This is a genomic window from Paucibacter sp. TC2R-5 (assembly GCF_025717605.1).
Lineage (GTDB): Bacteria > Pseudomonadota > Gammaproteobacteria > Burkholderiales > Burkholderiaceae_C > Paucibacter_A > Paucibacter_A albus.
Map to the genome: position 1 here is coordinate 168318 of NZ_JAJIRQ010000006.1, position 57671 is coordinate 225988.

Here is a 57671-nt window from a genome sequence, read left to right on the forward strand (position 1 = left end):
GCGGTAGAAGTCGTAACCAAACACATTGACGCCGTAACTGCCGGTCAGGTCATAAAAGCGGTTGCCATCCAGATCCACCACCTCAACGCCCGACGAGGCTTGCAAGAAGCTGCCGGTCTTCAGGTGTTCGCGCAAATAGGGGCTGTATTGATAAGGCACCCGGTAGCTGCCGGTGAACTGCAGATCGGAAATTCCCTCTCGGGCCCGCGCCGTCATTGCGATGCTCTTGGCATAGCGTTGGGCAAAAGTCTCGCTCAGGCGTTTGAAGCCTATGCGCCGTCGAATGACGGTCTGTTCGAGCGCGCCGTCGGAATTGAAAAAGCGCGCCTCGTCATAGGCATAGCCAGGAATGAAACCGGCCAAGCGTTTGGCCATGCGAGAGTGGCCCGCGAGCGAGCGGTGCTTGGCACGCGACAGCTCCAGTCTCCGTTTGGCGCGTGGCAGCGTCCAGGCCAAGGCCGCCAGGGCCAGGGCGGAAAGCGCAAAAGTAGATGTTTGTTCCATGACGCAATCAGAAGAAGTCCAGTCCCTCTATCTAAACAGCGCTGCTTGACAGCCTCGTGAATATGACAATTTCCCTGCGAAAGATGCTCCAACAGGAGGATCTGAACTTCCTCTTGACCAACCGGATTCCGCGCATTGCCTTGACAAGGCTGATGGGCAAATTCAGTCAAATCCGCAATCCGCTGCTGGCCAGCGCTTCGATCGCGGTCTGGCGCTTGTTCACCGACCTGGACCTCAGCGACGCCAAAAAACAGAAGTTCGACAGCCTGCACGACTGCTTCACGCGCGAGTTGGTGGCGGGCGCACGCCGAGTTGACATGGCCGAGAACGTCTTGAGCAGCCCCTGCGACGCCATCGTCGGCGCTTGCGGCCCAGTCCAAGGGCGGCAGCTCTTTCAGGCCAAGGGCTTCCCCTATTCGATGCAGGACCTGTTCGGGCCGACCCAAGATACCTCCGCCTTCCAAGACGGCATGTTCGTCACGCTGCGCCTGACCTCGGCGATGTACCACCGCTTTCACGCGCCGCAAGACTGCACGGTCGAGCATGTGACGCATATCGCCGGCGACACCTGGAACGTCAACCCGATTGCACTCAAGCGGGTCGAGCGCCTGTTCTGCCGCAATGAGCGCGCGGTGCTGAGATCGAAGCTGAAGACCGGCGAGCCGATCGCCATCGTGCCGGTGGCGGCGATCCTGGTGGCCAGCCTCCGACTGCATTTTCTCGACCTGCTGCTGCATGTCGACTACCGGGGCGCTAACGAACTACCTTGCCGGCATTCGTTCAAGAAGGGCGAAGAGATGGGTTGGTTCCAGCATGGCTCGACCATCATCGTGTTCGCTCCCAAGGGCTTCACCTTGAGCCCAGGGATAGCAAACGGCGCCAGAATTCAAATGGGGCAGGCTTTGATGCAATTGCCCCAGCCCAGCTGATTCAGCGCTGGAGCAATTGCCGCCTCAACAGCAGCGCGACCAAGCCCGCCCCCAACAAAGCCAGGCTACCGGGCTCCGGCACCGAGACGGGTGGCTTAGCGTCGCAGCCGGCCACGCAGTACAGGCTGCCGAGTTGCCCCTGCAACTCGGCGTCGGCCGACTCGTAGCGAAAGCTGCTGAAAGAGAAATTGGCCAGGGTCAGACCACCAAGTGGCAGGGCGTCATTGCCGAAGATGCTGGCCGACGCGTCGACCAGGCTGAGCGAGAACAGCTCGCTGCCACTGCCGTTCTGGGCCAAAGCACCCCATTGATCGCTGCCCTGCAAATCATTGCTGACCAGCATATTGAAGCCAAAGTCGAGCAACACCGCCGGGCCGCCGTCGAAGCTGACGCTCATGCCCCAGGGCGCGCCAGCATGCGCATAGGCGGCGGTGCTGGCGTCGGCAATGGCGTCGGTGGCGGCGCTGTCGAAGCTGAAGCTGCCGCTGAATCGCCGCCAGCCGCGCTCGGCCGTGTCGCTGGCCACCACGCCGCTGAACTCATAGGTGATCGCTGAGGCTTTCGCTTGGCCCGAGACGGCCAGGCAGCTCAATATGAGTAGGCTTGGCAGCGAAGGCAGGTACTTGAAATTCATGGTGCGCTTTCGGTGTTGGTGTTGGGTTTGAATGAGCGGGCAGGCAGGCTGAAGCGGCTGCTGCATCACTCGGCAGGAAACAGTCCCGGTGGATCGGGCTCGGCGGTGCGATGTGGCGGGCTTGCCACGGGTGGTGCGGCGCCTGCAGGCTCTGGCGCTAGGCGGCCCAATGGGTGACCCAATAGGTGGCCCAATATCCAGACGCGGCAATATTGGTTAAAGCAATGCGTCGCGTAGCTGGCCTGGCCTTGCAGCAGCAGTGCCCAGGCCTGCTGCGGGTCGCGGCCACGCCAGCGCAAGCTGAGCGGGCGTGCCTCGTTCAACAAGGCCAGCTCACCCAGCAACTCGGTGCCTGTCTGTGCGGCCAAGGCTCTGGCCAGCTCGGCCAGCCTTGCGGCCTGGACCTCGATCACCAGATCTTGCCCGTCCCACCGGATGGATGGCCCGGTGGCGGCGGCTAGGCTTGACCCCGCCCCTGCCACTGTCGGCTCGGGCGCAGGCGCCACCACTGGCAATGCTTGTGGGGCAATGCTTGGCACCGTCGGCCGGGCTGCTGCCGAGTTCAGGCACAGCCAGACGCAGATCAGCAGCAAGGAGACCCAGGCCCAAGCCTGCACCGGCATGCGCTTGTCGGCCGATTTGGCGGCTACCCGCCGCAACCCCTGGGGAGCCGGCAGGTTCAAGTCAAAGGTCTTGGCCATGCTCATGGGCTCCGCTTTGTTGCTGCGCCTGAGTTCAGAACTGCATGCCGCCATCCATATTGCCGCCCATCGACAGCCCGCCGATGCGGTTCGTGCCGTTGAGCTGCACGTTCACCCCGCGCAACACGCCATTTCTCACCCCGGCAAATCGGTTCCCGTAGGCAAAACTGTCCAGCAAAGAAACGACCTGCGAGTTCAAATCAAAGCCGTCCCCACCGTTGTTATTGGCTTGGCTGCGCTCAATAAGGCCGTTGGAGACCCTCATGCCGTTTTCGCCATTGAGCGTCGCAATAAGCCCACTGGCGCGCAGGTGCGGGCCTTTGGATGCGTTAGAAGCCAGCCCATATCTCAGGTTGCGGGTCAGCAGCAGGTCTGCCAGTACGACACCCCCCTGGGTGCCGTTTCCAAGGTAAACCAAGTCAATACCAAACTCGAAGCCGGAGACCGTGCCATTGCGAATGGTCACGGCGTCAGCCACCACGCGGACCCCGATCGGGCTGCCCACAGTGCCGGTGCAAGTGACCACCTTGGTGCTGTCATTGCGGATGCAATCGCCCGTGCCCATGATGCCGAAGCCGTTCAAATCCAGCGTCACGTTTTTGCCGGTGATCTCAATGCCATTCAAGCCCGCCGGCACCTGCAAATTGCTCTTCAGCACATAGTGGCCGGGTTGGCTCAGGGTGATGGGGTAGCCCGGTGCATCGCCCGGCAGCGAGTTGCCGGCCAAAGCCTTGTTGTGGTCGAGCGTGGCTTGGGCCATCGCGCTGCCGCCAGCGGCCAGCAAAGTGGCGGTGATCATCAGGGTCTTCAAAGTGTTGAGGTTTTTCATGGTCAAGGTTCTCCGTCAGGTTGTTTACAAAGGTGAAGGGGTCAGGGATTGAGTCTGCCGTCGGGGTCAATTCGGCTCATTGCATCCGGCGGCGGCAATGCACGCCGATCAGCGCGAGGCCCGCGAGCAAAAGCGCATAGCTCGCCGGCTCGGGGACGGGTGCCATGGCCGTCAGCACGCCGCCGTCTTGCAATGCGAAGGTCTGGCCGCCCAGGTAGGCGTTGTCGCCCAGGCTGGCGTCGTAATAGATATTGAAGCCGTTGCCGGTGATATTGCTGACCGCATTGCCGGTCAGCGCCACACCCGTGACGCGGCCCACATAAAGCGCAGCCCCGCTGCTCGCATTGCCATCGGCCAAGGCCAGATTCGCGCCGCCGGCAAGTGCCAACTCACCCCAGCTGAAATTGTTCTGGGCCCCTGCTGCGCTGAAGCCCAATTCCTCGCCGGCCAGCAGCATGGTCTTGCTGCCCGGGCCAGCAAACACCAGGCTGGCCGCGCCGGTCTGCCACTGCGAGGCCTGTGCGCTGTGGTTGATGAAGTTGCCGCTGAAGATGAAGCTGTCGCCGGCCTCTCCAACCAGGAAACCTTGCTCATTGACGATCAGGTCGGTGAAGTGGTTCTCGGACGGATCGCTGATATAGGCGCCGTTGTTGGTGAGCGTGCCCTCAAAGACGACCTTGCCTTTGATCGTGCGAATGGTGCCGTTGTTCACCAAGTCACCGGTGATCAAGGTTTGGTTGTTGCGCACCAGGAAGTCTGCGCCCGCTTCATTGCTGACGTTGCCGACGATATTGGTCGGGCCATAAAAGTCCACATTGCCGAGATTGCGAAGGTCGCCGCTGAGCGTGCCGAAGCCGGTGACCGTGCCGCCGGCAAAGTTGCTGAGCTTCGGTGTCGCCAGCGTGCCTCCTTGCAGCTTGACGACCTTGCCGGACTGGTTGCCGAGGTTGGCATCAAAGACGACCGCTCCGGCGGAGTTCACGTCGATATTGCCGTTGTTGCTGACGCTGGCGGCGTTGACGAACAGGTTGCTGCCGACGCCGTTGCGCAGCTTGCCGCTGTTGACGAAACTGGCGCTGGCCAGGGTCAGGTCACCACCCTTGGATTGCAGGGTGCCGGCGTTATTGACGGTGGCCAGGATGCTACCCTGGCCCGAGATGGTGCCAACGCCATGGTTGTACAGCGTGCCGCTGCCGATGATGCTGTGGTCTGCCACCAGGCTGCGCGTGACCGTCATCGTGCCGGCGTTGGTGAAGGTAGCGTCGAGCTGCGTGAGCGAGCTGCTGCCGAGCTTGATATTGGCCGAGGTGCTGCCGTCCTTGCTGACCAAGAGCTTGCCGTTTTGGTTGATCACGCCGCCGGTCATGCTGCCGCCGTCGAAGATCAGTTGGCCCTTGGCATTGATGTTCAGGCTGGCCGTGTTCAACAAGCCGCCGCTGAGGGTGTAAGTGCCGGCCGCCGCGCCGCCGAGTTGCGTTGTGCCGGACACCACAAAGCTGCCGCCTGTTTGGGCAAAGCTGCCCTTGCCGGCCGCGCCAATGCTGGCATTGGTCGCACTCAGCACACCCCCGGACAAATTGACGCGGCCATCGCCGCCATCTGCCTGGCCGACGATGAGCGCCGTCGTCTGGTGGGAGCCCGCGCTTTGCTCGAAAGTGCCTATGGTCTTGTCGCCGACGATGGTGCGGTTGCTGCTGAGGCTGCCCCCTTGAAGCTTGTAGAAGCCGTTGGCGATGCCGGAGAGCGCGAGGTCGCCGGTGATGGTGTGGGTGCCGCCCGACTGATTGAAGCTGGCCCCGGCGCCCGTGTTCGAGCCCACGCCGACGGCAGCGCTGTTGAGGACGCCGGTGCCGGACAAGTAGTACGCAGCGCTGGGTCCGAACACCGACAGCGTGTTGGTGACCGTGACGCTGCCGGCACCGTGCAGGAAGCTGCCAGCATCCGAGATTAGCAACTTGTCCCCCGCGAAGCTGCTGCTGCCGGCAATCTTGTAGGTGCCGCCGCCATTGATCATGGTCTGGCTGCCACCCGACACGGTGCCTCCATTCTGATTGAAGAGGCCATCAGATGACACAGTGATACCGCTGCCAGTCACCACCTTGCCGGTGCCCGAAAGCAGATATTGCGAGCCGGCGCCCACACCAATGCCGTACTGATTGGTGTGGATGCCGCTGCTTTGGGCGAACTGGCCCTTGTAGGTGTCGCTGCCTTGCAAAAACCCGAGCGAGAGGAAGTTGGTATTGAGCGTGCTGCTGCCGGACATCGAGTAGCTTGCAAGGACATCGCTGCTCAGAAATATATTGTTCGCGTTATTGACGCCGCCGGTTTGCGTGAAACTCATGCTGCCGAGGTTGCGCATGTCCAGCAGCTCGGTATTGAGCGTTCCGCCTGCCAGGGTGTACTGGCTTTTGGCATTCACGTTGGCGGTGTTGCCTATCATCCTCAGGCGGGTTGCGGTAGTGACCACGCCAGCTGACTGCGTGATGCTCGCACTGCCCGCAGCGGTGGCCACGAGGTCGACATAGTCGCTGCTGAAGTTCGAGGCCGCGCTGTTGATATTGAGCGTCATGTTCCCGCTGGAGGAGGCCTTGATCTCGGTGAAGCCGTAGACCTTGCCGGGATTGAAGCCGAAGGTGACCGTGCGGGCAGCCGACGTGGCGTTGTCGAGGTAGGCAGAGTCACCGGTGTCCGGCGCCGTCGTGACGACGCCTGCCTTGGTCTTCCAGCAATTGGCGGTGTTCCAGGCCACGGTGTTGGCGCAAGCCCAATATTTTTCAGCCGCCTGCGCGGCCGGTGCGGCTAAGCCCAGCAGGGCGGCACTGGCCACCAGGGCCAGCGGGTGGAGCTTGAAAGGAGCGGCAATGCGGTTCGACATGATGAATTCCTTGAAGTGGAGATAGGGGTACAAAGAGTGATGGGGTCAGGGCTTGAGCCTGCCGTCGGGGCCGGTCTGCCGCAGCAGCGCCATCAACTGGCGCGCCGAGCCAAACTCGAACTGCCGCCCGCTGACCACATGCTCCAAGCGGCCGGTCAATTCACCGGCGGTCGTGCTTTCAGCCAGCTTCAGGACAAACACCTTTTCAATAGGCAGTGGTCCGTGTTCGGGCTTGTTGTTGTGGGTGGTGGAAGGCATGGATCACAGTGTCTGCAGCCCTGCCACCCAAGTCCTCAACTGCGGGTTAGCGTTTGGTTAGCGTTGCGTGTTAATAGGGGGGCAGGTCGAACAATTCGCCTGCTAAAGTGCCCCGCATGCATGCCCAAGAGCCCTCACCACAGCGCCTGAACTTCGGGCCATTTGAGATCGACTTGCACGCGCAACGCCTGTTGCGAGAGCAGCAGCCGGTGGCGCTGAGGCCCCGCTACTTCGATGTGCTGGTGTTTTTGGCCAAGAGCGGCGGAAAGTTGGTCACCAAGGACGAATTGCTGGACGCCGTTTGGGGCCATCGCCATGTCAGCGATTCGGTGCTCAAGGTCGCCATCAATGCTTTGCGAGTGGCGCTGGACGAAGATGCCAAGGCGCCGCGCCATCTGGAAACCGTGTCGCGCCGGGGCTACCGTCTGATGGGGGTCAACGATGCGCGGCCCACGGCGGGCGGGCAGGCAGCAAAGGTGGCTGCCCCGGCACCGGCCAGCAATCCAAGCCCCAGCCTCGGCAATCTGCCCGCGCCCCAAGCCGGGCTGATCGGCCGCGACGCCGAACTGACTCAGTTGCAGGATATGTTCGCTAGCCAGCGCTTGATCACCCTGCACGGGCCTGCCGGCGTGGGCAAGACCCGCCTGGCCCTGAGTGCCGCCCAACATGCCGCGCCGGCCGACGGCGTCTGGCTGATTCGGCTTGACGCGCTGGCCGACGCCGAGCCCCTGCTGGCCACGGTGGCGCGCACCCTGAACCTGGGTGCCAGCACCCAAACCAGCGCCGATACCCTGGCGCGCGCGCTGGCGCCGCTGTCCATGCGCCTGCTGCTGGACAACGCCGAACACCTGGTTCAAGCGGTGGCCGAATTGGCCACGGCCCTGCTGAACCATGCGCCGCGCCTGCAGTTGCTGGTGACCAGCCAATTGCCGCTGCGCGTCAGCGGCGAAACCGTTGTGGCCGTGGCGCCCTTGGCCGTTCCAAGCGATGCCAGCGAAGGCCTGGACAACAGCGACGCCGCGGCCGTACAGCTGCTGCGCCAACGCGCCCAGCAGCATGACGCCGCCCTGCCCTGGACGCCGGCCGCCGCCGCCTCGGCGGGCGCGATTGCCCGCATGCTCGACGGCCTGCCCTTGGCCTTGGAGTTGGCCGCCGCGCGCGTGCCGCTCTTGGGTTGGGCCGGCGTACATGCCCGGCTCGATGAGCGCTTTGCCCTGCTGACCCGAGGCGAGCGCGGCGCGCCCGAGCGCCACCGCACGCTGCGCGCTGCGCTGGCTTGGTCCTGCGCCTTGCTGCAGCCCACCGAGTTGCGGCTGCTGCAGCGTCTATCGGTGATTGCCGGCAGCTTTAGCCTGGAAGCTGCCGCAGCCGTGTTATGCACCCCCGTCGATACCGAACTGCTGGACGCGCTCGACGGCCTGCGCGAGCACGCGCTGCTCAGCAGCAGTGAGAGCGGCAATGCGCCCCGCTGGCGGCTCTATGACAGCGTGCGCAGCTATGCCGCCGAAGGTCTGCAGGCCAGCGGTGAAGAGACCGAGGCGATGAGCGCTATGAGCGGCTTGGTCGACCATTTGATCGCCTTGTTTGAGCAGGCCGATTTGGACCTGTTTGAAATCTTCCTGCGCCCCTGGTTGGCGCAACTGAAGCTTGAGGACGACAGCTTGCGCGCCGCGCTGCAAGCCGCCTTGCAGCAGCCCGCCCTGCAGTTGCAGGGCGTCGCGCTGTTTTCGGCCAGTGCCAACTACCGCGCCAGAGCCGGTCATAAGCGCGAACTGCAGCAAGACCACGCGCTGGTGTCCGCCTTGCCCCGTGATCACTGGCCGGCGCGGCTGCAAGCCCGTTTTGATTTGGCGCAAAGCCATCTCGGCGTGATGGCCCAAGTGATCTCGCCGGCCTTGGCCCTTGATAGCGCGCGCCGTGCCCAGCAAGCCTTTCGAGAGCTCGGTGAAGTACCCGCGCTTTACGTCGCGCTTGACCGCGAAACCGGCTGCTTGATGCGCCAGCAAGCACCGCTGGAGCAACGCGTGGATGCCATAGCCCGCATGCGGGCACTTGAGCCCGAAACCTGGGGGCCAAGGCAGCGCCGCTTTCGCGCCTGGCACGACTTGATGCTGCTGCGGGATATGGGCAATGACAGCCTCTATGAAGACCGCATCACCAGCTACCTGGCCAGCTCACGCGCCCAGGGGGATGACTATGGGGCCTGGAACTCCGCGCAACTATTGGCCCAACTCAAGAGCAGCCAAGGTGATCTGGCGGCCGCCACCCAACTGCTCGACTTGGCTGTGACCGAAATGCGCAGCACCGGCCAGTTGCTACAGAACAAACCGGTGCTGGCCCAATGGGCTTTTTTGCGCATCGCTCAAGACGCCGAGCCCGCTACCGTGCAATTGCTGCGCGAGGCCGTGGCGGCGCTGCAAGCCGAGGCGATGCTCTGGTGGATGGCCGACGCGCTGGCCTGGCTGCCCGCCCATCAAGGCCGCTGGCACGATGCGCTGCGCGTGCAAACCTGGGCCGACGGCCTGGTGGCGCAGCGCGGCGACAAACGCGGCCCGATGTTCAAGGCCTTGCGAGAGCGTTTGCAAGAGAAGTTCCAGGCTCACGCAGCGGGCCTGCTGGGCGCGGCGTTACAAGAAGCGTCCGGGCTTGATGAAACTGCCGCCATGGCGCTGTGCTTTGGCCCGACGGAATTGAGCGTTAGCCAGTAGGCCCGAGCGGCCACGGCCGACTTGAGGGATTTCTCAACGCTGGGCAAAAGCCAGCCGCAAGGCCAGGCCAATAAAGACCGTGCCGGCCAGCCAATTCAGGCCGCGCTGGGCACTGGTCGAGCGCTTCAGCACGCGGCTGACGGCACCGGCAAAGTAGGTGATGGAGCCAAACGAGATCAGCGTCGCAACGATGAAGATCAAGCCCAGCTGCGCGATTTGCCAGGCCACAGCACCCTGCTGTGCGTTGACGAATTGCGGCAACAGAGCCAGAAAGAAGAACACCACCTTGGGGTTGGTCAAATTCATCACCACGCCGCGCCCATACATTTTCCATGGGCTCATGCTGGCTTGGTTTTGCTCTGCCAGCGGCCCGACCGGCGCACGCAAGACCTGATAGGCCAAGTAGGCCAAATAAGCCGCGCCGGCCAGTTTCAACACCGTGAAGGCGGTGGCCGAGGCGGCAAACACCGCCGCCAGCCCCAAGGCGATCGCCAGCGTGTGCACCATCAAGCCGGTGCACAAACCCAGCACCACATAAAAGCCGGCACGCCGTCCATGGGTGGCCGACTGGATCAGCACGAAGACGTTGTCGGGCCCCGGCGTGTAGCCCAAGAGCAGGGCCAGAGTGAAGAAGGTCAACGCGGTTTGGAGGGTCAGCATGAAAGGCTCAGGGCACAAAGGTCGGCGATTATCTCCGGCAGACTAAGGCGCCACTTTTGGAATGATGATCTCGAACTGCGCGCCCGCACCCGGCTCGCTGCTGACGGTGATGCTGCCGCCCAGCACCGAGCTGACGATGTTGTAGCTGATGTGCAACCCCAAGCCACTGCCGCCCTGCCCTAATTTGGTGGTGAAGAAGGGTTCGAACACATGCGGCAGATTGGCGGCGCTGATGCCGCGCCCGTTGTCGCTGAAATTGATCTTGATCTGCGCATCGCCCAATGCACTGGCCCGCAGCGTCAGCAAGCCTTCGCGCCGCCCCTCCAGGCCGTGGATCAGCGCGTTCAACACCAAATTGCTCAGCACCTGGCCGAGCGGGCCGGGGAAGCTATCAAGCGCCAAGCCCGGCGCAACGTCAAGGCGCAACTCATGGCCCTCGCGGCGCAAGCGGCTACCCAGCGTCTGCGCAATCTCACTGCACAGCTGGTGCAACTCGAAGGGGCGGCGCTGCTCCGAGGTCTGGTCGACCGCCAATTGCTTGAAACTTGTCACCAGGCCGGCGGCGCTTTGCAGACTGCGCACCAGCAACTCACTCGATTCCTGATTGGCCTGGCAATACTGGTCCAACTCCGAGCGCCTGATGCCGCCCTGACTCAGGTGTTGCGAAAACTCGCGGCCGCGGTCCAGCAAGGTGCTGGCCATCAACAAGCTATTGCCAATGGGTGTGTTCAGCTCATGCGCAACGCCCGCCACCAAGGCCCCCAGCGCGGCCATTTTTTCCTGCTCAACCAACTGAGTCTGAGTCAGTTGCAATTGACGGTAAGCATCGGCATTGTCCAGCGCTACCGCCGCGTAGGCACCCAAGGTGCTCAGAATCGCCAGATCATTGGCCGTGAAGCCGTGGCTGCGCTCGCTCAGCATAAAGAGCAGGCCGACCACCTTGCCCTTGAGCAGCATCGGCGCATAGATGCCCGAATGCACCGCCGCCGGATCGGCGCCCGTTTGCAGCTGGATCCGGCTGGCGCCTTCCTGGTTGTTGAGCACGCGGCTATCGCGCTCAATCTGATCCACCAGCAATTCCTTGCCTTGCAGCACCGCTTGCACCGCTGGCATCTCCACCTCAGCCAGACTGCGTATATAGGGCTTGCAGGCCTCGCCGCTATGCATGACAAAGTCGAAGGCCAAGTTACGCGTTTTCCAATTGACCAGGCCAAGCCCGAACACCGAGGCCTCGATCAACTCATCCACCTGCTGATAGAGCGTGCGCTGAATCGAGCCCACATCCAGGGACGCGGTGAGCTGGCGGCCAATTTCGCTCAACAAGGTGATGTCGTGACGGGCCCTTTCGGCCGCTTCCCGGGACTGAAGGGCTAAGGCGGTCTGGGTCAGGGCGATTTGCTTTTCCTGGGCCAGCTGAAGGGTCTGCTGCTGCAGCTCTTGCGTGCGGGCCACGACCTCCTGCTCCAGCTGCGTGCGCGCCCGGTACAGGCCGCGCACACGCATGCGATAAGCCGTCCCCAGTGTCAGCAGGACCAGCAGCAGCAACCCACTGTTCCACCACCAAGTGCGCCAAAACGGCGGCAGCACCTGGACCTCCAGCAACTGCCTGGCTTCGCCCCAAACGCCGTCCGGGTTGGCCGCCTTGGCCATCAAGCGATAGCGCCCAGCGTCCAAGTTCGTATAGGTGGCCAGCCCTACATTGTCTTGGCCATAGATCCAGTCGCGGTCAAAACCTTCGAGCTTCCAGGCATGCTTGAGCAGCGGGCTCTTGTCGAAATGAAGCGCCGACAACTCGAAGCTGACCATGGCCTCGCGGGGGCTCAGCTGCACCTTGCTGGCCCGGTGCAGCGGCCCGGTAACGCCCAGATCGGCCAGACTCAAGGGCGGGCCGCTGGCACCATAAAGCCCCGCACTGGCCGGCGCCGGCGCTGCCTCGGGGGCCAGTGATTGATTGAAGACACGCAGATCGCTGAGCACGACCTGAGGCGCGTGGGCATTGTCACGCAAGGCCTCGGGCCGGAAGCGTTGCAAGCCCTTGCCGCCGAAGTAAAGCGTTCCGTCAACGGCGCGGGCGCTGGCGCCAAAGTTGAAACCGCCGCCGAAATGGCTGGCGCTGGGATAGAACCGCGCCCAGCCCTGCTCGGGCTGAAATTCGGTCAGCCCATGTTCACTGCCCATCCAAATACTGCCAAATTGCGCGTCTTGAATCGACTCGAAGGCGCCGCTGGGCATGCCCGGCACGTCCGCGAAGGATTTCAGCTGCCAGCTCTCGGCGCCCGGCGTGCGCGACTTGGGCAGCAGCTCAAACAGACCCAGCTCGCTGATCAACCAGATGCGTCCGCCCGCGTCCTGGCGCAGCCCATAGACCTGCAGCGCCGCCGGATTGGGCAGGTCGGCATTGCCCTGCACCGGACGCAAAAACGTCTCGGTGAGCGGGTCCCATAGATGCAGGCCGCCCTTGGTGCCTATCCAAAGCCGCCCATCGCGGTCTTGCATCAAGGCATCAACGATGGCGTGATTCAATGCTCCGGCCCGGCCTGCATCGGCCTGAAAACTCTGCACTTGGCCCTTGGCATTGATGCGATAAAGCCCGTTGGAGCTGCCCGCCCAGACCTCGCCGTTCGCCAGCTTCAACAGCGAGCTGATCGAGGCACCCGCCGACGTACTCTGATGCAACTCGACCGTGCGGCTGCGCTGAGTTTTGGGATCAAACAGCTGCAAACCGCGCTCACCACCGACCCATAGTCGCCCATCCGGCTCGCGCAACAAGGCCTTGATATGCGTTAACGGCATCGCCTCGGGCGCAATGCGCTGAGTCGCCCCGCTGGGCAGATGCAAGCGATTGAGCCCGCCGCCATAGGTGCCCACCCACAGATGCTCGGCGCCGTCAAAGGCGGTCGCCATCACCACATCGTTGGACAAGCTCAAGGGGTCACCGGGCAGGCTCAGATACGCCGCAAACCGCCGCCCGCCAAAGTCCGCCAAGCTGACCCCGGACATGAGCGTGCCGACCCACAAAATGCCGCTGCGGTCTTGCATCAGCGCGCCGACCGAGTCCGCAGCCAAGCTGCTTTCCACCGCCGGGAGGTGCTGAAAGCTCTCGAGCTGCGCCGTCCCCTCGCGCCAACGATGCAGGGCAGGCCGGCTGCCCTGGCCGACCCACATCGCGCGGTCCCGGTCCAGCAGCAAAGCAAAGACGCGTTCACGGGGCAGCTGCAATTTCTGCGCCAAGTCATCGGGACGTGGCGATGTGCCGTCGCCCGGAACGCGCCAAGTCTGCAGCCCCCCGGCCATGCCTACCCATAAACGAGCCTCACCATCCAGCGCCAAGCGGTTGACCATCAGGTCCTCCGGCCTGTAGGAAGAAGCCGACAGCCCGTCCAAGGTGCTGAATTGGCGGAGCACCTGGCCGCTTGAATCCAGGTGCAACACTTGATGGCCACGGCTCAGCCAGACGCCGCCCTGGCCATCGGCCAGCAAGGCGCGGGCCGCTGTCTTATCGGGTGATTTGTCCGGTGATTGGCCCACCGATCCGGCCTGCCAGGGCACAAAACGCCGGCTCGCCTTGTCGAACAAGAGCAGGCCGCCCGTGCTGGCCACCCACAGGCGCCCGGGCGCAGCGGGCGCCAAGGCCAGGATGCGACGTTCCGCCAAGCCCATGCCCTCGGGCATGGGCTGGCGCTGAATCTTCTCGCTCGCCAGATCCATGCGGTCCAAACCGGCGCGGGTGCCGATCCAGAGCTGCCCCTGTTCGTCCTCCAGCAAGGCGTCGATCAAGGAATGGCTGAGCGTGGCGGGCTGATCCTGGCGCGCATAAAAAGCCTTGATGCGCCGCCCGTCATAGCGCGCCAAGCCCGCCGTGGTGCCCAGCCAGACCAGGCCCTGGCTGTCTTGCACCATGCTGAGAACGGCGCCGCCGGGCAGGCCGTCGTCCACCCCCAGTTGCGAAAAGCGCAGACTGTGCAGCGAGTTGGCCGAGGCCGGCGGCATGACACCCAAACCGAGCAGTGCAAGCCCGCAAACTAGCTTACACAGCATGCGCAGCGGCGGCCGTAGCCCCAATCGTTTCAACATTCGCTCAAATAGAGCCAAAGTCCGCCTCCCAGATTGTTTTCACAAGCATAAACCCAGGTTCGCCGGGATGCAGTTCGGGGCTCTACCGATACCTTGTCAATCAGGGCCACGCAGTGACACCTGTCGACTCTCGCTGAAAGCTGAAATCACAGCCCCGACAGATCAATTAGTTACGAGGCCGTTCGTCACGGACTTCTGAACCGGCACCTCATTTAATTCTGAACTCTCGGCAAAACGGTTCTTTCAATTCAGAACTCGCAGCCTCAAAAAGACAAAGACCGCTGTGCAGCGACAGCGTGACTTCGGCCCCTCGAATTCCCACAGAGCAACACCTTCAAATCTATAGACAAGTCGACACGAAGCCATATACTGTACATGCATACAGCACTATCGGAGTCTGCGCTCATGATGTTGAACCTTGGAGATCCCGCCAGCATCGTCGCTTGGTGGAAAGTCCTGCCCGAACGGCATGGCCCCCAGCTCGAAGCCTTCGAGCGGCTGCGTCCCCAGTTCGCGCAGCCAATCCGGACAGCCTGGCGAATCATCAAAGCTGATCCAAAGCTCCAATCGATGTTTGAAAAAAGCAAAACCGTTGCGAATGAGATCATGGCGACAGCCTCTACAGGGAACTACAAAGACGACTCGGCCGATGGGCTGCTTGCGGCTTGAACAAAGTTTTGCTTGGCGGTTCGGGATCTTCACTGGGAGGTCATGCAATGAAACAAGTTGAGTTCTGGTATTGGCTGATGCGCAACCCTGTCACAGGTGAGATTGCCCAATCAAGCTGTCGCCTAACTGAGGCCGAAGCACTGAAGCGCGATCCCGATGCGTACCCGATCGAGGGAACGTGCCAGGTGCGTGTTCTTCCCAAACATCCTGACGAATGGCTACCCAAGATGGCCCTTGCGGCCCCTTCTTCATACACCTAAGCTTGCTCGGGGCAGGGCCAAGGGCTCGCCAGTGTGCTCGCCGGCCACACTCGTGCTGCAGAACGAGGGGGGATCTCCCTGCACTTCCTAGCTCATCCAGAGAGCTAGTCTGTTGGCGCCGACGCCGACGCCGAATTAAGCCACTTTGGGCACCACTGCCGACATGCCTTTGAGCCATACGGATTGACTGATAGCCCGCATAGGAAGTGACGTCTTGGTCACCAGAGACCGCGCACTCAAATGTCGGCACGGTGGCTCAATTCCGGACCGGCGCCAACAGTCCAATGGCTACCGCCAGGGGTCACGAGTCCGCGATCGAACAGGACTCGAAGTACTCCTCCTGGTGTCATGGAGGAGTCGCCAATGCCGCCATTTGCGTTGACGAAAACCGCCCTGCTTTGCTGCGCTGCGCTGCGCTGCGCTGCGACATATCCTCTTGTGGAGAGATGTGACCAACGCAGGCTTGCGATCTATAGCGCTATCGTCGCCGATGACTACTTCGTGCCCATCACCGACATTCGTTTCCAACCTGCATCAAGCAGCTCGAGACCCCAAAGCTGCCATTCCCCTTGCCCAGTGCATTGATCGATTGCTGTCGTTCAACGTTGAAGCTGAGGGGCCGGAGCCAGTTGGCCGCGCGAAGCTGAAAACACACAGTCAGCGTAGCGCGGCAATCTGGCGGAGGTCCACTCGATCGACCGGTTGGGCATTTGAACCATTCGCCCCAGCTCTTGCCAGCGCGATCATCTCCGGTGTGCACTTTCCGTACAGCGCGAAGTCGCGTCTTCGGTAATAAGCCCAATACTGATCTCCATACGAAAAGTGCCACCATTCGTGTTCGTAGGGCACGAAGTCTTCGCGCACCATCAGTTGGGTAAGAAGTGCCCGATTGCGCTTTGCGGTGTCTGAGAGTGACATGCAATTTGGAGTACACAGTTCCGGGGCAACCACGGACCAGTCTTTGATCTCCATCCCGTAGTCGAGCACCTTTCCATCTCCGTCAACGACTTCAACGTCAACTGCGCCGCCGGTGGAATGAGGAGGGGTATTCATCGTTCCGTCCCAACGAACGACGGGTGACACAAGTATGGTCGCCTCGTCATGCACAGCTTCAGGTAACAGATGCGGATATCTCGCTCTGACGCGCTGCTTTTCCTGTTCAAAGAGCATGCTCTGAACGCCGTGACTGCGTAGTCCTTCATAAAGGCGCAGACGATATGGGGCCGGCAACGAGTCTTGCAACCGCAAGAGCTTTCTGTAAACCTCACGACGCACGAGACAGTAATCCGGCTCGGTTTCGGGACACTCCGGTGGTGGGCCAAAGTTTATTCCCCCGACCACGCGAATGTCGACGAGGTCGTCACCACATTCACAAATTGGGACGTCTTTTGGTTTCATTGATATCGGAACCCTTGGAGGTGACTCAACCTTAGGCGACCATGCTCCATTTTGCAGAATGCAAATTCCGCCGTCGCGCCCGTTCCACTGCCGAATGAGAGGCTTCTAAAGCTGCATTCGGCGTCTCGAAACTGCTGCCACTTGGCTTGCGACGATGCAAAGGCCGGTGCTAGTCGAACCACTGGTTCATCAGCGTCCCGCCCGCGCAAAACGGCGGCAATTCGACTGACCTGAGCAGAAATGACTTTGTCCAATGCCTCGACCTCTCTGCCCAAGCACAAATTCTTCTCAATGGTATTCGCTGCGTCCATACATGGCATGGGCTCAACGCCCTGCGCGTATGCAGAGGAAATTTGAAGGGCGACGCCAAACGCGAGAAGCGACTTCATGCAGGCCTAACGTCGAAGTTGAGCCGTGAGCGGCGGCTGGGCGCGGAAGGCCCAGAATGAAATGGGGGCCTGTAGTGACCAGCTGTTGCGAGTCGGCTCGAACGCAGGGTTAGGCCTCACGGCGCGCGACTCGGGACTAGCACTGCGTTTTTCGCCAAGGAGTCTAGCTATAAATGTTGCCATAGTCGTGGGTGTATTCACCCGTCTCGAAGTGGCCAATCCGCTGCGTCCAGCACTTACCAGGCCACAGATAATCGACTCGGAGCTCGGCGGGACGGTAAACCGCGCTGTACACAGTCGATGATTTCTGATTACGGCGATAGAGCGGAGGCCGCAGGAAGCTTGCGGTCAGATTCTCGAGCGTCATCTCAGGGTCTTCAAGCGCTAGTAGTGCGGTTTGCTGCCGCAGGACCGTTTCTGTCGTATCTGCTGTTCCTATCGGCGCATGGTGTTCTTGATGGTTTGTACAGACCGCGACCTTTGAGACCGCCGGGATTCGGTCGGGACCAAGGAACAGCGTGGCGTATTCACCCGACGCATCAAGTAGCGTTACGTTCTGCGAGAGTGCTATCGGTATGCGACAAAGGGCTTCGATGCCTTCGGCCACAGAACTGCAGGTTTCGAGCACGTAGCGCAGTATCAGAATGATTGAGAAGCCAAGGCCCTGAGCGCGGCTGCCACCAAAGGTTGCGCTTGCAACAAGACCTGCGGCATTCATGCCATCAAGGCAACCGCCCCACGGCCTTTGAGCCTTGGAGACTACCTCGCGGCCGAACCAGGAAGTCGACTCGAAGTGGCCCGAGACGGTCTGGATTGGGAAGTCATAGTTTCGGACCAGAGCTGGACCTTCACTCCCAAGCCATACGGCCTGTGTGCAACCGAGCCGCAAGGGTGGCGGCCGATAGTGGCTGAGAATTTGGTGCGCCAATTCATCATCGCCGACCAGGTTGCAAACATGATCGTAGGAGGTAAGTAGCTCGGGCATGTGCTTGCGCAAGGCTCCCCTGCACTCAATCGAACTCGATGGCGATGTTCGGCCGTCTCCTAGGTACCAGCGCTCGGCCTCCTCGCGGCCGGATTGGAATCGCGTCAGCCAGGGTTGCCCCGGCTGGTCTTCGCGGAGTGCGAGAAAGCGCTTCTGCATGAAGGGAATCCAATGTGAAAAGGCTTGCCACCGACCGCACAAGTGTTGTTTGAGGCCTAACGTCAAAGCTGAGCTGCGAGCAGCGGATGGGCACGAAAGGCCCAGAATGAAATGGGGGCCTGAAGTGGCCAGCCGTCGCGAGTCGGCTCGAACGCCAGGTTAGGCATCTGGCGCCTTCCTTGCAGCCCGAGCTACTGCTTTGCTTGCTTTTAGCGTGGCCTCTGCTTCTTCCTGAGTTGGGAGGGTTTTGTCCTCAATTAGAGTGTGCCAGGCGCCGCAGTTGGGGTCTGGGCAACCACATGATGTGACACGGACTGGATGCCGCGTACCACTGCGCTTCTGTATTGCGTTGGTGCGTTCCTCGCTCTTGATCGTGTCGACGATCGCGCCGGGTCGAAGGAATTTTCCGCTCATTGGTGATCTTCCTACTGATGCCTAACGTTCGAGCTGAGGGGCCGCAGCCAGCTGGCCGCGCGGAGCTGAAAATATACAGGCAGCGTAGCGCGGCCAGCTGGCGGAGGTCCACTCGAGCGACCGGTTAGACCGCATGCTATTTGAGGCGCTGCGTATCGAAGGCAACTACATCTCCTTCCTTGGCTCCCTCGCGCCAAGTCACCGCAAGCAGTGGCTTTGCATCACCCCGAACAATCTTCTCCACAAGTGCTTTCACGTCAGCAAAGGCGGGCTCACCATTGAACATGGCGTACCACGAAATGATGCCTTGTCTTTCCTCTGAGACGTGAAACACAAAACCAGCACCTCCGAGAACGCCTGCCGTGCCGCTATAGAGAACTTGGATTTCGCTAGCGCCGTCAGGGCGGGATACAGAGAACTCATACAAGAGCGTGCTGAGCCCTTTCTCCCAGGGGCTATACCCCGCGGACACTGCCACATCCCCGACTAAAAAGGTTTCGACTATGCAGTGTGAGGATGGGGTGGAGTGCTTCAGATGGAAGTTCTTCTCTCCTTGAGATTCAAGTTCCTTGGCAACGATAAAGAGCGTTGAGGACTCGAAACGTTCGCTAGCCTTTGCCTTCTCTGGCGGCGCATCTGTGCAACCACCCCCACCAGGCGCAGCATTCACGGCCGTTCCCATCAAGCAACTGAGAACCACCGAGATTCCGAAGATGCGAAACGCCCGTTCGTACAAATTCATGAGTGCCCTATTCGATGAAGTCAACGGTCGTGTCACGTGCGGTCTAACGTTCGAGCTGAGGGGCCGCAGCCAGCTGGCCGCGCGGAGCTGAAAATACACAGGCAGCGTAGCGCGGCCAGCTGGCGGAGGTCCACTCGAGCGACCAGTTAGAGCGCATTTTCTGCATCGACTCGATGATACGTGGCATGTGACTCGACCCACTTGCCCTGTTCTCGATGCTGCCAGGATCTTGACTCTGGAACAAACGGGCATAGCTCAACATGGACTGTTTCTGTTTCCTTCCACATGGCCCCCTTGTAACGCAGCTCGAGAACAAGTACCTCGCCGATGACCTCGTCAACAGTGATGGGCCTATCCAGCTGGACGACCGCCGCAGGTATCGCGTTCTGCCCTGGTATGAACGCGACAAGCGTACCGAAGTAGCTTTGGCCATTCGGCAACCAGCGCGGCTCGTAGTCGTAGCCCCCGCTAAGACGCAGGCGATCACCGACGGAAAGTGCTTGGGGCATCGATGCGCTCTAACGTTCGAGCTGAGGGGCCGCAGCCAGCTGGCCGCGCGAAGCTGAAAATATACAGTCAGCGTAGCGCGGCCAGCTGGCGGAGGTCCACTCGAGCGATAGGTTAGGCCTCATTCGGATTGTTTAGCAAGGAAGGCTGAGGTAATGACGGAATAGCCCTTGGGGGAAAGGCTCGACGGAGGATCTGCTCGCACGGCCTGCATGTCAATTTGACCGTCTGCGGTCTTGCGAACAGCGCGTAGTTTGCATGGAACTAGCGTGAAGAGAACGAGCGCAGCGCCAACCTTGGTTGCTTGCTCGCGAGCCTCGCGGCCGACACCTTGGCCACCACGCCCAACGAACTGCGCCGAGCCAATTTGGAGGAAGCCGAGGCCAGTGTATTTGGCAACTTCGGCTTGCAGATCTGCGCACATAAGAACCTGTACGGCGGCCAAAGGTGTAGCCGCCAGCGCCAACGCCACCTCCGCAGCGGTAGCCATTGACTTGTAGTTCTCTGCAAAGTGCGTATGAGCTTCGATCTTCATGCTTTCAAACTCAACCGGCTCTTGTGTACTCCGGCAATGACGCCGACGTGTGGAGTGGTGTTACTGAGGCCTAACGTCGAAGTTGAGCCGCGAGCGACGGCTGGGCGCGGAAGGCCCAGAATGAAATGGGGGCCTGAAGAGACCAGCCGTTGCGAGTCGGCTCGAACGACCGGTTAGAGCGCATTTCTTCCAACCTCTGAATTCATAACATTTACCTACCGTTTTGCGCCAAGTACAACCGCAGCCCAAAGCGCAAAAAGCAAAAGGGGAAATGCTACACAAAGCGCGACTTCCAATTTTGCTTTGCCGCGCAGCATATTCTTGCGCCATAGGTAGCCGACATACGCCACGAGCGAAGGAGTGCCAACGAATACAGCGAACAGCATACCAAGGCTGGCAATACCAGACCAGGTGCCGGTGGCCCAGTGCACTAGTGCGGCCAGCAATGCACCGTAGGAGGCAGCGATTACCGGCCAGACAACTTTTCGCGTGGTCAGCATTTGCGCTCTAACGTTCGAGCTGAGGGGCCGGAGCCAGCTGGCCGCGCGGAGCTGAAAATACACAGGCAGCGTAGCGCGGCCAGCTGGCGGAGGTCCACTCGAGCGACGGGTTAGACCTCACCGCGCACCCCCTAATGCACGAGGGCTACAAAGGTCGTGGTAGCTCGGTTGTGCTTGGTTGGGTGACGTGACTGCCTCCAGAACAGCCTGGCGGGACCAGTCCGTTGAACTGTCCGCGACGGCAAACCACGCCGTCGGTGAAAGTTTGGTGCAGAACGTGTTGCCAGCACGGCCTTGGCGCTTCGAGTTGACTCCGAATTGGCGAAGCATGGCTTGCTCATACTCGTGGTCGTACTGCCAGGAGGAGTAGACCAGCTTCGAGCTTTTGTTATTTGAGTCAATTCTGAACACGACATAGGCCGTGCCATCTTGCTTGCCGGTCAGGCGGGCCGCCAGTGGCCCACTCAACTCGTAGTGCCGAAACTCTCTCGAGTCGGGTCCGCCTGGCAAGAGGTGTTTTGCGCCAGCCTTCTGAAGGAGCTCCTCGAAAGATTGACCAATGCGGACCGGGAGCGCTTGATCTGCGGCAGCCGCTGTGTAGGCAGCTGCTATCGCTGTGATGATCCATATCCTCAGGTTCATGTGAGGTCTAACGTTCGAGCTGAGGGGCCGCAGCTAGCTGGCCGCGCGGAGCTGAAAATATACAGGCAGCGCAGCGCGGCCAGCTGGCGGAGGTCCACTCGAGCGACCGGTTAGGCATTTCGAGCCCGAGCAAACTCGAAGCAGCCTTCGCAAACCCATCGAAATTTTGCGTGATTTTCTGATTCGTCATTCCACTCACCGGCCTGAATCGCACATTTCTCGCACTCTTCACACCAGCCCTGTGCCCACGGATCATCGGGAGTTGGAGGATCTGCTGGCGTGAAGAAGCCTAGACCAGATCCGTGTTGAAGATGCTGACAAATGAAGGCAGGCTTCCTGCGTCCATGAATGGGGCAATCCATGAAGCTTTCGGGCGTCAAAGGATTCGCCATGAATCAAATGCCTAACGTCGAAGTTGAGCCGCGAGCGGCGGCTGGGCACGGAAGGCCCAGAATGAAATGGGGGCCTGTAGTGACCAGCCGTTGCGAGTCGGCTCGAACGCCAGGTTAGCCCGCATTCAGCGGCTCCTCGGTAAAGCTACTGAGGTCGGCCTCACCATAAAAGGCGTTTACAGAGATCGCAAACGGTGATGGCAAAGTGGTAACCAGCAAGATAGTTCCGTTGCCGTCGCGAACTTTGATACCACCCACGTAAGTACATGCAGCGAGCGCAGTTTGCGGTGCTTGGCCAGGCACGCCCTGGCACTGCATCATTGGGGAAGATCCAAGCGCACCTTCGCACCCAATGCCAGGGTCCAACCAGTCCTGAGTGCGGAGCAGATATACCTCGATAGGCGGCGCAAGTTGGAAATCTCGGACTTCCGAAGCAGAGAAGTGGGCTACAGAGGCTGCGGTGATTGGAAAGACTTCAAACCTGGGTTGCAGCATCTCCTCGTCAGCGTGGATAGAAATCACTTCACCGGTTGCAAGGGCTATCTGAAGGCCGCCGTATATTTCTGTGGTGCCGGTGGCGCGTGCGCTGACGCCAATGCGAACTACGCCACCCTTGATCGCCGAAAGGGTGGCGGATACAGCGGCTGGTAGATCAAGCTCGTAGGTGTGCATTTGCGGGCTAACGTCGAAGTTGAGCCGCGAGCGGCGGCTGGGCACGGAAGGCCCAGAATGAAATGGGGGCCTGAAGTGACCAGCCGTTGCGAGTCGGCTCGAACTACAGGTTAGAGGGCACTTCCGACCTCCCGCATGAACTTGGATACGACCACGGACGCATCTTTCGGTCTTGCCTGAAGTAAGCAGTGCGGCGCCTCGATTTGTACCACTTCTACCGACGGCAGTAGCACCTTGATGTGCGCAGCCGCGCTCTTGGGTACAAGGCGATCCTGCATGGCACGCAAGTAAATGCAGGGCATCCGAACCCGAGCCAATGCCGCAGACACATCTACTGCCAGGACAGCGCGCACCCGCGCTCGCAAGACTTCGGATGAAACTTGCCCAACTGCCCCGGCAACTGCGCGCCGCAGCGTTGGACTACTGAACCTCCCGAGTAACATTTGACTGAGCGCAACTGACGGCATGCTCCGGAATGGAACAAGAGGAAGCAAGGCAGAGGCGCCGGACAAGCTCGGACGCGGATTACGAGCAAAGGTGCAGCAGAGAACCAATCCCTTCAGCGAAGGCGGAGATTCCGCCGCGAGCGCAATGGCAATAGGTCCAGAGAACGACTCACCCAGAAGTACATAGGGCTCGTTAACCGGGAGCAGCTTACGAACAAAGTCCTGAAGCTCCTCGTACCCGAGCGCAACGTCTCTCGGATAGCGAACCACTTGGACTTTGACCTGCCCGTGGAAAGCCTCGACCAACGGATCGAATAGGTCACCGGTTCCGTCCAACCCGGGAAGTAGAACCAGTGTCAGCATTGCCCTCTAACGTTGAAGCTGAGGGGCCGCAGCCAGCTGGCCGCGCGGAGCTGAAAATATACAGGCAGCATAGCGCGGCCAGCTGGCGGAGGTCCACTCGAGCGACCGGTTATGCCTCACTGGCGCCGCCCCGTGGTTTCCGGTTTTGATTAGAAGACTTCGTTCCCTACCACCGCCCACGCGAACTGGATAGCGCGGCTTGCCTGATAAGGATTGTTCTGAGAACCCGACGCCGAACAAACCCTCTGTATTCCTGCCGTGAAGGCAGCGTTTGCGCCTGAGCCTTCCGCCTCTAAATGCGCTTCCATGGATTTGTGCGTAATCTTGAAGATTGGGACACCGTACCCATACGACATGTAGAACTGCGGATTCTCCTTGGGGCCGGCATAGGCCTCTGTGAAGACGCTCATGCACGCTGCGCGGAGCGCGTTGCTTCGACGACGAGCCCATACTATGAATCCGGCTGCTGACGCGATCAGGAGAAGTCCGACGATTAACAGTGGCTGCATAAAATTGGCGCGGTAGGCAAGAGCTCCGGTTTTCGTGAGGCATAACGTCGAAGTTGAGCCGCGAGCGGCGGCTGGGCACGGAAGGCCCAGAATGGAATGGGGGCCTGTAGAGGCCAGCCGTTGCAAGTCGGCTCGAACGAATGGTTAGGTTGCACCGCATGACAGCAGAACATTTCTTTGCTTCAGATGCTCGGTGACAGTGCCCTTCGGGGCGTGAATGCGGTATTCGTAACTCATGCCTCTGGCTGCCTTGTAGCTCTCAGCAGCCTGATTGACCGTTCCACACGCCTCGTTGTTCTTCTTGAGGCGCGCTTGAGCCTCTAGCAGCAGCAACAAAACTTGGGTTCTCTCTGCTGGTGATGCCGCGACTGCTTGTGACGAGAGGCCCTTCTGCAAATTTGATTCTGCTTTTGCATTGAATTCGTTGATGCGGGCGGGTAGGCCCTCCGAGCCACCAAGCTCAGCAACTCGCGAGGAGAAGATGCGAGATTGCTGAAATGTTGGTGACGCAATGAACTCACCGTATTCAAGCTGCACAACTGCTAGGTGAACGAATTGATCAGTTGAGGCCAAGCCTTCCATCGACTCCCGCAAGAGGCGCTCTGCTGGAACCGGCCTGCCATCCTTGAACAGTTCAACCGCCTGCCAATATTTCTTCCAGGGGTCGCTGGTTTCAGGCACGAGAGCGGCTGAACAACCGGCCAAGACCGCGACAAAGACGAGTACGGCATATATGCGCTTAAGCATTTTCTTTTCCTGCAACCTAACGTTCGAGCTGAGGGGCCGCAGCCAGTTGGCCGCGCGGAGCTGAAAATATACAGGCAGCGTAGCGCGGCCAGCTGGCGGAGGTCCGCTCGAGCGACTGGTTAGCCGGCTCGAATACGTGACGCTCGCCGTCAATCAGAATGAAATCCGGTATGCCGGCTTTGAATAGAACAACGTTTCCGTGCTCAGCGCGAACGGGGAATAGCAATACTGTGGCACTGGCGATGCTAGGCGGCTCGGAAAATGAGAACCCACTAAATCGCCCCAAATATTTTCCTGCTTCGGAAAATATGAGCAACCGATTTGTAGCGCGGCCGGCAGGACCCCATACGGTGGAAAGGAAGCCGATTTGCAAATGTGAACTGTCTTCCGTTGAGATGGTTCCGACGCGTGTGAATTGTTCTTTTGAGAATCCATCTTCCCAAGATCCTGCGGCAGCAGCGCGAGCCTCTCGATAAAGTAGCTCGGCTTTGGCTCCACCAGTAACCATTCGCTCGCCGACTATGCCCGCATGCGTGCCTCGGGCAAAGAGCAGCAGAAGAAGCGCGGCAATCATTGTGGCGAATGCTTGCATTGGAGACGGCTAACGTCAAAGCTGAGCTGCGAGCAGCGGATGGGCACGGAAGGCCAAGAATGAAATGGGGGCCTGGAGTGACAAGCCGTTGCGAGTCAGCTCGAGCGCAGGGTTGGGCGTCATCGCGGCGTGGCTATGAATTTGACTTGGCAGGTGTACCCGCCACGTTCGGACTCCAGGTTCTCGGAGACGAATATGTGATATCGACCGGAAGTGGTGAACACAAGTTCGTCCATCCTGGATTCTCCCGTCCAAGGAGTCGCGCTGAGCAAGGAAGGGATTTGAGCCGACTTAGCCCGGCCAAACTCTGCTGTTGTCATGAGTTGATACACATCTCCTGGCGGCGAACCGACAACAAGCATATATGTGGTTCGATCTGACTCGCGTCCGATCGAGAGTTCCTGTCCGTGGCCAGGGCCGAGCGAAAGACGAAGGGTTTCCCCCGCATGAAGCGTCTGAGGTGAACACGAAAGAACCCGAGGGTCGTGCTTCCAGCGCTCCAGCGCAACAGCCATCGGCACCGTTGCAAGGAACGTGATCGCCAATGACCATCGGAGCTTTTTCATGACGCCCAACGTTCGAGCTGAGGGGCCGCAGCCAGATGGCCGCGCGGAGCTGAAAATATACAGGCAGCGTAGCGCGGCCAGCTGGCGGAGGTCCACTCGAGCGACCGGTTAGGCCGCATTTTTCACTATCCGCATTGCCTTCGTTTCGCTGATCATTTCCCCGCGCGGCCACTGCAAATATGGAGCAAGAGTGACTTGATCGACCGGACTGAGTGCTTGACGCAATGCTGGCGCAACAGCTCGCGCCTGAGGCCATGGCGCCTGCTCAGCAATTGCGGCATAGAACTGCATAAGCTTCGGAATGTTCTCGATCGCGGGACTAGCTTCCAGTGGCGCCAAATTGCACACAAACGAGAACTGAAAGGAATTTCCTCGCTGGATCCAGCGATCTCGCTGCCAGGCATGTTCTGGGTCTTCGAAAAGCATGAGATTCATGATGTCGACGCCCTTTGCCTCTGGTCCGCGAAGTTGCTCGCGAATGGGCTTCAGGCGACGAGAGAACCATTCCGCAAACCCCCAGTGCGAACCGGTCAAGCGAAGTTCTCGCGCCTCACCGATTGGGTGGTAGTAAATACGAACGGTCGCAATGGTCATGTGCGGCCTAACGTCGAAGTTGAGCCGCGAGCGGCGGCTGGGCGCGGAAGGCCCAGAATGAAATGAGGGCCTGTAGAGACCAGCCGTTGCGAGTCGGCTCGAACGCCAGGTTAGGCCGCATTTTTCTGAATCGAGCCATTTGGTGGATTGAGACTTTTCATTGCTTACTGCATTGGCAGTTGTGGATTGCGCCGACGGAGCAAGCTGATTGCCCACGTACCGGCAACTAGAGCTGCGAACCAGATCGCCAAGTTCGCTGCCATTGCCTTGGGCAACAGCGTGTCGACACTCAGCAGAACACCAAGAAGATCTACAGACCCAGCAGGAGAAACTCCGGGCCCGTCAACGATGAACGGAACTGGCCAGCCGCCGGTGAGAAATGAACACTCATTTTCACAGCCGACCATACCAAGTTCAGTAGCGCTGACTCGCCCTGGAACAATCGTTGAAACGAGTGTCGCAACAGTCGCGACCGCGAAGAGAAGGAACATCTTGCGGAATCGGAGCATCTTGGATTCCTTGCGGCCTAACGTTCGAGCTGAGGGGCCGCAGCCAGCTGGCCGCGCGGAGCTGAAAATACAGCGCAAGCATAGCGCGGCCAGCTGGCGGAGGTCCACTCGAGCGACCGGTTATGCAGAGCCAAGATCGAAGGCACTTCGGTGGAGGTGGCCGACAGCATACCGAAGCTGTACCCTTGCCGCGCTCGGCCGAGGCGACTGGCTGCTACTTGGCCATGCGGCCGGTTGCGAACCGAGGAAGGTAAACGGCCAGTAGAGTCTGAACCGGCAAGATCACGGTGGCCGGAGCCTGAAACCGCTGGCGCTAGCCCTGGTGCAGCTGCCGGCGAGGCGAGTTGACCCAGCAACTGGCCGCGAGCGAGCGACCAGAAAAGAACCTTCGAGCTTTGCTTAGCCTGCTGCATAACGTTCGAGCTGAGGGGCCGCAGCCAGCTGGCCGCGCGGAGCTGAAAATATACAGGCAGCGTAGCGCGGCCAGCTGGCGGAGGTCCACTCGAGCGCAGGGTTAGGCTTCACTTTGCATACGCAGAGACAGCTTTCGACCAGTCCTCGGCGAGTGCGTAGCCACGAGCGATAGTCTCTGGGCCCGACACAAGGGACGTCACTACTAACCTGAGAATATCGTTGCCGTGAGACACATATGTCTCCATGATGAGCAGCGGGTATTTATCCGACGAGGTGCTCCAAGGTACGAGGTCCGCAAAGCCAATGTATGCGGCTTCATCAGTGAATACGCCAATTGGGGTGCGCTTCAGAACGAAGAGCGATGAAGGGATCGTACCGTGGGCTGGTGGCTCACCTGGCATCGCCTGCGCCATATCTCGTTCAGTGCGTAGTCTCGTCGATTGATCTCGGAACACTTCGCGCCGAAGTTGGCGGAAGTCGGCAAAGCGACGGCTATCGACTTTCACAGCAAGCGCCGATCCTTGAAAGACATACCTCTCAACTATGAAACAAGCCACCAAAGCTTCCGAAACTCCGGAGATGCTTGCAGCACTGCGGGAATCTTCTGCAGAGCACTGCCGAGATGCATTTAGATCTGGCTTCGGAAGTGAACTCACCTGCGCAGCGATCCCCGCAGAATATGCAGTGAAGAGCGTTGCGATAACAATTGCGGCAAGTGGACGCATGAGTAAACTCTGTGAAGCCTAACTTAGAGTTGAGCGGCCCTGCCGCCAGCGTGGGGTTCAGTGGGGCCAGGATATCCCGAGCTACGAAGGAGTACGCCTGACAATGGCGGTAGGGTCCGACTCGAACGTTTGGTTAGGCTGCACGTGGACGAACAACCATGTTGAAGGCTATTCATGGGCCGACGCCAACCGTTTTGCTATTTGTGCCACTCGTTTGCCGAGGTAACGAGCCGTGACGAGATCAATCTCAGATAACTGGCCATCAGCGCTTTGGGCGGTTACCCCCATTTGAGTGCCCAGCCTGTTGCGGCCGAGTGAATCGTAGCCACCAGGAATATCGAGGCCGCACCAAATCATGCCGTGTTGAGCTGCAAGCACTGAAAAGTAGATCAATGTATTGCACTGATCGCCATTCAGGTTTGAGCCGATCGTGAAACCAGCGGCAACCTTATCCGCCCACTTTCTGTCGCTCCAACGATCACCGGAAGCATCTGCGAAGGCTTTGAATTGCGCTGATGGCCCACCCATAAATGTAGGGCTGCCAAAAATGATTGCATCGGCCTGGTCCAATTTGGCCCAGATGGTTTCGTTTTGGAATCGACCAGAAATGATCTCTTCCCCTGTAATTCCATAGACCGAGGTAGAACCTACTTCGGATGCTCCTTCACCTATGGCCTCTGCCAATTTGGCAGTTGTCCCAGTTGCAGAGTGGTAGACGATGAATACTGATGTCATCAGGGTTGGCCCTTGGAAAAACGGAATTTCAGTATCTCCCGAGTGCAGCCTAACGTTCGAGCTGAGGGGCCGCAGCCAGATGGCCGCGCGGAGCTGAAAATATACAGGCAGCGTAGCGCGGCCAGCTGGCGGAGGTCCACTCGAGCGACCGGTTAGAGCGCATTCTCACCCCCAGCCGACCTTGTGAAAAGCCAATAAAACAATCCGGCCGCAGCTCCGGTGCCAAGGTAGTTGAGTGAGTCAAATGGCCCTGCGACCGCCCATCGAGGTGACGAGAATGGCTGAGCCAACAGATACCAAATGGGCGTTGCAACAATGAGCCCACAAAGCACGAAATGCCACAAACGCTTCAGTCCGGCTCGTTGACAGATCCAATGCAGAGGCGGCCCCGCAATCAAGGATGTAGCTATAGCTATCGGCACGGCTACCAGCCAGACGTACCCAACACCACACCATGTAGCCGTCCCGGAAAGCAGGCCAACGCCACAGGTGATTGTCGTAGCACTCATGGTTCCGAACGCGCCAGCGATTGCGGCAAGAAGAGCGATCCGGATTGCGCGCTTCGCAAGGCTCATATGCGCTCTAACGTCCGAGCTGAGGGGCCGCAGCCAGCTGGCCGCGCGGAGCTGAAAATATACAGGCAGCGTAGCGCGGCCAGCTGGCGGAGGTCCACTCGAGCGACCGGTTAGAGCGCTTTTGGTTGCAAGCAGAACACTGGGTAAAACTTTCTGCTCGCGGTCTGGCTGCGAAAGGGTTGAAATCACTCATGGTGCAGAAAGAACGTATCCCTCGAAGAACTTCGGCAATTGAGGTCGGATTCTGTTTGAAGCAGACGCGCCACCCTCGACGGATCAAAGGCCAAAGAGTCTTGTCCCTTCACGCCGATGATTCGATTGGGATACAAGATAAGCACGTTTGGAATCTGCGCTCCATTAGAAAGCTCAACCGTCACGTAGGCGGCATCCTGCTTGAATTCAACAAACGGGCCATCGCGCTCAACCAAATGAAGCGGCAGGTGCCACAAGCTTGGGGACGATGCCATGACGGTATTGGTGCGCTCTAACGTTCGAGCTGAGGGGCCGCAGCCAGCTGGCCGCGCGGAGCTGAAAATACAGAGCAAGCATAGCGCGGCCAGCTGGCGGAGGTCCACTCGAGCGACCGGTTATGCAGAGCCAAGATCGAAGGCACTGCGGTGGAGGTGGCCGACAGCACATCGAGGGCACACCCACGCTGCAAGTGGCTTTGGCGACTGGCTGCCGCTTTGCCATGCGGCCGGCTGCGAACCGAGGAAGGCAAACGGCCAGCAGAGCCTGAACAGGCAAGATCACGGTGGCCTGAGCCTGAGACCGCTGGCGCTCGGCCTGGTGCTGCTGGCGACGAGGCGAGTTGACCCGGCAACTGGCCGCGAGCGAGCGACCAAGAAAGAAGCTTCGAGCTTTGCTTAGCCTGCTGCATAACGTCTAAGTTGAGCTGCGAGCGGCGGCTGGGCACGGAGGGCCCAGAATGAAATGGGGGCCTGGAGTGACCAGCCGTTGCGAGTCGGCTCGAACGCAAGGTTAGGCATTGCGTTTGACTTCCAGTGAAACCGTTGCATGGCAGTGCGGGCAGTCTACTTGCTTGAAGCGCAATGCCCTCATAGGGAAAAACTGTTCTTTGCCGCTCTTCCAGTTTGGTCCAGTAGAGGACTCGACTGTGAAGCCAATACGCTTGTGGCAGTATGGGCATCTCAGAGGCAATCGGGCCAAAATTGCGCACACCCATAGCGAGAGGCAGGCACCCAGCCCTAATGCGATCTGCGGCCTAGATTCAGAAAAGACAAGCAGAAACAGCCAAACGACGAACGCCCAGCTCGCAAGAGCACTCAAAAGCGCCGCAAGCTGTGCAAGTCTAGGCCGCAACAATGTCTTCACGAATGCCTAACGTTGAAGGTAAGCGGCCGCCGAAGGCGGTCCGCTTGAGCGACCGGTTGTGCAGAGCCGACTCGAAGGCACTGCGGTGGAATTGGCCGAGAGCATACCGGAGCTGCCACACGCCGCACACGACAAGACAGAGGCGACAGGCTGTTTCGTTACCATGCGGCCGGCCGCGAACCGAGGAAAGCGAAAGACCAATGGACCTGAACCGGCAAGATCGCGACGGCCGGAAGCTGAAGCTGCAGGTGGCCAGCCCGAACCGCCAGAAAGATTCGCCCGTTGCCCAGCGCGATCTCCGCGACCGCGCGATCTGAAACCCAGCTTCGAGCTTTGCTTAGCCTGCGGCACAACTTGGATTTCTGGAGACAGCAGTGACGCGGAACTTGGCGCGCTGTCTCCTTAACTTGTCTGGTGTGAACTGGCTGGGAGCCGCTTGCAGCTTGGCTTTGTTTGACATATGCTGTACAAAACAACAGTATTAAATAACGAGCAAAAACCTCACCCAGATTTTGAGCTGCTTTTTTGCAGGATTGCTCAGTAGCAACCCATATCAGTGCAGCCTTGAGCATTGGAGACGCACATGCGTGATCCGTCTATCGCACCAATGGGGGACCTCGGGCGAAGGGCGCCGAGGCCGGCAGTTGCGCTGGCAAATTTGCCAGCGCTGAAATCTACACGTTTGCTGGATCAACTTCGCGAACGAATTCGATCCTTGCATTACAGCCGCAGTACCGAAGATGTCTATGTGTTCTGGGCGCGCGCCTTCATCCGCCATCACGGCTTGCGCCATCCGCGGGACCTCGACGGCGCAGACGTCGAGTCCTTCCTCACCTGGCTTGCAAGTGAGCGTCAGGTCGCGCCGGCCACCCACCGGCAAGCGCTGTCCGCGTTGCTGTTTCTCTACGTCAAGGTGTTGGGCGTGCAACTGCCGTGGATGTCCGAGATCGGCCGCCCGCACCCGCAGCGCCGACTGCCGGTGGTCATGTCGCGCGACGAGGTCGTCCAAGTCCTGCAGAGGCTCGAACCCAAGTTGAGACTCTTCGGGCAACTGTTGTATGGCACAGGCATGCGGATCACCGAGGGCTTGAGGTTGCGTGTCAAGGATGTTGACTTCTCGCACGGAGCGATCATTGTTCGCGAGGGCAAGGGCGCCAAAGATCGTGTCGTTATGCTGCCTGACTCGCTGGTGCCGAGTTTGCGCAATCAATTGGCGATTGCCCACGCAGTGTGGCGGCAGGACCAAGAGGAAGGGCGAGGCGGCGTCGAGTTGCCGGATGCGCTGGACCGGAAATATCCGCGCGCGGGTTCAAGCTGGTCGTGGTTCTGGGTGTTCCCTCAGGATCATCATTCGGTGGACCCACGCAGCGGGACTATTCGGCGCCATCACATCTATGACCAAACCTTTCAACGCGCCTTCAAGCGTGCGGCCAAGGCCACAGGCTTGACCAAACCGGTGTCGCCGCACACGCTGCGGCACTCGTTCGCGACACACCTACTCCAGTCAGGCTACGACATCCGAACGGTCCAGGAGTTGCTCGGCCACTCTGACGTGGCTACGACCATGATCTACACCCACGTACTGAAGGTTGGTGGCGGTGCGGTAAAGAGCCCTATCGATTCGATGCACTTTGATTGAAGGCATCGGGCGTCCTGAAAGCTGACGCTGGGCAATGGCAGTTTTCTGCCGAGGATCGAGGTTGAAGGAGCTCAAGCGGACGACTCCTAAGGGCACGGAGCTGACCACCGCAGGCAAGTTCGTCGCTCATGCCAGCACCGCCGATTGCGAATCCGCAGCATGGAAAAGCTGTGGTTGGAGCCAACAGCTTCTCGCATGCTCCTGGTCCTGATCCCCGATTTCATTGACCGTTAGATTCAGGAGGCAATTCAGGCCATCAATCATCATTTCAAATGGCGGCGAAGACCGGCGGTTCCGGCCTATCCGAAAAGGAGCGACACAAAGTCGAGCAACAACACAGCAAGGTTTTGAAGCTAAGAGTAGAGGCGGTCATGGCGCTGCGCTACCAATTGCCTCCGCGAACGCCCAATTGAATCTGCCCTGCTCGATTGCTACACGAGGTGAGACATTGTTAAGAGCGCCGTTCGGTGTTTCGAGGAAGTCCAATACCGCCCAGGCATCCCCTTTAAATTCAAAGATCAACTCAGGCATGCAGTCATGTATTTCCCGCTGGAACTGCCAGAGTGGAAGTCGACGCACGCGCTTTGAAACGGACAATACAAGCACTCGATCATTTTCCATCCATGCGTTGAGAGCCTTCACTGACATTCCCAACAAGTCAGCGGCTGTTTGAGGCGTGGCCATGTCTGGCTGAATCAGTCTTTGCTCCCGCCACACTTTCCTTTGGGATAGCAACTGATGCTCCGAAAACGCGACTTCCGATGCACTAATTTGGCGCGGTTGCGGGAGAGTCGTTTTCGGTGCCAAGTGTCTGCCAAGCGTTGTACCAGCCCTAGGTTGCGCACTTTTCAGCTCCGACTTCCCGGGCAACAAAGCGGCTTTGTCGAGCCATCGCAGTTTTTCTAAGCCGAAAGTCCAACTGGATCCGGCAATTCTGACCCGACCGTGATAAAGCGCTCCAAGGACTGCCCGCCCATTTCGTCGCATCATGTCATCCCATTCGACCGTCTCCAAGCTTTCAGCATCAACCAGTGGCTCACAAGTCGCCTCACCTAACCAGTGACCACATTGACCACACTGCGCCGGCATGACCGCCTCTTGTTCAGTGCCTTCCGTTTCAACAAGATTGACAGGCAGCACGATTGGCGATTGGCACTTGACACACAGATCCAGTAACTTGCAATTGTGCAAAGGGCACCATGTCCAGGCTTTGAAGCGCCAAGAAAGACTCAAGTGCCCATGCGGTCGCTCTTGCACGCAGCGGGGGCAATAGCGATAGCGCGGACGTCTGGACTTTGCCGAAAGAAGAAATCGCCGCCCGTTCCGATCGATACTGAGCAGACGACCCAGAATCAGTTGCGATACCCATAACTCCTGAAGCACAGGGATCCGAACCTGCTTCAGATTGAGTGGACGCAGCCACCGTACAAATGCGCAATCTAAATCCAGTTGCCGCGGAACACCCAAGTAGTCCAGAAGTTCAAAAGGACTGATCGACTGAGAAAGTGCTGCGCGAGATATCCACGAACATGGAGACTCTTCTTGTTGCGCAGAAGGCAAGCTTGGCAGCCGCGACAGAAGATCAAACGCCGATCTCGCATCCTTATGGGACTCGATCATGCGTTGTTCGACAACGGCGCGTCCATAAAGAGATCTTCTTGATGGTGAGCGCGCTTGCGCCCCGTGTTTCGGACCTGTCGATTGACTCGATTGAACTGCTCCAACAATGTCCTTGAGAATGCTTGGTCAGCCGGGTTTGTGGAACGAGATGCAAGTCGCTCCACTCCTTGCTCATACAGCAAACCGTTGAGCATGCGTAGCCCTGCCGCGTCAAAGCCTTCTATTGTTTTCGCCCTCGTCAAACCTCGACTAAGGATCTGCCGCACTACCGCTGCGGCCGGCGGTTTGAGGACATCAGCTGTCGCCACCCGAGCAAACTGCAGTTCTCTAACGCCCAGGGCATGAAGCATGTGAAATGCAGCATCCACGCTGAGGTTCTGAATCCAATGCGGCAGCTCTCGGAAACACAGGTTCTCAGACTGGCTGCGTGCATTGCCATGTTCAAACTCTGGTTGCAATCTCATCTGCACCCAGGTAGACCACTGCTCGAGCTGAGGCACCGAATTTTTCTCAAAAGTCGAGCGGCCAAGCATCCACCGGCATTGACATACCGATACCGCCGGTCGACGCCAGCTGATCCCCGCCCCGCAATGCGCGCATTGATCCAGCAAGTAGGTGCCATGCTTGACGCAAAACACATTTGCTGTCGCAGCCCAGCTTGCTCTAACGTAACCATCCTCCGCCAAACACTCTGGGCAGACCTGCAAGTGCCGGAAGCGCAATACCATCGACGATGACCAGTCAAGCCCGAGGAACCGACGGTGGTTGCGTGAATCGCAGTCTATCCAGCGATGGACCAACCAAGAGTAGCTCACATTCGAAACTGCAGCGAGCACTGTGGAGCATTGGTATGGAGCAGCGCCTGTTGATTTGGCCACGTACTCAAGAAGGCGCTGAAGCGGCATACCATTGGCCCGCGCAACGCGACTTAGCAGGCCCAAAGCGCACTCGCCTATTTGAGGCATGACGGCCACGGGTAAGGGATTTAGCCTTTCACGCTGCATAAGGGTTTTTTTCCGCCGATCCGCGAAAGGCTCGTGAATAGGCCAATGCCAAATGAGCTTGATTGACAACCCTGGCATCGCCATCCATCGCAACCAACACAGCTTCGACGACGAGATGCTTAAAAACTCGAAGAGAGCCCTGAGTCACGCCATTGAGCCGTAGAACTTCCTCGGTTGCAGTCAGAAACTTCAAGTCGATGTCGTCGCATTGTTTGACAAAAGCTTGTAAAAAAGCGGTCCACTCAGGCGTAAGTCCAAAAGGCTCAAGTTTGGCAACTGCGTTGAGCCTACTGGCGAACTTTTGGTCAATTCGCAAGATTTGTTCTTTGGACACGGCACCAAGCAACACCACAGCGAGCGGAACCTCATCCATCAAATGTCTCAATAGGGCCGAGCATGTTGTTCCGATACGGTCGTCGCGGCACAAGGCTCGCTGAGAAAGCAGCAACTCCGCATCGTCAATGAGGAGCATCCTGACTCGGCGCTGTTTCAATGCGGAAACCAGAATCTCTGTCTTTTTGAACAAACGATCTGCACCTACAGTTGGGAACGGGTATTTCAACTCAGACAAGATCCCTTCAACTAGAGAGCCGCCTGTGGGGCTGCTATTGAGTTTTATTGCAATGACAGAGGTCTGACTATCAAACAAGCCGCCTGCAGGCAAGGTCGAAACAAAGTACTTGCCCAGCGTTGAGCACCCCATCCCGTCCCCTGCCACGATTACACCCTCAGGCTGGGAAAACTCGCCAGCGAGCTGGTAGGCCCTATCAAGCGCCTCAACCGCAGTCCGAAAAGATGAGTGATTGACGTACACGTTGTCGACCCGCTGGGCGACAGAGACGGCGGCCTTCGAGTAGCTGAACATTCGCCGCTCTCGACACTGCTGCACGTCAAATTCAGGGAGTTCGGAGAACCTAAAACTGGCTTTTTTCATGTCAATTGATTTCAAACGTCTCGAATTCCTCAACTACGAGAGGCACTTCCGGCAAATGCACCTTTGGCACGAGCCTGGAGGCATCTAACGTGACATCTACCTTCGGAGGGTCCATCACCCGTGCCGAAGTAACGCCGCTCATGCGAGCGCGTTGAGTTGCGTCGGCCCGTGTCCGATGGCGGGTTGCGTTGATCCAGTGGTCGTGAAGTTGCAGGCGCGCATTCATCAACTCCTCCTCCGCGCATTTCTTCCCCAATTCAGCGCGGGCATGCTTGCGGATCATCTGGTGTTGGTTCCAACTTAGCCCGCTTGCATAGCTACTCCAGCGACAGGCCGAGGGCAGCCAGTTCTTCTCTACGGGGTCCTGAACATAGATCCTCGAGAGATCGTCCGGATCCCATTTGATTTGAGTCCTGAAGTTCCCGCCGGCTCGCCGGCGCAAGTCCAACAGTTCTGGTCCGCCATAAGGCAGCGACTTGAGTTGTACTCCGCCCTGACTCACCATGACTTCAGCGCTCAATGCCGAAGCCATCTGAAAATCCTCCCATGAATGCGGATACTCGACGGGCGGCCTTCGTTCGATTCCCTCTTGAAACAGATCGAAGGGACGAGCCAGTTTTCGCTCGTTGATCTGGAATGGATAGACATCCGTCACAAACAGAGTCAAACCGTGGATCAAATCGCTAAAAGTAAGTGCAGCGTCTTTGTCAGGATCCGTTCTGTGTTCGTTGGCCTTGGGCTTTCGGACCCGGCCCCGAACAAGAGTCAAATGATTCAGAGTGGCAAAAAAGCGCTCCACTCTCGGTTTCAGCCAAGGCGTCCGAACGCGACAGTACTGCACTGAAAACTGAAGCGCCCATGCCATCTGCTTGAACGCTGCTGAATGGAACTCCAGACCGTTGTCCACCACGACAAGATCAGGCACACCCGAGGCAAGCCACGAATGCGTGGCCTTTACACCCTTCATTAAGTCAGTCTTTGGGCTTATAGCGCAGCGTAGGACGCCACTCAGACTGGTGACTCCTGGGCCATAGAACGACACATAAAACCCCAGAACATACCCAGAGAAGGAGTCCAGCATCACAGTTAAGTAGGGTCGCCCAAGAGGCAAGCCCGTTCGATCGCAGATAACGACCCAATTCAGCGGCGTATGGTCAATCTCAACACGCTCCAATGGATAAGACGCCAGTTCAGATCCAAAGGCGGTGCGACAAACCATCCTCGCCCGATTCGGTCCTTCGCGCGCCGCTATTCGGTGATAGAGGTCGACATCTGCAACACGACGAGCGAAGGTCGCGCGACTGACTTTCTCTTCACCCTCTTTCAACGCGCCTTGGGCGACGAGCTTTGCTGCCGCGCTGCGGAGTTGCGTGAGCGCAAAGTCCATCGTGTGGCGCGCCTTGGTCAAGTACACACCTATGATGACCCTTGAAATGAGCTCCTCGACAAGGGGGTGTATTCGAAGCTTCTGGCGTCTCCGAAAGTTTCCGCTCACCAAAGCATGCGTGCTGCAATTGGCCCTATCAAATTGCCGAGCCCACGACATAACCGTGGAACTAGACGGCGGCTTCTCATTTCTTCGCGCCGCCACCTTGAGAATCAGGGCAGCAACTTTGTTGCGCTGTCCGCGAGTCACATGTGCGGCTTGCAACGCACGGACGTACTCGAGCCTGCGCTCAACCACCTTTTGATCTTTGGTGCCGAGTTCAGCAAGCTGCGTTGGGACTTCCAGTTTCGGATTCTTAGATGCCGAAGATCCGACATGCAGAACAACTTCATAGGTTTTGTCCCAAATCCGCTTCAAGACTTGGTCGGTTCGAACCGTTACAGGCCGGCATTGCGCGACATCCTCCAGAACGACTTCAGTTTCGGTCAGATGCCGTACCAACTTAAGTGTTCGCTGCCCATGGCGCAGCACCAATCCAACGTTCAAACTGAAATTCATGAGAAGTACTAAGGGGAAGTGGAAACACCAAGACTGAGTAGTCCAGGGGCAAGTTAGATCCGGTGGTGACCTGTTTGTGAGCCAGCAGCGTCAGAATCCATTCAAACCGAAACCCACACGCGTATCTGAGCCGGCCGATTGACATCCCACCTGGGTGATCTCGAATCACCGTGAGAAGCCTCTCGATCCGGCTATCGCCGATCGGGTGCTTTCGATACCTGATGATTTCCTTGGCTCGATTTTGTTGACCAGTTGCGTGAAGCTGCTGCTCGGTCACAACCAGAAATTTCATCGATGCTTCAGCCAAGCGAGCAGACGCCTCATCAAAGAGAGACCTGTACTCGCTAACTTTGGACTTGCGCTTCACTTCAACGACATATCGCTGCCCTGAGGCTTCCACTAGGAAGTCTGGGGTGTAAGAGCGGCCGCTCGGCAGCTCCAATTTAAAGGGCTGGTGCTTCAGATCAGTGAACCCACTGAAGAGCACAGCCTTTAATACAAAGTCCCGTTCATAACTTGATTCAGCGTGAACGGGCCGAGAAACAAGTCCCGGCAAATTAATAATGTATACAGATCGCTTTGGCGATCGTGTCACAACTTTTCGCGTTGTTTCTTTCATTTCTTCAAGACGAGTTCACCCAAAGCACTCCATCATTCCTGACAGAATGCTTGACTTGCATCCCGAAGAAGTCGAAACTATTGGCTCCTACACCGTTTTGGGTTTCGACTCAAACGAGACGTCGGCTATTTGAATAAAGTAGTCGGCGTTTTTTATTCCATCTTGACTCCTCCTTTTGTTGAAATATCGTAGGCTTGGGCTGCGTTGTGTATACGACCTAGCAGCGCTATTGAGCCCTCAGCCTTCAAACCAAGGGCTGCAGCAACCTTATGCCCGCCCCTCGCCGGCCAAGATTGCGGCCAGACAAAACGGAGTAGACAACCTGCGATTCGAAGCCGTTTTCGATTGCCCAGGCTCGAACTGAAAATCCGGCGTCTTCAAATGCACGACGAACGCTGAGTCGATCAGGATCATTCATAGATTCAGCCCGGAAGTTACTTTGAAACATTTGCCACATTTTAATTAAGTATAGAAAATTTGCAAATTATTTTTAATATTCCGAAAATCAAAAAAAATATCCACTTAATCGGAACATTCCTCACCTCCTAATTACACATTCCGAAACAAAAGAATATCTCGAAAACGCCTGAAAGGCAACTGAAGCTATCCTCGTGTACCCAACCATCCGAAGCAAATAGCCGATAGCAGGAGCGCTCAGCCTCAATTTGGAAGACGTGGCAACTAGGGATATCTGGCTCAGCGAATGTCAGTCCGAGGCGATCCTGAAGGCAAGCGAGGCCGGAGTTCTGTGGAAGAGGCCTCCAGCGCCTTGGCGCCCATCAAGATGGGTCTGTCGGCTTCATCTCCGGAAATCTCGTCGAGTTGACTACCTTCTCGCCAGAGAAGGGAGACGATCATGTGCTTCCCAAATGTGAAGGCGATTGCGAGGAATTGCTGTTCGTCCGCAATGACGAAGACTTCCAGTTCCCTGTATGGACGCTTTGAGGCAACTCTGCGAGCGACCAACGCTCCTGGCCTGGTTTCGGGCTTCTTCCTCCACCGAGATCTTCCGCGCCAGGAGATCGATGTGGAGATCACCGGTAACCGTCCAGACCAGATGCTGGCCAATGTCTACGTCAACCCAGGCTGCGATGGCGCGAAGTTTGACTATGGTTACCGGGGGACGCCGTTTGCCATCGAGCTCGGGTTCGACGCCTCCGAGGCGTTCCACACCTACGCAATTGAGTGGGCGCCCGACGATATCCGATGGTTTGTCGACGATCGCCTTGTGCATCGGAGAGTGCTCTGGGACCCTACGCCGATTCCCAATCTTCCCATGACGCTGCATGTCAACACCTAGCCGACACGGTCCGAGGAGCTTGCAGGAAGACTTGTGCGCGAGTCTCTACCGGCTATCGCTGCGGTTCGGCGAATCGCGGTGGAAGCGAACAGCACCGACACGCAGGGCGAAGCCGTCTCGATCAGGGAAGAGTTGGGTTGACTGGTCAATACGGCGCAAGAAGGATAGTCGACATCCTAGCGAGATGGACCTGCTCATCGGGATGCCCATGCGAGGGAGGGAACCCTATTGATCAAGCAGAGTCGGGGACGCTCGCGCGTTGATCAGCCGCGCGCATCGATGATTTGCTCCATTTGGAGGCATCACCGCCTGAGGGAGCCCCCTCGACGCGCCCTGACCTCCCAGGGGCCGCTTTCAGCCGAATGCCAAAATTCGCTGGATTTCGGGTAAGCAGCGCTTGCTGACGGTCCCTGGCGTCTGCCGGGAAGCTGTCGTTCGGCCTTCACAGGCAATGGCGACTCGGTCCCTCAGGTCGCATTGTGTCGGCGCTCGATCTGAGTATTGAGGTGCATGCAGTGCTGCTTGATCTCGTCTGGCCTTTGATACCCCTGCTCAACGAAGGCCGCCATGTTGATCAGCAACTGCGCGGCGTACCGGCTCAATTCGGCCACATAAAGTTCTGTGACGTGGGTTCTCGACCCGCGGTAGACGGCCTGTGATCGCAGCCCGGACAGATCCGTAACTCGCCCTTTACTTTCGCGTAGTCATCCTGCGGCACGAACTCGTAATGCCGCAGTTTTACGCATGTATGCGTAAAACTGCAAATCGCAAGGCACCGCGCCTGCAGTCAACATTTTGGTCAATTGCACGCGCTGTATCCAAGGTGCGCTTTGATTGCCATCTGTGGTGCCCGGATTTTCGGTTCAACGCCAAATGTGTAAGAAGCCCGAATGCCAAGGAGACTGCCCACCGCGGATGAATTTCTTCCTTTGGAACCATGAGTGTCCCAAAAGTACTGTAGGAAATCGCAACAATCTCCAACTTCCATGGTGGCGGCCATCACGTAGGCCGAACTTGATGGCAACTCTCAGCCTGAAGCGACACGCTTGCGGTGCCCGGCGGAATAGCAGCATTACTTTCTATCTGCCCAAGCGCTACTTCTTCTTGGCACCACGGCGCGCGATGGCGGCGTTCATGTCTTCGATGGAGACTTGCTTAGCAGGCCGCCCAAACATGCCTTTGAGGCTCTTAACCTCGGCCAGCCACTTGAACGAGTCTCGCTCCTGGACAGGCATTTTCTCTACCTCGCGCATGAAGTCTTCACTAGCATGTCCGCCAGCCATCATCAGGATGGACATGACTTTGCCAAGCCCATCGGGACTCCGTGCGGCCTCCTCTGGACAGACTCCATCGAGCTGAGCATTTGGTGCCACCAGCCAGTCCCGCACCTGATCCCATGATTGGAAAGCAGCAAATGCAGCCTGATCCAACGCCGTCAAGCGCACATAGTCTGGGCTGCCGAACTCGCGACCCACCGGTGCCATGTCTAGCCAAGCCCTATCTTCGTCAGCAGCCGGCTGCTGCGGCCTCGACGTGTTTTCAGGGTCAATGTACTTGGGCATAATTTCAATGTTACTCGCACAAAACTGCAGATGGCTACGCCGAATGCAGCCATCAGGGATGTCGGAGGTCCATCTAGCGGACCACTGGATGGCGGTTTTGCAGCGAATGTGGTCTTTCGCTCCATCGAGTTCGACGCCTGAAAGCTGCCCTTCGTCAAGCAAGGAAGCCGTGGAACTCGCTATGCTGGAAAGGCCACGTGCTTCACTAATCACCGGCTGGTGGAGCCCATCGGCTTCATCCCAGAGGCTGAAGCTAACGTGGACTACCATCGGCAAGTCGCTGGTAAGGCCATGCCGGTCTGACTCACACCAACTGAACCTCACGAAAGTCGGTGCGACTCATGCTGCTCCGGCAGAGGCCTCGTGCGGATTGGCTACATGTTCACCCCTAGTCTCATCACTAAAGCTTGAGAAGCTTCCGTAAGCAAATGCCCGAAATTTTCACGCTTGCGAATGCAGCGAAGGTCGCTGGCCTGCTAAAGGGCTTTGTGGTTGATGCATACCGCAAACGGCGTGCCGCTTCGAGAGCTGCAGAAGGCAGTCCGCTATCGGATAACGCGTCACTACCTGACTTGGTTCGTCGCGAGGTCGAGAAGTTTGCGAAGGCTCCGACAGCCCCGGGCATGAACGAGCGCGACGTTTTGCGGTGGGCGACATCCGTAGACAGCATTGAGCTCATTTGCGGGGTGATGCTTGCCCGGGCAGGCGGCGCACCTGGTCTCGCCGAAGCTGATATGCAAAACTTGGCCGGCCGCTATGAGAAGGCAACGGGCGAACGGCGCGAATTGGCGGCCGGCGCAATCAGGCTCCTGGTAGACCACGTTTGGGGTCAGCTTTCTGCCTCCCATTCTGCAACTTTTAGCCTTGCGCTTGAGGCACGGCACTCCGCTGACTTGCGGCGGCTGCTCCGTCCCGCCGACACAGCACCACTTGCAGGTGACTGGGCACGTTTACGCGGCCTGGCTCTCGGTCTCGTCGACGCGGGAAAGTCGGCATGGCGTATGCCCGCATTCCTCGCGCCATTGTCCCTTGAGTTGTTTGAAAGGAAGTCAGAGAGCCGTGATCAGACACCCATCACTACCTCAGCCATCCTGGGCTTCGTTCGAAAGGGCGAGCGTCTGATATTTTTTGGGGAAGGCGGTATCGGAAAGACGACCTACCTGCTGCACCTTGCAGAAGCTGCTCTGGCTGAAAAGTCGCAGCCCATCCCCATCCCTATCTACATCGATGCGGCAATGTGGGCGCGCTCCGCAGTTGGCTTCATGGACTACGTGGCCGCCCGGCCGGCAGGGCAAGCGCAAGGAGTCTCCGCAGGAGAACTGGTTCAGCATGCAAAGGCTGGCAACATGTTTTTGCTGATTAACGGATGGAACGAACTCCCGGATGCACGGAGGGCGGACGCCTCGATAGCTCTCACGGAGTTGCTCAGTCAAGCACCGGCTATGGCGGTGGTTGTCACTTCGAGAACAGAGCGCGATGCGCCTGCCTTTGAAAAAGTCCGCCGCGTTGCAGTGCGCGGGATTTCCTGGCGGGGCCAGCGCGCGGTCATCCGGGAAGAGCTTGGCGAAGGTGCCGGCCCATTGATTGGCCAGTTGGCCTCGGACGCAGTGCTTCGTGGGGCGGCGCGAAGCCCCCTCGTGCTTCGCGGCCTGCTTGCGCAGGCCCGCACCCAAGCACCGGCGTCCTCGTCAATGTGGTCTGTGCTTGAAGCAGTCGTTGACGAGCTTGAGCGGCTAGGAACGCGGGGTAGCACGCTCCAGGAACCTCCGACTTTCGGCCTTCATCGCGTCTTCCTTGAGGAGTTGGCATGCCGGCTTACCGAAATGCGGACGACAACGCTGAATCCGATCGATGCGATGCAGGCGATTGAAGACGTTTGTCGCATGCCCGCGAGCAAATTTTTCATCGGTGGGAGCGTGCCAGCACCGGCCACCATTTTGCGAGCGCTTGGAAGTCAGCATGTCTTGCATATCGACGATGAGGTTGTCCGCTTCTCTCACCATCGCTTGCAGGAATACTTTGCAGCGAGGCGTGTTGCCGAGGTCAACTTCGACGCTACCGATAGTCGTGCTTGGCTCATCGCTGCAATGAATCAACCGGCGTGGCATGAGGCGATTCGTCTCGTGGCCGAGCATTGGTCTAGTGGCGAACAGAGCCGACGCGGGAGAGTCGAGTTGGTCCGGGCCGCCGTCGAGCTGTCGTTGCCATATGCGTGCGAACTAATTGGTTTGGCAGCGTTCTCCGAGACCGATGACAAGGCGCTGCATGAGGAAGTTGTTTTCCGCGTCAATGCGCTTGCTGCGTCAGAAATTCCTACCGTCCGTCGAACGGGCATCGAATGCCAGGCCACGTCTCGCCTACCTCGTTTCGAGAGCTCTGTGTTTGAAGCGTTGTATCGCAGCTTGTCGGACAACATTGACGAAGAATCCTTTGACACATTGAGCGTTCTCGCATCTCAGTTTTCTACGGCGCAGATGGCCCAGAGCGTGGACTGGCCAACAGAGAGTCGTCTGCGCCTGCTTGACAGGCTGTCTGAAGACAAAAGAAATTTCGCCTACGTTGTCCATGTGGCGACTGCAGAAGTAAACAATGAGTTGAGGGGTAGTGCGCTCCACCTGCTGTTCTGGCTGTCGCCGGACACGGACTCTGCGCTCGATGCTTGGCTTGGTGCGCCGGAGCAGCTTCAGGCAGAGTTCTCTCACGTTGACGACTTGCACGAGGCTGCGGACGCAAGCGACAGGTTGGCCGAGGTATCCCTGCGCGTAGAGCAGTTAATGCGGCTCGATTTGCCAGCCAAGCAGTTGATGCAGTTCGCAACGCACTTTCCAGAGGTAGCCGACAGTCGGGCGATTGAGTTGGCCATCCACGAGCTGGCGGAGGTCTCGAAGGACAGATGGGCAAACGCAAGCGGCATCCTTGAACTTCTTGAACTTCGAGAACCAGGGCGCGCGCTGCGCATGCTGCACGAACTGCTTTCATCGGAACAGCCGCTTGTGCCAGTTTGGATGACGGCCTTCATGGCCCAGCGTTCGGACGCAGACAAAGAAGACGTGTTTGCTACCGTCTGGCACCAAGTGCTTGCTGGAAAAGCGAGCAGGCTGAGCTCAGAGAACCTTGCAAGCTATGCCTCTCCACAGCAGGTTCGAGTTGCCGTGGAAATGTGGTTGGCGGATTCGGCTGCACGACGCGATAGCGAAGACAACGTGGAAGAGGCCCGAAGAGATGGAGTGCGCCACTTCGTCCATGGATTCCCGATGCCAATGCTGCTGGGTGTGGTCTGTGAACGCGCTCCGTCGTGCGATGCCGCGTCAGCGTTAGTCCTTGCCGACCTTCTGGTATCCAAGCTAAGGCCGGAGAACACGATTCAAGGAATGGTCTATCCCGTATTCGTCCCAGACTTGGCTGGCGTCCAGCCGTTGTTGGACGCGTTCGTTGGCATGCGCGCTGCCTCAGACAGGAAGGCGCATGACTTGAGCATCAGCCTTGCCGAGCTTGTGAGCTACGTCGATGCAGAGAGATGCAAGCTCCTAATTTTAGAAGCTCTTGATATCCACTTGACGGCCTGGGCGACCTATCGCGCCGAACGTGAGGCGTGGGCCGCTCGGCCTACTGGCCCTCAGCCTATGAACCCTCAGCAGGGCAATTTGCCCGCTGCGTTGGCTAGCTGCGGCTTTGGCATCACCCAGGAATTGCTCGGAAGGTTGAAGGGCGCTGCTGACATTGATGTCGTCTTAAGCGCTCTACTGCAGCTGGCGACTGGGCCCTGGCAGGCGCGGCAGCCCCGACGTTACTGGGGAAGCGTTTCCGCAGCGCTGGGGGACGAAAGGCGTGCTGCCGGTCGGGTGCTCCTCCAGCCAGATTCCGAGCACCAACTAGAGACCGATGCCATGGCAATCTCAGTTGGCGCCTTGCTTGACGACGCTCTGAGCCGGGCTCAGGTCGAGCGCGAGAAGCTTGGGGACAAATGGGCACCCTTTAGGACTGGTGGGCTCGGCAGGTTCACGACTCGGGTGGCGCTATTTCCGAGCCTTGAGGTGCTGGCACCAGTGCTTAGAGTTCTGAACAGCGGAATGCTGGACAAGTATGGATTTAAGGATGCAGTCCAAGCCTTGATGAACCAGGGGTGGCAGTTCGAGGACTCGGCAGTCTTCGCGCAGCTTGAGATACTGCTCGACACCGAGTTCTCAGAGCCCTGGCATCAACAGAGCGAATGGTTCACGCTCGGCGAGCTCACTCGACTGGCTTTCATGGCTCGACCGCCACTGAAACGGCGGCACGATTTGGCGACCTATATCGGACGATGGCGTCGGCATGGTCACACATCTCAGTTCGTGGAGATGCTCGGCGAATGCTGTCCGGAAGACTTGCTCGACCTGCTTGTTGAACTCGAACGCGCGAAGGAGGTGCCGACCGACCGTGATATGGGAATGGCGATGGCTAAGGCGGCTGTTACATCATTGGCCTCTGGGGGAGACTTCAAGCGATTTCTTGCGCTGATTTCAGACGGGACATTTCTTCGCTGGGTTCGTGACGATTGGAGCCTGAAAGGATTGGCGCCGGCGATTGCTGCGGCAATCGGCGGCGGCCCAGAACGCAGCGAAGCCTTTTTGGGTGCATGCGCAGAGTTGCGGTCGTTCAATGGCGACCAACTAGCATGTTCCGTAATGAAGGAGGCCAAACTCGAAGATGAGGTCCAGTCTCGCTATTGCCTCGCTGCAGCGCAGGATGGGCGTTGTGGTAGCGCTGATACGCCAGCCTATCGGCGGCTCTATGGAATGTTCCGAGAAGCGGTTCCATTAGGCGGAAACATGTTTGAGGACCGCCCGCGCGCCAGTAATGTTTTACGAGCTGAGCTGTATGGCATTGCCAAGCGAGCCGATGCAATGGCGCTTATCGCTCGACGACTTCTCGCAAGTGTGGAGAACTCTCGACGAAGAGAGCGGCGCCCAGATGCGGAACTCCTGCACCCAGTAGACCCTCGCGATGGAGAATGGACGAGGGTGTTGCTCTTGCCGACGTCAGCAGAGACCGCAGTCTTGCCGACAGCCTGAGGCGAAGGCGGAATTCCTCCTGCTCACCGATGAACTCTACAGAACGACCGACAGCAACTCAGTCCGACAGTCCCATTGGCGCTCGACGCGAACCTGCTAATGGATGGACGGCAGTGCGAACTGCACACCTTCCGGGCGGTTTCCGAGCGTTCAATGGCCTCGAGCCCACGGTGCATCTCTACCCGCCCGGACTGGACGGGCGGCATCTCTGGTTCAAGACCCGTGAGTTCGGAGCTCTATACGCAGATCTTGCGGCGAACGACCTCCTACCGATCGGCTTTGAGTTCATGTCGAACTCGCTTGAAGCAAAAGGCCTGGTGCCAAAGAACTGGCGAGCCTATCACCCATGGGGCAAAGGAAACATCTGGCCATGCGACGACCAATCCGACCTGTGGTCGCAGATCGGCTACGCCGCCAGCAAGGAAGGCAACGCCGAGCTATGGGATGTAGCCCGTCGACTCTCTCATCAGTTGCGAGTCTGCGCCTGGCGTCTATACCAATTGTCGGACGCGTACCACTCGCAGCTCGAAGTTCGCATTGCCGGTAAGGACCTCAAGCCTGGCCTGCGTTTCGAGGACGGTTTCACTTGGTTGGGATACCTTGCCATCCAGTCTTTCCTCGTTGATGCGTGCATCTTGAGGGACTATCTCGCGGAGTTCTTTGTCGCCTACGTCTGCCCTGCGGAGCACCGCCCCGCAGACCACATCGCGACCATGGCCGGCGCGAAGAAACATGTGCTGAACAAAGTGGCCTCCGCCGACCCACTTTTCGCTGAGCTATCGACGGCGACCGCCAAAGGGGGCTGGCTCTTTATCCTTGGCGCCTATCGGGACTTATGCGTTCACTGTGTTCCGTTGGCCAGATCCGATTCCAAGCTGTATGCCATCGGAACACCTTTCAATGTCAGAGGGGTCGAACCGCTGACTGGCATTGCTCTGCCCTTGCCGCAGGATCCGTCGGCTATCGCTTCAGCGCGAGCCTCACCGAAGCGGTCGGAGCGGCTGGCCGAGGAACTCAAGCTCTTGACAAGTGCAACGCGGGGCGAGGTTTCGACCATGGACGCCCTAATCTACTGCTATTCAGCCCTAGACCAACTGACCCGACTGTCGACGAAACTGCAGCCGCACTCACCAACTGAGCCCCAGATATCAGCCTAGAAGCGACACAACTCAAGATGACTTCGACTGTGCGACGAATTCCGGCAAGCCATGGAGATCGGCGAACTAGCAAAAATGAACGAGTACCAAGGCTCCTTTCAAATCTGTATGGAAGAACCAACCCATGAAGTAGACGTCAGCAGCATTTGCTGCTGACGTGCTCACCGTACCTAAGGCGCAAGATAACGAAGTAGCTCGTAGTTCATGTAGGCCTCGCTGATGGAGCTCCGCCTGAAATCACCACTCCATCACACGCTTCGCCCACCATGAAGCCAAAGGAGATATCAAGCAAGCCCACAGTTCAGGACTGAACGAGAGAAATTCAAGACTCGATGAGAATCGACAACACCCATTCACAAAAGACCAGAAGACAGTCGATGGGTGGGGCTTGAAAGCTTGGCACTCGCCCATATAATTCGATTGCTAGCACTCAACTCAAGCGAGTGCTAACGATTCAGCAGATCCGGCCCAGCCGGTCTGCGCGAATCTCGAATTGTCCCCATCGGGGTAGCCGGCTCCCCCGCCGAACGCCTCGACTCAAAGTGTCGAAACTCTCTAGGAGAAGTGATGAATTTGCGTCCTCTGCACGATCGTGTGATCGTTAAACGTCTCGAGCAAGAAACCAAGACTGCCTCGGGCATCTTCATCCCTGACGCAGCGGCCGAAAAGCCCGATCAAGGCGAAGTGCTGGCCGTCGGTAACGGCAAGCGTAACGACCGTGGCGACCTGATCGCCCTGAACGTCAAGGTCGGTGACCGCGTTTTGTTCGGCAAGTACAGCGGCCAGACCGTCAAGATTGACGGCAACGAGCTCCTGGTCATGCGCGAAGAAGACCTCTTCGCTGTGGTCGAGAAGTAAAGCTACTGCGCGACGCGCTGGCGTCCTTGGGCGAATGCTCGGAATCCTCACGTACAGGAAGTACGTTCCGGTTCCTGCGCTTCGCCCGCCTAGCCAGCACGCCGCTCGCTACGCTTTTCTTCCCAACAATTGATTTGGCAAGCAAAAGCGTGGTCCTTATTCAAGATTTGGAGATATTTTCATGGCAGCAAAAGACGTAGTTTTCGGCGGCGAAGCCCGCGCACGCATGGTTGAAGGCGTGAACATCTTGGCCAATGCGGTCAAGGTGACCCTGGGTCCTAAGGGCCGCAATGTGGTGCTGGAGCGCTCGTACGGCGCCCCTACCGTGACCAAGGACGGTGTGTCCGTGGCCAAGGAAGTCGAACTCAAAGACAAGCTGCAGAACATGGGCGCGCAGATGGTCAAGGAAGTTGCTTCCAAGACTTCTGACAACGCCGGTGATGGCACCACGACAGCTACCGTGCTGGCACAAGCCATCGTGCGCGAAGGCATGAAGTATGTGGCCGCCGGCATGAACCCGATGGACCTGAAGCGCGGCATCGACAAGGCAGTGACTGCCCTGGTCGCCGAGCTGAAGAAGGCTTCGAAGGCCACCACGACTTCCAAGGAAATCGCTCAAGTTGGTTCGATCTCGGCCAATAGCGACGAGTCGATCGGCAAGATCATCGCCGACGCGATGGACAAGGTCGGCAAGGAAGGCGTCATCACCGTCGAAGACGGTAAGTCGCTGGACAACGAGCTGGACGTCGTCGAAGGTATGCAATTCGACCGCGGCTACCTGAGCCCTTACTTCATCAACAACCCAGAGAAGCAAGCTGCTCTGTTGGACAACCCTTTCGTGCTGCTGTACGACAAGAAGATCTCCAACATCCGTGACCTGCTGCCGACATTGGAGCAAGTCGCCAAGTCGGGCCGTCCACTGCTGATCATTGCAGAAGACGTCGAAGGCGAAGCCTTGGCAACGCTGGTGGTCAACACCATCCGTGGCATCCTGAAGGTTGTGGCCGTCAAGGCGCCTGGCTTCGGCGATCGCCGCAAGGCCATGCTGGAAGACATCGCCATCCTGACCGGCGGCAAGGTCATCGCCGAAGAAGTCGGCCTGACACTGGAGAAGGTCACTTTGGCCGATCTGGGCCAAGCCAAGCGCGTCGAAGTGGGCAAGGAAAACACCACCATCATCGACGGCCTGGGCGCTGCTGCCGACATCGAAGCACGTGTCAAGCAAGTGCGTATCCAGATCGAAGAAGCGACCAGCGACTACGACCGTGAAAAGCTGCAAGAGCGCGTGGCCAAGCTGGCCGGCGGTGTTGCACTGATCAAGGTTGGCGCTGCGACCGAAGTCGAAATGAAGGAAAAGAAGGCCCGCGTTGAAGACGCCCTGCACGCCACTCGCGCTGCTGTGGAAGAAGGCATCGTGGCCGGTGGCGGCGTGGCTCTGCTGCGCGCCAAGCAAGCTGCTGGCACCATCGTTGGCGCCAACGCTGACCAAGACGCCGGCATCAAGCTGGTGTTGAAGGCCATCGAAGCACCTTTGCGCGAGATCGTTTACAACGCCGGTGGCGAAGCTAGCGTTGTCGTGAATGCAGTGTTGGCCGGTTCGGGCAACTACGGCTTCAATGCGGCCAATGACAGCTATGGCGACATGATCGAAATGGGTATCCTGGACCCAACCAAGGTGACACGTACTGCATTGCAGAACGCCGCTTCGGTCGCTTCGCTGATGCTGACTACCGAGTGCATGATCGCCGAAACACCGAAGGACGAAGCACCTGCCGGCGGCGGCATGGGCGGCGGCATGGGTGGTATGGGCGGCATGGGCGATATGGGCATGTAATGCCTGCCTTCAAAGCCGCAAGGCTTTGAGCTCAGCAAGCCAAAAGGGGCCGCAGCAATGTGGCCCCTTTTTCGTTTATCGCGAATGCGTTGAATAGTACCCACCGCAAGCGGCAGCACTCTGCGCCTGCGACTGATAATCGCCGGCTGAGGCCCAAGATTTGCTCGGCCCCATCTCTAGCCAACCCTGTGGGGTCCACGTCAATCCATGTCCTCTGCCCTATCCCTCTCCTCTTTGCTGAACGAAGTACGGCTCGAAACGCCGCCGCTGAGCCGCGATTTGCAGGCCACCATCCAAAGCGAGTTGGACGCCAGGGCCAAGCATTTCCATTTGCTTGAAGGCTGGCGCCGCATGCGCGGCCGTTTCGCCACCGATTTCGTCGACGCTTTACTGCCCTTGCTGCAGGCCGCCGAGCGGGGCGAAGACCCCTTGCAGCGCCGCTCGGCCAGCCTGGATGCACTCAGCCTGGTCGACGAGCGTCAGGCTTTGCAGGATGTCGCCGTCGCCCATGTCATTCAGGCCGCCGAGGATCGCAGCGGCCCAGAGCTGCACCAACTCAGCAACTTCTTCGCCGCCTTGCGTGGCACGGCGCGGGCCCGCAAAAACGAAAACCCGGTGCGCGTCGCCCTTTTTGCGCAGGCCTTGTTGGTCGCCCTGTCGAGCATCGAGTTGGAGCCGCAGCAGCGCTATGAGCTGATGCGTGTCGCCGCCACGCCGCTGGCGCTAGGCTTGCACCGCATTTATGCGGCGCTATGCGCCAAGCTACGGGCCGCCGACGTCAGCCATATGGTGTCCAGCCATGCCGCGCGGGCACAGGACTACGACATTGCCCAGCGCATGGCGCAAGGGCGCCGAAATACCGAGCCTGCCACCTTGGACGGCCTGGCCCGCCGCGTCCAAGAACACAATAGCCGTGCGCCCAGGAATGGGGCGGACAGCACGGTAGCGCCGGTCTTCAAGGCCGATCAAAGCCCCGATATGCTGAGCCGTCTGTATGAGCAGATTCTGGCCGACACACGTTTGCTGCCGCCCCTGAAAGCCTTGCTGGCGCGGCTGCAGGTGGCCGTCGTACGCCTGGCTCGCCACGACAACAGCCTGCTGCATAAGCAAGACCACCCCACCTGGGCCTTGCTCAACCGCGTGGCCGCTCATGGCATGGCATTCGAGCGTGCCGATGACGAACAGTTGCAGGCCTTTCTACGCCTGATGACGACCGAGATTCAAGTCTTGATCGACGCAGCGCGGCCCACTGCGGTGCAGTTTGAGCAAGTGCTGGGCCGGGTGGAGCACCACTTGAGCAGCCAAGCGCAAGAGCGCAGCAAGCGCAACGCGCAGGCCTTGGCCTCCCTGGAGCGCGAGCAAATGCGCCCGCAATGGCGGCAATTGCTGGGGGAGCAAATCAAAGCCCAAACGGCCGATGCTCCCTTAGGTCCAAAGCTGCGACAGTTTTTGCATTCAACTTGGGTCGATGTGATCGTGCAGGCCATGGTGCTGCATGGTCAGACCTCGGCGCAGGCCTTGGCGCACATCGAATGGGTTGATCATCTGCTGGAAAGCCTGCAGCAGCCCTCCGATGAGGCAGCGCGCGAGCGTTTGCGCCAAAGCCTGCCCGGCCTGATTGATGCATTGCGCGAGGGCTGCGACAGCGTCGCTCTGCATGCCGACCAGCGCGAACAAGTGCTGCGGGAGTTGATGTTGCAGCATGGCCGCCTCCTGCGCGGACTACCGGCCTTGCTGACCCCGATCGATGGGCCGGCCGCCGTCACCGCCAAAGCAGAGCCCAGCCCAGAGGAATTGCTGGAACGTTTGTTGAACGAGCGCGAAAGCGAGCTGCCCGAGCATTGGGCACATGCAAAAGTCGACCGAGGGCAGTTGCCGACCGTGCCTATGCAGCTCTTTGAGCAACATGATCACGATGCCTCGGCGGCAGCGGTCTCCAACTGGATGTCACGCCAGCGGGTGGGCGGCTGGTATCACTTATTCATCCAAAGCGAATGGATGACGGCTCAGCTTGCCTGGATCAGTGACAAAGAGCAGTTCTACCTCTTCATCGGCCAAAACACCGAGCAACGCCACACCATCACGCGCGGGGCGCTAGAACGCTTGCTGGCCAATGGTTTGATCACCGCCCTGGACGACGACAACCTCGTCCAGCATGCGGTGGACACCTTGATGCAGGATCTTCAGCTCGGCGCCTAACTGATGAATTACGCAGCGCCGTCAGCTTGACCGGCGCCATCGGCAATCTCAGCCGCGGAGGTCTTGGGCAGTGGATGGACCCAAGCATGCAGGATCTGCGCGGCCTTGCCGACGCCTTGCTTTTTCAGCGCCGAGAACAGCATCACCGTGATATCCGACTCCGCACTGGCGTTCTCGGCCAAGAAAGCCCGCGTGCCGAACAGCGCCGCATCGGCATCTTTGCGGTTGAGCTTGTCGGATTTGGTCAGCAAGACCAGCAACTTGATCTCTCCGGTACTGACTCGCGGCGTCACGAATTCCAGCAACTGCTTGTCAAGATCGGTCATGCCCAAACGCGAATCCACCATCAGCACCACGCCCGACAGTGAACGGCGCACCTCCAGATAGTCCGCCATCACCTTTTGCCAGCGGAGCTTGGCCGAGCGTGCCACCGCCGCGTAGCCATAGCCGGGCAAGTCGGCAAACCACGCGTCGGCGGCGTCTTTGGGGCCGAGTTCGAACAAATTGATATGCTGCGTGCGGCCCGGCGTTTTGGACGCAAACGCCAGCCGTTTTTGCTGCGCCAAGGTATTGATCGCGGTGGACTTGCCGGCGTTGGAGCGCCCCACGAAGGCGATTTCGGGCAACTCATTGGCCTGCAAATGCACCAACTCGCTGGCGGTGGTCAGAAAACGGGCCGTATGGGTCCAGCCCAACGCCACTTTTTCCGTTGGAGTTGTCTCAATTTGCGCAGAATGCTGCGACACAGGAGTGGTGTTGGTCATGGATTGTTCTGGCTGAATGGATTGCCATTGTAAAATCTTAAAGTTGCGCTTACCGAATCTATAAATTCATGACTAAGACTGCCGCTTTTCTGACTTCTGGCCTTTTGGGCCTTTTGCTTGCTTCCGCCGCTGTTGCGAACGAGGCCGTTGCGCCCGCCAAGCCAGATCTGGTCAAGGGTCAAGCGACCTCGACTCAAGTCTGTGCCGCCTGCCATACGGCCGACGGCTCACGCGGCAGCCCTGCCAACCCGATCTTGCAGGGTCAGCACCCGCAGTACCTGGTCAAGCAATTGACCGAGTTCAAGACGGGCCAGCGTAGGAACGCTGTCATGCAAGGCATGGCCGCCACGCTGTCTGAAGAAGACATGCGCAACGTCGCCGCCTTCTACGCCTCCAAGCAAGCCAAACCCGGTTTCTCCAAGAACGCTGGCTTGGTGTCGCTGGGTGAACGCATCTACCGTGGCGGCATTGCCGATCGCCAGATCCCTGCTTGCGCCGCCTGCCACAGCCCGAACGGCGCCGGCATTCCGGCCCAGTACCCCCGCTTGGCCGGTCAGCACAGTGACTACACCGAACTGCAGCTGAATGCCTTCCGCTCCGGCACCCGTGCCAACAGCCTGCAAATGAACGGCGTCGCGGCAAAGATGAATGACCGCGAAATTAAGGCCGTGTCGGACTACATCGCCGGCCTGCGCTAAAGCAAATTTCGGCACTCGTCATAGGGCCGATCCGCTGACAAGTTTTAAATCTGCAAAAGGCCGGTGAATCTCACCGGTCTTTTTTTTGCTCGCACCGCAACGCAACCCATGTCAATTGACACTGTCCCCATGAGTGAGTCCCCGAGCGCCCCTGCAAACAGGCCCCGCAACAGCATCGGCAGTGATCTGCTCGACCTGCTGTCATCGATGCGTTTTGCGATCGCGCTACTGACGGTCATTTGCATTGCCTCCACCATTGGTACGGTCGTCAAACAGCGCGAGCCGCTGAACAACTATGTCAATCAGTTTGGTCCATTTTGGGCCGAGGTGTTCGGCAAGTTCGACCTCTACACGGTTTATGGTGCTTGGTGGTTTTTGCTGATCCTGGCCTTTTTGGTCACATCGACCAGTTTGTGCATCGCGCGCAACGCGCCAAAGATTTTTCATGATCTGAAGAATTTCAAAGAGTCTGTGCGCGAGCAGTCGCTGCAGTCCTTCCACCACAAGGCGCTAGGACACATCGCCACCGGCCCCGAGTTAGCCCTGAGCCAGGTCACCGCTTACCTCAGCGCCGAAGGCTGGAAGGCGCGCGTACAGGTGCGCGACAAGGGCGTGATGGTCGCGGCGCGCAAGGGCGCTGCCAACAAACTAGGCTATCTGGCCGCTCATTCATCCATTGTGCTGATTTGCCTGGGCGGCCTGCTCGACGGGGATTTGCTGGTGCGGGCGCTGATGTGGGCGCAAAACAAAACCATCTACCAAGGCGGCGGCTTGATCAGCGAGGTCAAGCCCGAACACCGCTTGCCGACCAACAACCCGAGTTTTCGCGGCAACCTGATGGTGCCCGAAGGTGGCCGCGCCGCAACGGCGATTTTGAGCATGCCCAACGGCGTGGTGCTGCAGGACCTGCCCTTCGATGTAGAGCTGCAAAAGTTCATCGTTGAGTATTACGAAACCGGCATGCCCAAGCTGTTTGCCAGCGAGATCAGCATCCGCGACCACGAAACCGGCGCCATCACTCAAGCCAAGGTCAAGGTCAATGAGCCCGCCTTTCACCGTGGCATCGCGATCTACCAAAGCAGCTTCGAAGACGGCGGCTCCGACCTGAAGATGATTGCCCGCCCCATGGGCAAGGCCGGCAGCAACATCAGCAGCAACGCGGCCAAGCCCTTCACGATCGAAGGCCGGGTTGGCGGCAGCACCGAGCTGAAAAGTGATGAGCAGACCTTGAAGCTGGAGTTTGCCGGGCTGCGCGTCATCAACGTCGAAAACCTAGGCGGAGCGCCGACTGCAGGCGGCACCGATGTACGCAAGGTGGATCTGGTCAACTCGTTGCAAAGCCACCTGGGCAGTGGCGCCAAGACCCGCACCGACAAAGAGCTGCGCAATGTCGGCCCCTCGTTCAGCTACCGGCTGCGCGACGCATCCGGCCAAGCGCGCGAGTACAACAACTATATGGTGCCGGTGGAGTTGGACGGGCAACGCGTCTTCTTGGCCGGCGTGCGTGAATCGACCTCCGAGACCTTCCGCTACCTGCGCATCCCGGCCGATGACAAAATGAGCATGGACGGTTGGCTGCAATTGCGCCAGGCCTTGCTGGACCCCGCCGAGCGCGAACGCGCCGCCAAACGCTATGCCGAGGCCGCCACGCCGACTGACAAGCCGCAAATGACGCCGCAGCTGCAAGCCACCGCGCGGCGTGCCTTGGCGCTGTTTGCCGGCGCAGAAGGCGTCAAAGCAGACAATAAATCCGGTGCAAATCTACCCGGCGGCTTGCCGGCCTTGTCGCAATTCATCGAGAGCGAAGTGCCCGAAGCGGAACGCCAGCGCGTCTCCGAAGTGCTGTTGCGCATCCTCAACGGCAGCTTGTTCGAACTCTACAAACAGAATCGACTGCAGGCCGGTTTGCCCGCTGCGCCTGCCGATGCTGCAACGCAAGCCTTTATGACGCAGTCGGTCTTGGCCTTGTCGGACAGCATGTTCTACCCGGCGCCAGTGCTCTTGCAGCTGGATGAGTTCAAACAAGTCCAGGCCAGCGTCTTCCAGGTGACCCGCGCGCCGGGGCAAAAACTGGTCTATTTGGGCGCCATCCTGCTGATCATCGGCGTATTCGCTATGCTCTATGTCAGAGAGCGCCGCTTGTGGGTCTGGCTGGAGCCGGCACCCGGGCAAGGCGAGGCGACGCGGATCCGCATGGCCCTGTCCTGCAGCCGCGAGACCCCGGACACCGCGACCGAATTCACACAGCTCAAGCACGATATTTTGAAAGACAGCGTATGAACAGCGCCACCCACCCGGCCGCCAACGGCCTAAAGCTCCAAGCACCGGGCGCACGCGGCCCGCTCGGCAGCCGTGATGTTTTCGACTGGCTGTTTGCCGCGCTGATCATCGCAGGCGGGCTGTTTGCCTTCACACGCTATGGCGCGTCGATGGATGTGTATGAAAAAGGCATCCTGATCTTCGCAATGCCGGCCTTGATCGCGCTGGGCTGGTTCTGGCGGCCGCTGCGCTTGTTGGTGGTCTTGGCCGGTGCGACCAGCCTGCTGGCGATCAATCTTTATGGTCAACACACGGACGCTTTCGGCGCCGACTTGGCCGCTGCCGACAAGGTCTTCTGGCTCAAGTACATGCTCTCCAGCCAAAGCGCCATTCTGTGGATGAGCTTGCTGTTTTTCATGAGCACCTTGTTCTATTGGGGTGGCTTCTTCGCCAAGACGGGCGAGACCAGTGCGGCCGAAGCGATTGGCTCCAAGCTGGCCTGGGGCGCTGTTTTTATGGCGCTGGTGGGCACCATGGTGCGCTGGTTCGAGAGCCATCAGATCGCTCCCGATATCGGCCATATCCCGGTCAGCAATCTCTACGAAGTCTTCGTGCTGTTTTGCTGGATGACGGCGCTGTTCTACCTCTATTACGAAGCCCGGTTCAAGACCCGCTCACTGGGCGCCTATGTGCTGCTGGTGATCAGCGCAGCGGTCAGCTTCTTGCTTTGGTACACCGTGGCGCGCGAGGCGCATGAGATTCAACCGCTGGTGCCTGCGCTGCAAAGCTGGTGGATGAAGATCCACGTGCCCGCCAATTTCGTCGGTTACGGCACTTTTGCCTTGGCGGCGATGGTAGCGCTGGCCTATCTGCTCAAGACCGCCTCACAGCGCGCGCTGTTGATAGGTTTGGTCGGCCTGCCGCTGGCCCTAATTGGCGCCATTCTGGCGGCGCGTTTCTTTGCTGCCGACCTGCCGCCAGAAACGATCCAAGGCCTGGACGGCTGGGCTCGCAAGATGGGCGGCTTGCTGGTGTTCTTCGGTCTATGTATTGCTTTTCGCACACCGCTCACCGCGCGCCTGCCGGCCCTGCCCATCCTTGAAGACTTGATGTACAAGGCGATTGCGCTGGGCTTTGCCTTCTTCACCATCGCCACAATTCTGGGCGCCTTCTGGGCGGCCGAGGCCTGGGGCGGCTACTGGAGCTGGGACCCGAAGGAAACCTGGGCGCTGATCGTCTGGCTCAACTATGCGGCCTGGCTGCATATGCGCTTGATGAAGGGCTTGCGCGGCATGGTGTCGGCCTGGTGGGCGCTGAGTGGCTTGGTCGTGACGACCTTTGCCTTCCTGGGCGTCAATATGTTCTTGTCGGGTCTGCACTCTTACGGCACGCTCTAAGCCGATGCCAACACTGCTGCGCTTACTGGGTTTTTACCTTGTTCTGAGTGCGGCAGCCTGTGACAGCAGGGCCGACACGGTACGCATCGCCACCGGTGAGCTGCCACCCTATGCGACAGAGTCGCGCCCCGACAAAGGCATCGCCTTGAGCATCGTGCGGCGCGCCTTCGAATTGGCGGGCCACAAGGCAGAGTTTTACTTTCAGCCCTGGTCGCGTGCACAGATGGAGACCAAGTCCGGCCTATGGGACGCTTCGGCGCACTGGGGCGCATCGGCCGAGCGGCG

General features: G+C 59.0%; 48 protein-coding genes and 1 pseudogene (2 of these 49 cut by a window edge). 15 read left to right on the plus strand and 34 right to left on the minus strand.

Going from position 1 to position 57671, the window contains the following annotated elements; genetic code table 11:
- Positions 1–504, minus strand: partial view of an aminotransferase class III-fold pyridoxal phosphate-dependent enzyme gene (locus LNV08_RS15480; RefSeq protein ID WP_263534620.1) — the beginning only. It extends 1170 nt beyond the left edge of the window; the window shows 504 of its 1674 coding nt (coding positions 1–504); its start codon is at positions 502–504; the stop codon falls past the left edge of the window.
- Between the two features lie 62 nt (positions 505–566).
- On the opposite strand from LNV08_RS15480, the gene asd reads away from it, so the two are divergent.
- Positions 567–1433 (plus strand): archaetidylserine decarboxylase, encoded by an 867-nt coding sequence (gene asd, locus LNV08_RS15485; protein WP_263534621.1) that lies wholly within the window; start codon positions 567–569, stop codon positions 1431–1433.
- 1 nt (position 1434) lies between these two features.
- Here the strand turns inward: asd and LNV08_RS15490 are convergent, their stop codons facing one another.
- The 5 genes from LNV08_RS15490 to LNV08_RS15510 form a co-directional block, all read right to left on the minus strand.
- Positions 1435–2067, minus strand: coding sequence for a PEP-CTERM sorting domain-containing protein (locus LNV08_RS15490; protein WP_263534622.1), 633 nt, complete (start codon positions 2065–2067; stop codon positions 1435–1437).
- 65 nt (positions 2068–2132) lie between these two features.
- Entirely contained in the window at positions 2133–2768 is a 636-nt protein-coding gene (locus LNV08_RS15495) for a hypothetical protein (protein WP_263534623.1), read from the minus strand.
- Positions 2769–2802: 34 nt separating this feature from the next.
- Entirely contained in the window at positions 2803–3597 is a 795-nt protein-coding gene (locus LNV08_RS15500) for a hypothetical protein (protein WP_263534624.1), read from the minus strand.
- 76 nt (positions 3598–3673) lie between these two features.
- On the minus strand, positions 3674–6472 hold the full coding sequence (locus LNV08_RS15505; protein ID WP_263534625.1) for a beta strand repeat-containing protein: 2799 nt from the start codon (positions 6470–6472) through the stop codon (positions 3674–3676).
- Positions 6473–6517: 45 nt separating this feature from the next.
- Positions 6518–6730: a hypothetical protein gene (locus LNV08_RS15510; protein ID WP_263534626.1), complete on the minus strand. Its 213-nt coding sequence runs from the start codon at positions 6728–6730 to the stop codon at positions 6518–6520.
- Between the two features lie 116 nt (positions 6731–6846).
- On the opposite strand from LNV08_RS15510, the gene LNV08_RS15515 reads away from it, so the two are divergent.
- Positions 6847–9438, plus strand: a complete 2592-nt coding sequence (locus LNV08_RS15515; RefSeq protein WP_263534627.1) for an ATP-binding protein — start codon at positions 6847–6849, stop codon at positions 9436–9438.
- Between the two features lie 33 nt (positions 9439–9471).
- On the opposite strand, the gene LNV08_RS15520 is transcribed toward LNV08_RS15515, so the two are convergent.
- Complete coding sequence (locus LNV08_RS15520; RefSeq protein WP_263534628.1) at positions 9472–10098, minus strand: LysE family translocator; 627 nt, start codon at positions 10096–10098, stop codon at positions 9472–9474.
- A gap of 42 nt (positions 10099–10140) precedes the next feature.
- Positions 10141–14172: a two-component regulator propeller domain-containing protein gene (locus tag LNV08_RS15525; RefSeq protein WP_263534629.1), complete on the minus strand. Its 4032-nt coding sequence runs from the start codon at positions 14170–14172 to the stop codon at positions 10141–10143.
- A 405-nt stretch (positions 14173–14577) separates the two neighbouring features.
- Between LNV08_RS15525 and LNV08_RS15530 the strand changes: the two genes are divergently transcribed.
- Together LNV08_RS15530 and LNV08_RS15535 are read left to right on the plus strand one after the other, a co-directional pair.
- Positions 14578–14841, plus strand: coding sequence for a hypothetical protein (locus LNV08_RS15530; protein ID WP_263534630.1), 264 nt, complete (start codon positions 14578–14580; stop codon positions 14839–14841).
- Between the two features lie 47 nt (positions 14842–14888).
- Entirely contained in the window at positions 14889–15101 is a 213-nt protein-coding gene (locus LNV08_RS15535; RefSeq protein WP_263534631.1) for a hypothetical protein, read from the plus strand.
- A gap of 657 nt (positions 15102–15758) precedes the next feature.
- On the opposite strand, the gene LNV08_RS15540 is transcribed toward LNV08_RS15535, so the two are convergent.
- The 16 genes from LNV08_RS15540 to LNV08_RS15605 all read right to left on the minus strand — a co-directional run bounded on the left by LNV08_RS15540 (position 15759) and on the right by LNV08_RS15605 (position 29678).
- Positions 15759–16499, minus strand: coding sequence for a M15 family metallopeptidase (locus LNV08_RS15540; protein WP_263534632.1), 741 nt, complete (start codon positions 16497–16499; stop codon positions 15759–15761).
- Entirely contained in the window at positions 16496–16888 is a 393-nt protein-coding gene (locus LNV08_RS23190; RefSeq protein ID WP_414858751.1) for a lysozyme inhibitor LprI family protein, read from the minus strand. The genes LNV08_RS15540 and LNV08_RS23190 overlap by 4 nt, the downstream gene beginning before the upstream one ends.
- Before the next feature lie 163 nt (positions 16889–17051).
- Entirely contained in the window at positions 17052–18032 is a 981-nt protein-coding gene (locus LNV08_RS15545) for a C45 family autoproteolytic acyltransferase/hydolase (RefSeq protein ID WP_263534633.1), read from the minus strand.
- A 550-nt stretch (positions 18033–18582) separates the two neighbouring features.
- The gene (locus tag LNV08_RS15550; protein ID WP_263534634.1) at positions 18583–19188 is read right to left on the minus strand and encodes a hypothetical protein; all 606 of its coding nucleotides are present in this window, start codon (positions 19186–19188) and stop codon (positions 18583–18585) included.
- Between the two features lie 146 nt (positions 19189–19334).
- A complete protein-coding gene (locus LNV08_RS15555; protein ID WP_263534635.1) occupies positions 19335–19697 on the minus strand; it encodes a hypothetical protein in 363 nt (120 codons plus the stop codon).
- Between the two features lie 119 nt (positions 19698–19816).
- Positions 19817–20230 carry a hypothetical protein gene (locus tag LNV08_RS15560; RefSeq protein WP_263534636.1) on the minus strand — a complete coding sequence of 138 codons (414 nt, stop codon included), beginning with the start codon at positions 20228–20230 and terminating at the stop codon, positions 19817–19819.
- A gap of 215 nt (positions 20231–20445) precedes the next feature.
- The gene (locus LNV08_RS15565; RefSeq protein ID WP_263534637.1) at positions 20446–20730 is read right to left on the minus strand and encodes a hypothetical protein; all 285 of its coding nucleotides are present in this window, start codon (positions 20728–20730) and stop codon (positions 20446–20448) included.
- Between the two features lie 1148 nt (positions 20731–21878).
- The gene (locus LNV08_RS15570; RefSeq protein ID WP_263534638.1) at positions 21879–22436 is read right to left on the minus strand and encodes a hypothetical protein; all 558 of its coding nucleotides are present in this window, start codon (positions 22434–22436) and stop codon (positions 21879–21881) included.
- A 110-nt stretch (positions 22437–22546) separates the two neighbouring features.
- A complete protein-coding gene (locus LNV08_RS23195) occupies positions 22547–23245 on the minus strand; it encodes an alpha/beta fold hydrolase (RefSeq protein WP_414858752.1) in 699 nt (232 codons plus the stop codon).
- 653 nt (positions 23246–23898) lie between these two features.
- Positions 23899–24501, minus strand: a complete 603-nt coding sequence (locus tag LNV08_RS15575) for a hypothetical protein (protein WP_263534639.1) — start codon at positions 24499–24501, stop codon at positions 23899–23901.
- Positions 24502–24517: 16 nt separating this feature from the next.
- Complete coding sequence (locus tag LNV08_RS15580) at positions 24518–25093, minus strand: hypothetical protein (RefSeq protein ID WP_263534640.1); 576 nt, start codon at positions 25091–25093, stop codon at positions 24518–24520.
- A 674-nt stretch (positions 25094–25767) separates the two neighbouring features.
- Positions 25768–26253, minus strand: a complete 486-nt coding sequence (locus tag LNV08_RS15585; RefSeq protein ID WP_263534641.1) for a hypothetical protein — start codon at positions 26251–26253, stop codon at positions 25768–25770.
- Between the two features lie 164 nt (positions 26254–26417).
- Positions 26418–26762 carry a hypothetical protein gene (locus LNV08_RS15590; RefSeq protein ID WP_263534642.1) on the minus strand — a complete coding sequence of 115 codons (345 nt, stop codon included), beginning with the start codon at positions 26760–26762 and terminating at the stop codon, positions 26418–26420.
- A gap of 521 nt (positions 26763–27283) precedes the next feature.
- Positions 27284–27901, minus strand: a complete 618-nt coding sequence (locus LNV08_RS15595; RefSeq protein WP_263534643.1) for a hypothetical protein — start codon at positions 27899–27901, stop codon at positions 27284–27286.
- Positions 27902–28069: 168 nt separating this feature from the next.
- Positions 28070–28636, minus strand: coding sequence for a flavodoxin family protein (locus LNV08_RS15600; RefSeq protein ID WP_263534644.1), 567 nt, complete (start codon positions 28634–28636; stop codon positions 28070–28072).
- A gap of 760 nt (positions 28637–29396) precedes the next feature.
- A complete protein-coding gene (locus LNV08_RS15605; RefSeq protein WP_263534645.1) occupies positions 29397–29678 on the minus strand; it encodes a hypothetical protein in 282 nt (93 codons plus the stop codon).
- A gap of 1475 nt (positions 29679–31153) precedes the next feature.
- Between LNV08_RS15605 and LNV08_RS15610 the strand changes: the two genes are divergently transcribed.
- Positions 31154–32185, plus strand: a complete 1032-nt coding sequence (locus tag LNV08_RS15610; RefSeq protein ID WP_263534778.1) for an integron integrase — start codon at positions 31154–31156, stop codon at positions 32183–32185.
- A 369-nt stretch (positions 32186–32554) separates the two neighbouring features.
- Here LNV08_RS15610 and LNV08_RS15615 read toward each other — a convergent pair whose 3' ends face one another.
- The 7 genes and pseudogenes from LNV08_RS15615 to LNV08_RS23205 form a co-directional block, all read right to left on the minus strand.
- The gene (locus LNV08_RS15615) at positions 32555–33805 is read right to left on the minus strand and encodes a TniQ family protein (RefSeq protein WP_263534646.1); all 1251 of its coding nucleotides are present in this window, start codon (positions 33803–33805) and stop codon (positions 32555–32557) included.
- Positions 33802–34305 (minus strand): hypothetical protein, encoded by a 504-nt coding sequence (locus LNV08_RS15620; protein ID WP_263534647.1) that lies wholly within the window; start codon positions 34303–34305, stop codon positions 33802–33804. The genes LNV08_RS15615 and LNV08_RS15620 overlap by 4 nt, the downstream gene beginning before the upstream one ends.
- Positions 34306–34425: 120 nt before the next feature.
- Positions 34426–34893 (minus strand): annotated as a pseudogene (locus tag LNV08_RS23200) (TniQ family protein); the annotation flags it as partial.
- Positions 34799–35743 (minus strand): TniB family NTP-binding protein, encoded by a 945-nt coding sequence (locus LNV08_RS15625; protein WP_263534648.1) that lies wholly within the window; start codon positions 35741–35743, stop codon positions 34799–34801. The pseudogene LNV08_RS23200 and the gene LNV08_RS15625, both read right to left, overlap by 95 nt.
- Position 35744: 1 nt before the next feature.
- A complete protein-coding gene (locus tag LNV08_RS15630) occupies positions 35745–37688 on the minus strand; it encodes a transposase family protein (RefSeq protein WP_263534649.1) in 1944 nt (647 codons plus the stop codon).
- Complete coding sequence (locus tag LNV08_RS15635) at positions 37633–38307, minus strand: Tn7 transposase TnsA N-terminal domain-containing protein (protein WP_263534650.1); 675 nt, start codon at positions 38305–38307, stop codon at positions 37633–37635. Before LNV08_RS15635 ends, LNV08_RS15630 begins: the two co-directional genes overlap by 56 nt.
- A 244-nt stretch (positions 38308–38551) precedes the next feature.
- Complete coding sequence (locus tag LNV08_RS23205) at positions 38552–38764, minus strand: hypothetical protein (protein ID WP_414858753.1); 213 nt, start codon at positions 38762–38764, stop codon at positions 38552–38554.
- 399 nt (positions 38765–39163) lie between these two features.
- Here LNV08_RS23205 and LNV08_RS15640 point away from each other — a divergent pair, with 399 nt between their 5' ends.
- A complete protein-coding gene (locus LNV08_RS15640) occupies positions 39164–39607 on the plus strand; it encodes a family 16 glycosylhydrolase (protein ID WP_414858754.1) in 444 nt (147 codons plus the stop codon).
- 467 nt (positions 39608–40074) lie between these two features.
- Here LNV08_RS15640 and LNV08_RS15645 read toward each other — a convergent pair whose 3' ends face one another.
- Complete coding sequence (locus LNV08_RS15645; protein ID WP_263534652.1) at positions 40075–40218, minus strand: hypothetical protein; 144 nt, start codon at positions 40216–40218, stop codon at positions 40075–40077.
- A gap of 483 nt (positions 40219–40701) precedes the next feature.
- On the minus strand, positions 40702–41439 hold the full coding sequence (locus LNV08_RS15650) for an MbcA/ParS/Xre antitoxin family protein (protein WP_263534653.1): 738 nt from the start codon (positions 41437–41439) through the stop codon (positions 40702–40704).
- 158 nt (positions 41440–41597) lie between these two features.
- Between LNV08_RS15650 and LNV08_RS15655 the strand changes: the two genes are divergently transcribed.
- The 5 genes from LNV08_RS15655 to LNV08_RS15675 all read left to right on the plus strand — a co-directional run bounded on the left by LNV08_RS15655 (position 41598) and on the right by LNV08_RS15675 (position 52268).
- Positions 41598–46220, plus strand: coding sequence for an NACHT domain-containing protein (locus LNV08_RS15655; RefSeq protein ID WP_263534654.1), 4623 nt, complete (start codon positions 41598–41600; stop codon positions 46218–46220).
- A 170-nt stretch (positions 46221–46390) separates the two neighbouring features.
- Positions 46391–47377 carry a hypothetical protein gene (locus LNV08_RS15660; RefSeq protein WP_263534655.1) on the plus strand — a complete coding sequence of 329 codons (987 nt, stop codon included), beginning with the start codon at positions 46391–46393 and terminating at the stop codon, positions 47375–47377.
- Positions 47378–47944: 567 nt separating this feature from the next.
- Positions 47945–48235, plus strand: a complete 291-nt coding sequence (gene groES, locus LNV08_RS15665; protein WP_263534656.1) for a co-chaperone GroES — start codon at positions 47945–47947, stop codon at positions 48233–48235.
- Positions 48236–48416: 181 nt separating this feature from the next.
- A complete protein-coding gene (gene groL, locus LNV08_RS15670; protein WP_263534657.1) occupies positions 48417–50069 on the plus strand; it encodes a chaperonin GroEL in 1653 nt (550 codons plus the stop codon).
- A gap of 207 nt (positions 50070–50276) precedes the next feature.
- Entirely contained in the window at positions 50277–52268 is a 1992-nt protein-coding gene (locus LNV08_RS15675; RefSeq protein WP_263534658.1) for a DUF1631 domain-containing protein, read from the plus strand.
- 8 nt (positions 52269–52276) lie between these two features.
- On the opposite strand, the gene yihA is transcribed toward LNV08_RS15675, so the two are convergent.
- Positions 52277–53032 (minus strand): ribosome biogenesis GTP-binding protein YihA/YsxC, encoded by a 756-nt coding sequence (yihA, locus tag LNV08_RS15680; RefSeq protein WP_263534659.1) that lies wholly within the window; start codon positions 53030–53032, stop codon positions 52277–52279.
- A gap of 68 nt (positions 53033–53100) precedes the next feature.
- On the opposite strand from yihA, the gene LNV08_RS15685 reads away from it, so the two are divergent.
- The 4 genes from LNV08_RS15685 to LNV08_RS15700 all read left to right on the plus strand — a co-directional run.
- The gene (locus LNV08_RS15685) at positions 53101–53730 is read left to right on the plus strand and encodes a c-type cytochrome (protein ID WP_263534660.1); all 630 of its coding nucleotides are present in this window, start codon (positions 53101–53103) and stop codon (positions 53728–53730) included.
- 129 nt (positions 53731–53859) lie between these two features.
- Positions 53860–56010, plus strand: coding sequence for a cytochrome c biogenesis protein ResB (locus LNV08_RS15690; protein WP_263534661.1), 2151 nt, complete (start codon positions 53860–53862; stop codon positions 56008–56010).
- Positions 56007–57386 carry a c-type cytochrome biogenesis protein CcsB gene (gene ccsB / locus LNV08_RS15695; protein ID WP_263534662.1) on the plus strand — a complete coding sequence of 460 codons (1380 nt, stop codon included), beginning with the start codon at positions 56007–56009 and terminating at the stop codon, positions 57384–57386. Before LNV08_RS15690 ends, ccsB begins: the two co-directional genes overlap by 4 nt.
- 4 nt (positions 57387–57390) lie before the next feature.
- Positions 57391–57671, plus strand: partial view of a substrate-binding periplasmic protein gene (locus LNV08_RS15700; RefSeq protein ID WP_263534663.1) — the 5' portion only. 511 nt of this gene lie beyond the right edge of the window; the window shows 281 of its 792 coding nt (coding positions 1–281); it begins with the start codon at positions 57391–57393; its stop codon lies beyond the right edge, outside the window.

What these genes read in the sequence shown, in the direction of transcription:
- asd (WP_263534621.1), top strand. Translation starts at nt 567, where the DNA reads ATGACAATTTCCCTGCGAAAGATGCTCCAACAGGAGGATCTGAACTTC.
- LNV08_RS15490 (WP_263534622.1), bottom strand. Translation starts at nt 2,067, where the DNA reads ATGAATTTCAAGTACCTGCCTTCGCTGCCAAGCCTACTCATATTGAGC.
- LNV08_RS15495 (WP_263534623.1), bottom strand. Translation starts at nt 2,768, where the DNA reads ATGGCCAAGACCTTTGACTTGAACCTGCCGGCTCCCCAGGGGTTGCGG.
- LNV08_RS15500 (WP_263534624.1), bottom strand. Translation starts at nt 3,597, where the DNA reads ATGAAAAACCTCAACACTTTGAAGACCCTGATGATCACCGCCACTTTG.
- LNV08_RS15505 (WP_263534625.1), bottom strand. Translation starts at nt 6,472, where the DNA reads ATGTCGAACCGCATTGCCGCTCCTTTCAAGCTCCACCCGCTGGCCCTG.
- LNV08_RS15510 (WP_263534626.1), bottom strand. Translation starts at nt 6,730, where the DNA reads ATGCCTTCCACCACCCACAACAACAAGCCCGAACACGGACCACTGCCT.
- LNV08_RS15515 (WP_263534627.1), top strand. Translation starts at nt 6,847, where the DNA reads ATGCATGCCCAAGAGCCCTCACCACAGCGCCTGAACTTCGGGCCATTT.
- LNV08_RS15520 (WP_263534628.1), bottom strand. Translation starts at nt 10,098, where the DNA reads ATGCTGACCCTCCAAACCGCGTTGACCTTCTTCACTCTGGCCCTGCTC.
- LNV08_RS15525 (WP_263534629.1), bottom strand. Translation starts at nt 14,172, where the DNA reads ATGTTGAAACGATTGGGGCTACGGCCGCCGCTGCGCATGCTGTGTAAG.
- LNV08_RS15530 (WP_263534630.1), top strand. Translation starts at nt 14,578, where the DNA reads ATGATGTTGAACCTTGGAGATCCCGCCAGCATCGTCGCTTGGTGGAAA.
- LNV08_RS15535 (WP_263534631.1), top strand. Translation starts at nt 14,889, where the DNA reads ATGAAACAAGTTGAGTTCTGGTATTGGCTGATGCGCAACCCTGTCACA.
- LNV08_RS15540 (WP_263534632.1), bottom strand. Translation starts at nt 16,499, where the DNA reads ATGAAACCAAAAGACGTCCCAATTTGTGAATGTGGTGACGACCTCGTC.
- LNV08_RS23190 (WP_414858751.1), bottom strand. Translation starts at nt 16,888, where the DNA reads ATGAAGTCGCTTCTCGCGTTTGGCGTCGCCCTTCAAATTTCCTCTGCA.
- LNV08_RS15545 (WP_263534633.1), bottom strand. Translation starts at nt 18,032, where the DNA reads ATGCAGAAGCGCTTTCTCGCACTCCGCGAAGACCAGCCGGGGCAACCC.
- LNV08_RS15550 (WP_263534634.1), bottom strand. Translation starts at nt 19,188, where the DNA reads ATGAATTTGTACGAACGGGCGTTTCGCATCTTCGGAATCTCGGTGGTT.
- LNV08_RS15555 (WP_263534635.1), bottom strand. Translation starts at nt 19,697, where the DNA reads ATGCCCCAAGCACTTTCCGTCGGTGATCGCCTGCGTCTTAGCGGGGGC.
- LNV08_RS15560 (WP_263534636.1), bottom strand. Translation starts at nt 20,230, where the DNA reads ATGAAGATCGAAGCTCATACGCACTTTGCAGAGAACTACAAGTCAATG.
- LNV08_RS15565 (WP_263534637.1), bottom strand. Translation starts at nt 20,730, where the DNA reads ATGCTGACCACGCGAAAAGTTGTCTGGCCGGTAATCGCTGCCTCCTAC.
- LNV08_RS15570 (WP_263534638.1), bottom strand. Translation starts at nt 22,436, where the DNA reads ATGCACACCTACGAGCTTGATCTACCAGCCGCTGTATCCGCCACCCTT.
- LNV08_RS23195 (WP_414858752.1), bottom strand. Translation starts at nt 23,245, where the DNA reads ATGCTGACACTGGTTCTACTTCCCGGGTTGGACGGAACCGGTGACCTA.
- LNV08_RS15575 (WP_263534639.1), bottom strand. Translation starts at nt 24,501, where the DNA reads ATGCTTAAGCGCATATATGCCGTACTCGTCTTTGTCGCGGTCTTGGCC.
- LNV08_RS15580 (WP_263534640.1), bottom strand. Translation starts at nt 25,093, where the DNA reads ATGCAAGCATTCGCCACAATGATTGCCGCGCTTCTTCTGCTGCTCTTT.
- LNV08_RS15585 (WP_263534641.1), bottom strand. Translation starts at nt 26,253, where the DNA reads ATGACCATTGCGACCGTTCGTATTTACTACCACCCAATCGGTGAGGCG.
- LNV08_RS15590 (WP_263534642.1), bottom strand. Translation starts at nt 26,762, where the DNA reads ATGCTCCGATTCCGCAAGATGTTCCTTCTCTTCGCGGTCGCGACTGTT.
- LNV08_RS15595 (WP_263534643.1), bottom strand. Translation starts at nt 27,901, where the DNA reads ATGCGTCCACTTGCCGCAATTGTTATCGCAACGCTCTTCACTGCATAT.
- LNV08_RS15600 (WP_263534644.1), bottom strand. Translation starts at nt 28,636, where the DNA reads ATGACATCAGTATTCATCGTCTACCACTCTGCAACTGGGACAACTGCC.
- LNV08_RS15605 (WP_263534645.1), bottom strand. Translation starts at nt 29,678, where the DNA reads ATGGCATCGTCCCCAAGCTTGTGGCACCTGCCGCTTCATTTGGTTGAG.
- LNV08_RS15610 (WP_263534778.1), top strand. Translation starts at nt 31,154, where the DNA reads ATGGGGGACCTCGGGCGAAGGGCGCCGAGGCCGGCAGTTGCGCTGGCA.
- LNV08_RS15615 (WP_263534646.1), bottom strand. Translation starts at nt 33,805, where the DNA reads ATGATCGAGTCCCATAAGGATGCGAGATCGGCGTTTGATCTTCTGTCG.
- LNV08_RS15625 (WP_263534648.1), bottom strand. Translation starts at nt 35,743, where the DNA reads ATGAAAAAAGCCAGTTTTAGGTTCTCCGAACTCCCTGAATTTGACGTG.
- LNV08_RS15630 (WP_263534649.1), bottom strand. Translation starts at nt 37,688, where the DNA reads ATGAATTTCAGTTTGAACGTTGGATTGGTGCTGCGCCATGGGCAGCGA.
- LNV08_RS15635 (WP_263534650.1), bottom strand. Translation starts at nt 38,307, where the DNA reads ATGAAAGAAACAACGCGAAAAGTTGTGACACGATCGCCAAAGCGATCT.
- LNV08_RS23205 (WP_414858753.1), bottom strand. Translation starts at nt 38,764, where the DNA reads ATGTGGCAAATGTTTCAAAGTAACTTCCGGGCTGAATCTATGAATGAT.
- LNV08_RS15640 (WP_414858754.1), top strand. Translation starts at nt 39,164, where the DNA reads ATGTGCTTCCCAAATGTGAAGGCGATTGCGAGGAATTGCTGTTCGTCC.
- LNV08_RS15650 (WP_263534653.1), bottom strand. Translation starts at nt 41,439, where the DNA reads ATGGTAGTCCACGTTAGCTTCAGCCTCTGGGATGAAGCCGATGGGCTC.
- LNV08_RS15655 (WP_263534654.1), top strand. Translation starts at nt 41,598, where the DNA reads ATGCCCGAAATTTTCACGCTTGCGAATGCAGCGAAGGTCGCTGGCCTG.
- groES (WP_263534656.1), top strand. Translation starts at nt 47,945, where the DNA reads ATGAATTTGCGTCCTCTGCACGATCGTGTGATCGTTAAACGTCTCGAG.
- groL (WP_263534657.1), top strand. Translation starts at nt 48,417, where the DNA reads ATGGCAGCAAAAGACGTAGTTTTCGGCGGCGAAGCCCGCGCACGCATG.
- LNV08_RS15675 (WP_263534658.1), top strand. Translation starts at nt 50,277, where the DNA reads ATGTCCTCTGCCCTATCCCTCTCCTCTTTGCTGAACGAAGTACGGCTC.
- yihA (WP_263534659.1), bottom strand. Translation starts at nt 53,032, where the DNA reads ATGACCAACACCACTCCTGTGTCGCAGCATTCTGCGCAAATTGAGACA.
- LNV08_RS15685 (WP_263534660.1), top strand. Translation starts at nt 53,101, where the DNA reads ATGACTAAGACTGCCGCTTTTCTGACTTCTGGCCTTTTGGGCCTTTTG.
- LNV08_RS15690 (WP_263534661.1), top strand. Translation starts at nt 53,860, where the DNA reads ATGAGTGAGTCCCCGAGCGCCCCTGCAAACAGGCCCCGCAACAGCATC.
- ccsB (WP_263534662.1), top strand. Translation starts at nt 56,007, where the DNA reads ATGAACAGCGCCACCCACCCGGCCGCCAACGGCCTAAAGCTCCAAGCA.